The sequence below is a fragment of the Candidatus Contendobacter odensis Run_B_J11 genome (assembly GCF_000531125.1).
GTDB lineage: Bacteria > Pseudomonadota > Gammaproteobacteria > Competibacterales > Competibacteraceae > Contendibacter > Contendibacter odensensis.
Genome location: NZ_CBTK010000064.1, coordinates 1 through 42,553, shown reverse-complemented (window position 1 = coordinate 42,553; position 42,553 = coordinate 1). Strand labels below are relative to the sequence as shown.

The window sequence follows — 42,553 nt, the reverse complement described above, 5'->3', positions numbered from 1 at the left end:
AACTGAACGGCATCAATCCGTTCGATACCCTTCGGCTGGCGTTTGAGGGTAGGTAGTTACGGAAAATAAAAAATACTCATCTCCAATGTTTAAATTATACAACATCCCGGATTTTGGATCAAAAGAGAGTGAAATTCGTTCTACACTCTCTGAATAAAACACGGCTCCGTTGTAGTTCTGATTTCGCTCGTCAAACTGCAAGGCTAGATAAGCATCAGAGATAGCTGACCGGAAGATAACTGGCACTTCAGTATCTCCCGTTTGAGTTATGTAGTAGCAGGGTTCAACGTCACAGTTTTGCGTAGTTGTATTAAAAGTGGCGGCGGCGCTTTTTACGGCGCTCATCGTTAACATACAGTTTCCGGTCCCCGAACACGCCCCATTCCAGCCGGCGAAGGTGGAACCCGTATCAGCAGTGGCGGTCAAGATGACGCTGGTTCCACTGGCATAGCTCTCCGTGCAGTCGCTGCCGCAATTGATACCCGTGCCAGTAACCGTACCACTGCCCGTACCAGCCTTACTAACAGTCAGGGCATAAGTGGAGACGTTCTGGTTGAACGTCGCTATAACCGGGCAAGCAACAGTGATTGCGCCGGTGGTATAGGTCGTTCCACTCAGAGTTCCACCACAGCCGCTGACGCTGGCGGTATAGCCGCTATTGGGTGTGACCGTGAAGGTGGTGGTCGCCCCTTTGCTCACCGTCCGGGATGCCGGGGTAATGCTGCCATTGGCTCCGGCAGTGGCGGTAACGGTATAAGTAGAAACATTTTGACCAAAGCGACCCGCCACCGGCAAATCCCCTTGCTGGCCGAAACTGCCTTCGTAGCAGCGATCCACGCTGCACCCATCCCATTTCCCGTTGCCGTTGTAGTCGAGATACCAAGTGCCATTGCGGAAGACGCCGACCTTGGCCTTGCCATCGCCGTTCCAGTCGCCCGCCGCCGGGAGATCGCCCGCCTGACCAAAGCTGTTATACAGGCATTGGTCCAGTCCGCCGTCCTGCTGGCAACCATCCCATTTGCCGTTACCGTTGTAGTCGAGGTACTAGGTGCCCGCCCGGAATACCCCAACGCCTGCTTTCAATCCGCCATCCCAGTTACCCTCAACTGGCCAATCGCCAAACTGGCCGAAGTTCAGACAGAGGTCGGTGCCGCAGCCGTCCCACGCGCCGTTGCCGTTGGCATCCAAGAACCACTGGCCGTTGCGGAACACGCCAATCTTGGCAAAACCGGTGCCATTCCAGTCCCCGGTGACCGGCAAATCCCCGGCCATACCAAAGCCGACATAACAGCCGTCGACCCCGCAGCCGTCCCATTTTCCGTTGCCGTTGCGGTCAATGAACCATTGGCCGGTGCCGGAACGCAGCACCCCGACGGAGCTATTCGCGCCGCCGTCCCAGTTACCCACGGCAGGCAGATCACCGGCCTGACCAAAGCTGTTGTACAGGCATAAATCCAATCCGCCATCCTGTTGGCACTTGTCCCACGCGCCATTGCCGTTGGCATCCAGAAACCAGGTGCCATTGCGGAAGACGCCCACGGCGACCCCAGTCGCGGCTTGGGCGATGGACAGGCTTAAAAATAAGCCTAATGCTATTAGTAACTTAAATGAGACGGTTGGGGGGGGTAACTGCCGACGAAACATGGGGATTTTTCCTGCCGCAAGGGCGTGGGTGAAAGGATGTGTCAACGGGATGCAACGTAAGGATAGCTGATGTCCAGCCGGTTGTCTGTAAAGCAGGTTATCACACAAGGTTATTCTACCCATCCCGGCAATTTATTAACCATGAAAATCGAAAAATCAACTTTCTATTTTCATGGTATTATGCCCAAATGATTCAACGTCCCATCCTTCTGCAAAAAGTCCACACGGCTCTGGAACGCAATCCAGTGGTCGCCCTGATCGGTTCCCGCCAGTGCGGCAAAACCACCTTGGCGCGAGAATGGGTCAAGGTGGACTCTGCCGGTTACTTCGATCTTGAAGATCCCATCAGTCTCGCCCGGTTAAGCGAACCGATGACGGCCCTGCGCGAGTTGCGAGGGCTGGTGGTAATTGATGAGGTGCAACGTCGCCCTGAGTTGTTTCCAATCCTGCGAGTGTTGGCTGACCGTCAACCCCTAGCCGCCCGGTTTCTGGTTCTCGGCAGCGCATCGCCTGAATTATTGCGGCAATCCTCGGAGTCGCTCGCCGGGCGACTGGAAATCGTGGTCATGGCCGGATTCAGCCTGGCGGAAGTCGGCGTCAATGCACAGGCGCAACACTGGCTGCGCGGCGGTTTTCCCCGGTCGTTTCTGGCGCGGACGGAAACAGACAGTGTGGCGTGGCGGAAAAACTTCATTCAAACCGTGCTGGAGCGGGATTTGCCCCAAGCCGGGATCGCCGCGCCCCCGGTTGCTCTGCTCCGGTTTTGGACGATGCTGGCCCACTATCACGGCCAACTCTGGAATGCGGCTGAACCGGCCCGTTCGCTGGGCGTGAGTGAACCGACCGTGCGCCGCTATCTGGATGTGTTATCCGGGGTATTCATGATCCGCCAACTACGGCCTTGGCATGCCAATGTGAAGAAACGGCAGGTCAAAGCGCCGAAGGTGTATTTTAACGACGCTGGCTTACTGCATCAGTTGCTGGGCATCCGCTCCCCACATCACCTGCTGAGTCATCCCAAGTGCGGAGCATCCTGGGAAGGCTATGTGATCGAAGAGGTTTTCAAGGCGCTGGAGCCGGATGAAGCCTATTTTTGGGCGACGCATAACGGGGCCGAGATCGATTTGATAGTGCTGAAAGAAGGGCGACTGCTGGGGATCGAATGCAAGCGCATGGATGCGCCGCGCCTGACGCCTTCGATGCGAATCGCGCTGGATGATCTCAACCTGGAGCGGATCGCCGTGGTATATCCCGGAACACAGCGGTATCGACTGGCGGAGCGGGTAGAGGCGGTGCCTTTGGCGGCGTTAGTCGAGGGAATGGAAGGGGTGTTTCCCGGTCTGTCCTGAGAACCGCAGCAGGTTCGCTGTCTGTCATTCTTCTCAGCCCCGCTCCCAGGCAAACCCGACCAGATTGCGCTGCTCGCGACTGAAATCCATCCCGATCAGCGTCACCGGCTGTCCGGCATAGCGCAAGTGATAGCCCTTGGTTTTAATCTGATCCAGCGCCCGTTGCCCGCCGTCGTCCTCGGCCAGCTTGAATTCCAGTAGCCAGACGCGCCCCTGATATTCAATCACTAAATCCACCTGACCCTGATGACTGGCTTCTTCGGCACGGGTTTCCACCCCCAGCGCCGCAAACAGGCAATAGACCAGCGACGCCCAGTAGCCTTCATAACCCGCCAGGTTATTTCGGCGATACCAGTTATGTGGGATCGAGGCAAAGAAGGCGTGCAACGCGGGACGCAGGGCTGCGGGATCATCCTGCTCCAGCGCCTGAAACAACCGATCTTCGGCTCGTTGTTGCTCGCGCCGACTCGGCACATAGCGGCGCAGAACCGCCTGCGGCAAGCTGACTCGCACCTCGTGATTGGGAAAGCCCAGCCGGTAGCGAAAGCCATTGGGCCGCACCTGCCGCTCGCGCACCGTGGCGTAGCCAGTCTGAAACAGCAGCGCCTCGGGCTCAATTGCCTCCACTTCAAACGCCCCCAGCAGGTCTTCGCTGGCCCAGTAGTCGTCGGCTTCGGCGATGACAAACTGCCGCTGGCGCAATAATTCAATGAGAAAAGTCGGGGTCCCGGTCTCGAACCAGTAGGGTTTGAACTCACGGTGGCGCAAATATAAAAGGATGTCGAACGGGTTGTAGACCGGTTCGCCGAGGAAGTTGTAGCCGTTGTACCAGCGCTGCATTTCCGCCAAATCCACCCCGTCCAGATACTCGGCAAAGGCACCGACCAGTTCCGCATGGGTATAGCCGCACAGGGTCGCGGCGCGGGGATCCAGCGTGAGGTCTTCCAGATTGTTCAACCCGGAAAACAGCGAGACCTTGGAGAACTTGCTGACTCCAGTCAGCAGCACGAATTTGAGATGCGGGTCGAGGCTTTTGATCACTGAGTAAAAGTTACGCAGCCCTTCCCGCATCGCCCGCGCCCGTTCTGGCTCGCTTAAATTATCCAGAATCGGCTTGTCGTATTCGTCAATCAACAGGACGACCGGTTGACCGGCGGCCTCACTCAGGTTCCGCACCAGCCGGGCCAGCGTAATGTGAATAGGGGCCTCCTGCCACGCCAGACCGTGACGTTGGTGATTGAGGCGCATCTGGTCTTGCAGGGTGGCGTCCAGCAGGGCACGGTCGGTCAGCACGCCCTCGCCAAAGTCAAAGCGCAGCACCGGATACTTTCGGCTCCAGTCCCAGTGCGTTTCCAGATACAGCCCCTCAAACAACTCCCGGCTACCGGCGAACGCTTCGGCCAGCGTATCCACCAGCAGGCTTTTGCCAAAGCGCCGGGGCCGGGCCAAAAAGTAGTATTTGCCTTCCTCGGCCAGCCGGGCGACATGGGCGGTTTTGTCGACATAGACGTAGCCTTGGGTGCGCATCTCGCGCAGGTTTTGCAGGCCGATGGGTAATTTGAGTTTCATGCGGCGGACTCCGATGCAGCGGGGACGGGGGCAAGAAACTATAGCGCAACGCCACCACCAAAAAGCCCCGCCGGGGCGGGGCTAATGAGCGGGTGATTCATTTACCACTTGCCCGCGACCGGCAAATCCCCGGCTTGGCCGAAACTGCCGAAGTAGCAGCGATCTACGCTACAGCCATCCCAAGCGCCGTTGCCGTTGTAGTCCAGATACCAGGTCCCGTTGCGGAACACGCCGACTTTAGCTTTGCCGTCGCCGTTCCAATCGCCCGCTGCTGGCAAATCACCGGCTTGGCCAAAGCTACTGAAGTAACAGTGATCAATGCCGCAGCCATCCCACGCCCCGTTGCCGTTGTAATCCAGATACCAGGTACCCGCACGGAACACACCCACCCCGGCTTGACGACCCCCGTTCCAGTTGCCGGCCACCGGTAGATCACCGCTCTGGCCGAAGCTCAAGCAGAGTTCCGTGCCGCAACCGTCCCACGCGCCGTTACCGTTGGCATCCAAAAACCACTGGCCGTTGCGGAACACCCCGATTTTGGCGACGCCGTTACCGCTCCAGTCGCCCGCCACCGGCAGATCACCGGCTTGGCCAAAGCCGCTGTAACAGCCATCAGCGATGCAGCCGTCCCATTGCCGGTTGCCATTACGGTCTACGAACCATTGGCCGGTGCTGGAACGCAACACCCCGATGTAGCTCTTGCTACCGCCATCCCAGTTGCCGGAAGCGGGCACGTCGCCGGCTTGACCAAAGCCGCTGAAGCAGTATTCGACGCCGCAGCCCTCCCACGCGCCGTTGCCGTTGGCGTCGAGGAACCATTGGCCGTTGCGGAAGACGCCGACCTTAGCTGCCGGTTGGGACTGGATCAGCTTGAAAGTAGCGGTGACGCTCTTGGCCGTATTCATGCTGACCGTGCAACTACCGGTTCCCACGCAGGCTCCACCCCACCCGCTGAATACCGAATCGGTCACCGGCTGTGCCGTCAGGATGACCGTTGCTCCGGGTGCGAAATTTGCGCTGCAAATGGCCCCGCAATCTATCCCCGCCGGGGTGCTGCTTACCTTGCCGCTGCCAGTGCCATCCTTGGCCAGGGTGAGCGTCAACAGGGAATTGGCAATCGCCAGCGGGTTGGTCGCCGCCAAGCCATTGTTGCTTTCATTGCTTTCAGCGACTGACCCCACCGTATCGGCATAAGCGCCCAGATAGTAGGTTCCCGTCGACACGGTGGCGGGAATCACGATATCGCCACTGCATCGCACCGTAGCGCCACCCGCCATTGGATCGAGCGAACAGCCCCAACCGGTATTGAGGTCACTGGTGGTAATCGTCGAATCGCTCGACAGAAAGAAGCTGAGCCGGGAAGCGCCCGTCGCCACCGCGCTCTGATTTACCACCGTAGCGGCGACGGCGATCTTGCCGCCGGGCGTGCCATTAGCGGGACTGGTGGCTTCAACCACGGTTAGATCGGGCAAACTGGCTTGAGAGGGGGTGAAAGCGACCGCATCCACCCAGCCGGCATCGCTGCCCTCGAAGAAAGAATCGTCCTTGAAATAGAACCACTTGATTTCATGGGTGCCCGCGCCGATATTCACCGTCTGGCTTAACCAGCCGGTTTCGCCACTAAGCCAGTCCTGCAACACATCATCAATGTAGAACAGCAGATAGTCGTAATCGGCCTCGGACGATGTTCGCCACTGAAAAGTGAGGGTTCCCGGCCCGGTTAGCGCTGCGGACAATTCCGACCACTGTCCATCGTCGATCACACCGCTTTGAGCCGCGTCGCGGTCGCTGAATTGCACCCCCCGCCAGCCAACATCGCCCCCGCTACGCCAATTCAGGGCCGCATTATCCAACGCCTCGGCCAGCGAGATTTCTCCACTCGCGCCATTGAAAATCGCTGTCACGCTCTTGGCCGCGGCCATCGTCACCTGACAAGCTCCGGTCCCGGCACAGGCTCCGCCCCAGCCGCCGAAGGTTGAACCCGCTGCCGGTTGCGCCGTCAAGCTGACCGAAGTGCCATCGGCAAAATTCGCGCTACAGCTCGTACCACAGGCAATGCCGGTTGGGCTGCTGTTCACCGTGCCGCCGCCGGTACCGCTCTTGGCCACTGTCAGCAGATAGGCGGTGCGGTTGCTGCTAAAGGCGCTCAACAGATCGATACGCGGTTTAGTGATGCCATTAGTATCGGTGATCGGCTGCCCGGTGCTGGTCAGCCGCCCGATGGTCGCATCCACCGATTCACCGGGATACGCCGCCCGTAGTACCGCTATCGCGCCCGCCACATGCGGCGTGGCCTGCGAGGTGCCACTCTGGGTGATTCCGGCCGCAGTGATACTCGATCCGGGCGCCAGCAGGGTCAGGAAGCTGGCGCTGTTGGAAAAGCAGGTGATCTGGTCGGCCTGGGTCGCGGCATCGGTGCAGTTGCTCCACGCCATGCGACCCATTGCCGAGTCGTACACCGCGCCTACCGAGACTGCTGCCGGGGCGCAGGCCGGCGAGGACAGCGCGTTTTTGTAGGCTTCATTCCCCGCCGCGACCGCCGCCAGAATGCCAGCAGCTTTAGCATTGGCGAGTGGGGTCGCGAACACATCGGAGGCGCAGGGCGAGCTGAAGCGACTGCCGCCCAGACTCAGATTTAGAGCTACGATGTTATAGGCGGCCTGATTGGCAATCGCCCAGTTAATTGCCGCGATGATGTCAGTGGACGAAGCGAGGTCGTTTTCAAAGACGTCAAGCGCAGCGATCCGGGCACCGGGCGCGACGCCGAGTACGGTACCGGCAACATTGGTGCCGTGGCCGTTGTCATCCAGAGCGCCGTCGTTGGGCGCAAAATCCTGGGCGAACGCTACTTTGCACGCACCGCCGGGTGTTGCGCAGTTCCCGAAAGCAGCTCGGGCGTAATCCACCCCGGTATCGAGTACCGCGACCGTGACGCCAGTGCCGGTTCCACCTTGAGCAGCGGTTTCCGGTTGCCGAATCAGTGGCAAGCTTTCGTTGAGCATGAGTTTCAGTTGAACGTCGGAGTACACCGCCTTGACGCCCGGTTGCTGCAACAAGGCATCCAGCGCCGCCAGCGACTGCACCCGCAATACGCTCATCGGCAGGTGGCTGTAGTCGCTCACTACGGTGAACGACTCCGCCGCCAAGGTGGTCAGCGTTTGTTCTTTGCGTTGACGGTAGCGCGAGACCCGTTCGGCCAGGATGGCGGCGTCATCGTGGGGCAAGGCGGCTTGGCTGCGTCGGGTTTCGGCCATAGCCACAACTTCTGCCTGATCAAATTCCACGATGACCTGGATAGCGCGGTTTTGAGTAAGGGCGCTGCGATCTTGCAGCGAAAGCGGGTTGCGGAACGGTTTGGGGGGACGAGCGGCTGGATTAAGATCGGGTTGGACGCTGAGAGAGGGCGCGAGGGTGTCAATGGCGTAGTCTGGCGTGGCCGCCAAAGTGAGCGTCGGCAGCGATAGACCGGTCACCAGCGCAATCGCAATCCAGAGCAACCCACGGAACGCGGGCACGGAGAAGCACAAGGTTGGAAAATGGGTCATGGCCGATATCTCCCGCTGGTGAGTGCTTATGTGGAACCGTGGCCGGGGCTTCCAGCCGGTGAACAGAATACGGGCTGGAAGCCCCGGCCACGCGCTGTCCGCACAATAGAACTGGTTTGGACACCAAAGCAAAAGTCCTGTTATTCAGGAAATTGTAGTTAGAACCCGGCAGTTCCGCTCACAACAGCGGCGATAACAGCCGGGCGGTGGCTTCTGCCAACCGCTGGCCTAGCGAAGCGCGGCGACCGGGTTTGACATAGCGCTGAGCCTGTCGCAAGTCGGCGCTAAAACTGCGCGCCAGTCGTATCGCCAGTCCGGCATCGTAGAGGACGGCCACTACCTCGAAATTCAACGCCAAACTGCGGTGGTCGAAATTGGCGCTGCCGATGGCCGCGATGCGTTCGTCTATCACCAGCAGTTTGGTATGCAGCATCGGCGGGCCATATTGGTGAATCAGGACTCCAGCGCTGATCAGTTCATCGTAGTAACTGTGGGCGGCGGCTGTGACCAGCCGCGAGTCGCTGCGTTTGGGCGTCAGTAGCTTCACCTCCACCCCACGCAGAGCCGCGCTCCTCAAGGCCATGTTCAGCGCCTCGTTCGGGACGAAATAGGGCGTGGATAGCAACACCTGTCGCTGGGCACCGCTGATGGCGGCAAAGAAGCATTGGGCAATGGCATAGCGGTCGTTATCAGGACCGGATTCGACGATTTGCAGCCAAGGTCCCGCCGAATGCGGGGGGAACTGCGGGAAAAATTCCGGTTGGAAGGGCGCGTGATCGGTGGCGAAATACCAGTCTTCCAGAAAAATGAAGTGCAGCCGGTGTACCGGTTCGCCCTCAATGCGTAAATGGGTGTCGCGCCAAGCGGTTACGCCGCTGCAACGGGTGCTGTGTGCATCGCTGACGTTGATACCGCCAATGAACCCGATCCGACCATCGCAAACCACGATCTTGCGGTGAGTGCGGAAATTGACGTGATTCGGTCGCAGTCGGCGCAACCGGAGCGGATTAAACCAAGCGGTCATTCCGCCCGCATCCCGCAGCGGTTGCAGGAAACGGCGGCTAATCCGGTTCGATCCCATCGGATCGAGCAGCAGCCGTACCGCGATTCCCGCCCGGGCTTTTTCTATCAGCAGATCGCGCAATCGGGTTCCGACCCGATCCGGTTGCCACAGGTAGTATTCGAGATGGACGTGGTGCTGGGCAGCGACGATAGCGGTTTCCAGCGCCTGAAAGCAGGCGTCACCGCTTTCCAGCACCGTAACTGCGGTAGCCGGGCTGAGTGCGCCTTGGCCGAGTCGTTCCAGCAGTCGCGCCAGTTGCCGTTCCAGGCCAGCAGTCGGGAAGCCGGATGGAGTGTAGCCGGGGCGCAGGTGGTGGGTAGACTGGATTAAGCGGGCACGGGCACGGCCATAGCGCCGCCGCCGCCGATGCAGCCGGCGTGGCCCGAACAGCAGGTACACCAGAAACCCGAAGTAGGGCATGAACAGTAGCGCCAGCAGCCAGGCCAAGGTGGCGGTCGGTGAGCGCCGCTCCAGAATCAGCCCGACCGCAACCAGCGCGATCCACAGCAGCCAGGCCAGTGAGAGCAATGCGATCAGGGGTTCGGTCATGCGGGTTCAGCCGGTAGAGTTTTTTGAACCGCAGGCTCCCCCCTTTGTTAAAGGGGGCTGTTATTTTAACCGGGCGGGATTGACGAAGGGTAGGGTGGATAAGCGTAGCGCATCCACCTTAGCCGCTTGGTGGATGCGGCGCAAAGCGCCTTATCCACCCTACCCATCCCTGATTTGGTTTGAGGTCGGTTGATGCGCCAGGGGAAGGTTCTGCGCCGGTGCGATTTGCAAAGCCGTTGAATCTAATGAGAAACGGTATAACCGGGGTGGTGGCTTTGCCGCCGCATTAAAAAAGCCGGGGTGCGATCCCCGGCTTGGTTTCTAACGCTCATCGCTTCAAAGCGGCCGGCAGGAGTAAGGCTACCGGGAGTGAAACTATTGGCGAGTTTGGGAGAGTTTTACCACTTGCCGGCGACCGGCAAATCCCCTTGCTGGCCGAAGCTGCCGAAGTAGCAGCGATCCACGCTACAGCCGTCCCATGCGCCGTTGCCGTTGTAGTCGAGGAACCAGGTGCCATTGCGGAATACCCCGACCTTGGCTTTGCCGTCGCCGTTCCAGTCGCCCGCTGCGGGTAAATCGCCCGCCTGGCCGAAGCTGCCGAAGTAGCAGCGATCCACACCGCAGCCGTCCCATTGCCCGTTGCCGTTATAGTCCAGATACCAGGTCCCGGCGCGGAATACGCCGACCCCCGCCGGAACACCGCCATTCCAGTTACCTGCCACCGGCAAATCAAGAGCTTGGCCGAAGCTCAGGCAGAGATCGGTGCCGCAGCCGTCCCATTTGCCGTTGCCATTGGCATCGAGGAACCACTGCCCGTTGCGGAAGACTCCTATTTTGGCAAAGCCGGTGCCGTGCCAATCGCCCGCTACGGGTAGGTCACCGGGCGCACCAAAGCCGACATAGCAGCCGTCAGCGACGCAGCCATCCCATTGCCGGTTGCCGTTGCGGTCAATGAACCATTCGCCAGTGCCGGAACGCAGCACCCCGATGTAGCTCTTGCTGCCGCCGTCCCAGTTGCCGGAGGCGGGCATATCACCGGCCTGACCAAAGCCGGTAAAGCAGAATTCGGTGCCGCAGCCCTCCCAAGTGCCGTTGCCGTTGGCATCGAGGAACCACTGGCCGTTGCGGAACACGCCGACGGCAGCAGAAGTAGGCGGCGATTCGCCATTGACCACAAAGTCCAGCTTCACATTTTGCCCAGTGCCGGTCACCGTCCTGGTTGCAGGCGCTGGAATAGAGCCGTCGGAGAAAATCACATCCAATTGCCCGGTACCGCCGCCGCTGGTGTAGGGGAGGGCAAATCCTCCAGAAGTGGAAGTCACTGCATAGTAGGCTCCACCAGTCAGCCGAACAGTCACGTTGGCTACGCCTTCGCCCACGTCATAAAAATCGTTGCCATTCAAGTCTTCATAGACGACGCCCGTCAGCAACGGTCCAGGCGTTCCATCACTGCGGGCAAAGTCTTGGGTACCCATCAAGGCATTCCAACTCTCAAACCGTCCAGTCAACAAACCCATCCCGACCTCATCAAAACTGGCATTCATCAGATTGGCACGATGTCCCGCGCTCAAAAACCAGCCATCATGCATTGAGGCAGTGGATTCCGTGACCTGGATCGTTCCCGTTGTACCTTGCCAAGCAATGTTTTCACCCCATGTCCAGCTCCCGCTGAATGGATAACCGGCGCTTTCCATGCGATCCCCTGGGCTGCTGCCCGCTACGCCGGTATGACTGAAAGTGTCCGTATCCAGCATCCACTGGCTGTGGGCACGAGCGGTAGTGATCAGTTGCGGTTGCAAGGCCAGCGGAGGTTTGGGAGCGGTGGTAATGGTGCCCGGAGCAAGCCCTTGGTTCAGATCAATGCCCAAGCGGGCTGCTTCCGCAGCAGGGTTGGCTCGCGCCCGGTTGACCAGCTCCAATAGATACTGCTCATTGGGACTGGGGTCTCCATGCGTGAAGAGCATTGGTTGCGCGGCAGCGGGTTGAATCAGTTGCCGTGTTTGAGCAGTGATTCCCGATTCAAAAATCGGCGTACTAATGCTTCCGCTTGTTTGAGGGACAGTGATTGGCGAAGAGGTCAATGCAGGCGCTGCCTGAGTAGCGGGCAGCCAAAAAAACGCCAGTAAAGTCAACAGCATATATCGTAAACGTGGTTTCATTAGTTTAAACCCTGAGTTGAATTTAATGATGCCTATGAAAGATAATTTGTTGATTTTTAACGAAAAAAACTGTCAGAAGTATTGAATAGGGGAAGGGGACGAATACCGACAAAACATGGGAATTTCTCCTGTCAAAAGAGCAATGGTTGTTAGTGGCTCGCATAAACCCACTGATTGATATTGAAGCATAATATTTGAGGGCCCTCACCGAAATTTAGCAACCCTCACCAGCGCTTGCTTGGAGAATCACTGTCATGTTCTTCGGCCAGAAAATCCATCCGCTCAATTTTGACTATGCCGATACGCTGACCGTCGCAGGCGATACCGTTGAACTCATCGGGCGTGGTGTCCAGTTGCGGGTTCGCTGCGCCGATGTCGCCGAGGGCTGTTTGCGGCTGCGCTTCGAGAACGCTCAGGTTGATGATTCACACCAGTATTCCGATGCCGTGCTGCCGGAATGGCGCGAGGGGCGACCGGTTATAGCGCGGTTGGACACGGAAACGGCGCTTTTCGCCGCAGAAGCCGGAAGGGTCGAACTGAGTACAACGCAATTGCGGCTGGAACGGGCCGATTTCACCTTGGCAACGGTCACTGCGGGTATTGGTTGCCGCAGCGAGAATTTGTTACTCAATTTCGCTCTGAGCGACATTGACGGTTGCTACGGCTTTGGCGAGCGCACCAAACGCCTCAACAAGCTGGGCGATAGCGCTGATTGCCTGACCGTGGATGTGGTGGCGATGTTTCGGCACACCTACAGTCGTGACGACTACGATCCGACCTATGTCGCCATTCCCTTCGCCATTCTCAAAACGGGCGAGCGGTTTCTGGGGCTGTTCTTCGACAACCCAGGTCGGGCGATTCTGGACGCTGGCAAGAGTCAGTCCGGCGAATTCTGGTATCAGTCCCTCGGCGGCACGACTGACCTTTACCTTGTGGCCGGGCCGAGTTTGGCAGAGGTGACGCGGCGCTATGCGACGTTGACCGGACGGGCGCCGCTGCCGCCATTATGGGCGCTGGGCTATCACCAGTGCCGCTGGGGTTATCAGTACGAAGCAGAGTTTCGAGAACTGGCGGCGCAGTTCGCCGCCGCCGAGGTGCCGGTCAGCGCCTTGTGGTACGACATTGATTATATGGACGGCTGCCGGCTGTTCACCTGGGATCGGGTCGATTTTCCCGATCCCGCTGCGCTCAATCGTGATTTGAAAGCGGTCGGCATTCGCGCCGTGACGATTATTGATCCCGGCGTCAAGCGCGAACCTGGCTACGCGGTGTATGACAGCGGCCGGGAACAGGCGGCGTTCTGCCAGACCGCCAGCGGGCGGGAGTATGTGGGCAAGGTCTGGCCCGGCGATACCGTGTTTCCTGATTTCACGCTGGAGACGACCCGCGACTGGTGGGCGGGCCGGTTGGCGGATTTTCTGCGTGCCAGCGCGGTGGACGGGGTGTGGCTGGACATGAACGATCCCGCTACCGGCTACAGCCGCACCGAGGAGATGCGCTTCAATCACGGCGCGATCCCGCATGATCGCTATCACAACCAGTACGCTCATTTCATGGCGATGGCCAGCCGGCAAGCGTGTGATCGGCTCGATCCTGAGGGCCGCCCTTTCCTGTTGACTCGCAGCGCCTGCGCCGGCACCCAACGCTACAGTGCGGTGTGGACCGGCGATAACGCCAGCAACTGGAAGCATCTGCGGATGGCGCTGCCGTGTTCGCTGAATCTGAGCCTGTCCGGCGCAGCGTTCAATGGGCCGGATGTGGGCGGCTTCATGGACGACACCAGCGCCGAATTACTGGTGCGCTGGCATCAGGCCGGCTGTCTATTTCCATTCTTCCGCAACCATTCCATCCGCCATTCCCGCTCGCAGGAACCGTGGCAGTTCGGGCTGGAGCCGCTGGTGGCAATTCGGGGCGCGATTCGCAGCCGCTACCGCTTGCTGCCGTATTTGTATCAGTGTTTTTTCGCCCACTGGCGCAGCGGCGATCCGGTGATGCGTCCGCTGCTGTATCACTACGCCGGGCCGGAATATGTGAATCTGGACGATCAGTATCTGGTTGGCGATGCCCTGCTGGTCGCGCCGATTCTGCACGGCGAAGGGCAAGGGCCGGAAATCGTTCGCGCCGGAGTGAAGATGCAGGAACGGGCAATACGTCTGCCGCCGGGTTTCTGGTTTGATCTGAATCGGGGCGAGTGGGTTGAAGGCGGCCAGCTTGTGTCGTATGCCGCCGCCTTGGATGAGTTGCCGCTGTTCGTCCGCGATGGGGCAGTCGTGCCGTACTACGCCGGGCCGTTGCACAACAGCATCATGGATTTAAGCACGGTCGAATTGCATCTGTTCTGTCGGGAAAAACCGGCGCGGTTCGAGTATGTGCTGGATGACCAGGAAACGCGGCGTTATCAAGCTGGCGCTTACGGTATTGCCCACATCTCGGCGGATAGTGCAGGCGAGCGGTTGCAGGTGGAAATTGCCGAATCGGGCGCTTATCCACCGGATACGGTGCGCTTTATCCCAGTGGTTTATGGTCGCCCGGAACTGCGGGAACTGGAATTCACCGTCAATGGCCGCACCGTCATCCGATCACTGCAAACCGAACGGCGCGAATGGCTGTGTCGGCAATGGCCGGTACGGGCCTAAACAGCGCGTTCCCGGTTCAACGCCAGCAAGCGCCGCAAAACCTTATCATCGCTCAAATCCACCGGCCAGCCGTAAGCAGCAGCCACCGCGTGATCGAGATCGCGGTGAGCGTTCGCCAGCCACGCCGGGCGCTGATTGTACAGGTTCGTCAAGGTGCGCTTCTTTAGTTCAGCCGCATGTTCCGGTTTCGGAATGAGTCGGTCGGGATAACCGGGCACGACTTCGGGAAGGCGATCCACCCATTGCGGCGGATTCAGCCAGTTATCCCGCAGTTCGTTGAGTTTTTGAGCGGCGGCGGCAATAACTTGAGCGCGGGGATCATCGACATAGGCGCTGGCCGGAATGTTCGGCTGCAAGCCATCCGGGAACGGGAAGGTTTCAAAGCAGGTCGTGGGCGTGTAGCGGGAATCGTTGCCTTTGCCAAGCCATGTACACGTTCGCAGCGCCCACAGTTCATGGAAGCGGGAATGCAAGATGCCAAAGGTGGTGTCGTCGTCACGAGCGATGACCACGACCAGATTTTCAGGAAGCTGGATTTTGTCTAGCCAGACAAAGAAACGGTATTTTGAGACCATCGAAGTCGCAATGAATCGGCCTAAAGACTGTAAAGCAGTGCGTAGTTCAGGTCTTGACCTCTGCATTAACCACCAGCGTTGATTTGCCCGATCTTCTCGCTTACCGACCCGTAGCGGTTTGATGTATTTAGCTGAGTATTCAAACGGGGCTTCATATAAAGCTGCCTGTGCTTCCGGCATACTCACACCGAAGTCAATAATCCATGTATCTGAATATCTACGATTAATATCCATCCCGTTTGCCCATGGATGCAACACGTCGCTATTGGGTCGACCGTTAGGGTTCGGTAATTTTAGCCACTGTCGCGCCAAGTCACCGGCAATGTTGAAGGGACCGTTTTTTTGGGTGCCGATGAAAGATACACCCGCGTTTTCCAGTAGCGGCTTGGCTTGCGTTAAATCCAGGCTGCCGTCATCGCCTTCCTTTCGTCCCTTCAAATCCGCGTGAATCGCTGTCACTGACTGCCCATCCAGTATCACCGGCTGCCCGTGGCCCTGCTTGCCGAAGCACACCAGCGACACCCGCACCGCCGCGCCCTCATTGAACCATTCCTGATCAGACCAGGCATTGAAGATCGCCAGCTTTTCACCCCCATCCCCACCCTCCCCCGTCAAGGGGGAGGCAGTGTTCAGAATCCGCTCCAGCACCTTGCGATTCGCGCCGCCGCGAATGGAATTGGTCGCGACCAGTCCTGCCCGCTGGACGTGACCCGCTTCAATCAGCACCCGCGCTTTCTCAAACCAGTAGCAAACCAAATCCGCAGCGCCCGGAACCCGGCACTGATAGGTCTGGCGCAAGGTCGCTATGTACGCATCGCCCAAGGCGGCTAACTGTTTCTTGTCGCCCAGAAACGGCGGATTACCGACGATCACCGTGGTCGCCGGCCAAGTGGCTTCGATCCCATCATCGTTCAGCAGCGCATCCCGGCACAGAATCTGGTTCAGCGGCTTGAGGATCGGTTGTTCATTCAGGTTGTAGCCGTGGCCGATCATCCATTGAATTTCGCCGATCCAGACCGTCAACCGGGCCAGCTCGGCGGCATAGTCGTTGATCTCGATGCCCGCAACCGCCTCCGGGCCAACGGCGGGAAAGCCGCGTTGCAAGCCCAGCGCCTCCGCTTCCAGCATGACCTGGTGTTCAAGGTCTTTCAGCGTCCGCAAGGCGACGTACAGGAAATTGCCGGAGCCGCAGGCCGGGTCCAGGACGCGGAAGGTGCGCAACCGTTCCAGGAAGCCTTGCAGCGTCTGCTCGGCCTGAATGCGTTTCGGCTTCTTCGTGGCTAACAGAAGCGCCATGTCGGCCTTCACCGTCGCCCACTCCGCTAACAGCGGTTCGCGGATCACCGGCACAATCAGCCGTTCGATGGAACCGGCGTCGGTGTAATGCGCGCCCAACTGGCTGCGCTTGTCCGGGTCCAAGCCGCGCTCGAACAGGGTGCCGAAAATCGCCGGTTCAATCTCCGACCAGTCCAGAGCGGCGGCAGAATGCAGCGTGTCAAGGTCAGTGTGTTGCAGCGGCAGGCAGGCGGCATCATCGAACAGTCCGCCGTCGAACCAAGCGATTTTGTCCAGACCAAAGTGGCCGCCTTGGTGCATGGCGCGAAACAAATCGCCCGCCATGGAGAGAAATTCAGCGGGTGACGGGCGGGCGCGGGCCAGCAGCTCGCTGAATAGCCGATGCGGCAACAGGCCGATGTCCTCGGCGAACAAACAAAACAGCAGCCGGGTCATAAAGTGCGCTACCGCCAGCGGCGGGTGGCCACGTTGCCGCAGGCGTTGCGCCAGACCGCCCAGGATCGTAGCCGCGTCTTCGGTAACCTTCTGCCGGGTGACGGTCGGCTTTAGCCGCTCTGGCTCGGTGAACGCCCACTTCAGCAGTTGCAGCTTCGCGGGATCGGCTAAATCCTCCAGCGCCAGCCGACGCACCGTGTGAACGGTGTTGGTGAAATGGGTATGAATTTCAATCGTCGCCATGTCGGAGACGATCAGCAGCGGCGGGTTATCCAGCGCCAGCGCGTATTGCTGTAACTGGCGCAAGGCTGCGCTCAAGTCTTTGTGCTTGCCCTTGTACTCCCAGGCGAAGCAGTCTTTTTTCCACACATCGGCCCAGCCATCACCGCCGCCGGTTTTCTTCGCCCCCTTCTCGAAAGTGAACCACTCGCCATGCGGATCGGCAATCGCTGGCTGGATTACGCCCAGCAAGTCGCAGAGTTGATTGAAATGCGACTGCGAGCCGCTGCGCTCTTTCAGCGTATTCTCGCGCCAGAGATCGATGAACTTTTCGGGGGTCATGGTGATGTGGGTTACTTTTGGGCCGACAATGGGTGGCTAAAGAGAGACATTAATGAGCGACCATCTTCTTATCGTGGACGATGATCCGGATTTACGCGAGTTACTGGCCGATTATCTGGGTCGCAATGGCTTTCGGGTCAGCGGCGTGGCCGACGGTCGCGGGCTGTGGGCAGCATTGGAACAGGCGCCGGTCGATCTGGTTATCCTCGATCTGATGCTGCCCGGCGACGATGGCCTGGTGCTGTGCCGCACCCTGCGCGCCCGCTCGCCGATCCCGATTATCATGCTAACCGCCCGTGGCGACGATACCGACCGCATCGTCGGGCTGGAAATGGGCGCCGACGATTATCTGCCCAAGCCGTTTAACCCGCGTGAACTGCTGGCGCGGATCAAAAGCATCCTGCGGCGTGCCCGCAGTCTCCCCACCGAACCGGGCGAGACGCGGCGCTTCCAGTTTGCTGGCTGGACCCTGGATGTAGACGCTCGCCAACTGGTCGCCCCGGATGGGGTGCTGATGCCGCTGGGTGCGGGCGATTACCGCTTGCTGCGGGTGTTCCTGGAACATCCGCAACGGGTATTGAACCGCGATCAATTGCTGGATCTGACTCAGGGCCGCGAAGCGATGCCGTTTGATCGCAGCATTGACGTACAGGTCAGCCGGTTGCGCCGGCGCTTGCGCGACGACCCGCGTGATGCGGCGCTGATTAAGACGGTGCGCAACGAAGGCTATGTGTTAGCCGCTCAAGTCCATCGGGAATTTTGATGCCACTCTTGCCGCAATCGCTGTTTGGTCGCCTGCTGCTATTTCTGACCAGCGGTTTGGTGCTGGCTCAGTTGCTCAGCGCCGCGATCCTGCTGCAAGACCGGGATCAGGCGCTTTATCACGCGATTGGTGGGCATGTCGCCCAGCGGATCGCCGCTATCGTTAATCTGCTCGATACCCTGGACGATGCTGAACGGCGGCGGTTGGTGACTGCGCTGGATTTGCCGCCCACCCGGCTCAGCCTGGACCTGCCCTGGCAAAGCGAAACGGAACCGGATGAGCGCTATCACACCACCCTGTTCCGCGCTCTGCTCAAGCGCCAGTTGGGACCGGATCGCCCGTTCCAATTGGAAATCAACGACGACTTGCCGCCTCCACCCCCGCCGACCCATCGTCCACGCTGGAATTCATCTGAGCGACCTGACGGGGTAACCCGACCACCACCGCACGAGCGGATGCAGGCCATGATGCTGGGACTGCGTAATTTCGTGGTGCAAATCCGCTTGCGTGATGGCGCCATAGTTACGTTCCAGCAGGTATTGCCGGAGGAAGTGATCGCCTGGCCGGCGCGATTGCTGCTGATCCTGCTGGTGCTTCTGGTTTCGGTGGCGCTGCTGGTGGCCTTGGCGGTGCGCACCCTGACTCGACCGCTGAGCATTCTAGCCGATGCCGCCGCTGAATTGGGGTGCGACATCCGCCGCCCGCCGCTGAATGAAACCGGACCGCTGGAAGTCCGCCGCGCTGCCCAGGCGTTCAACACCATGCAGCAGCGATTGATCCGCTACATCGAGGATCGCGACCGCATTCTGGCCGCTGTGTCTCACGACCTCAAAACCCCGATTACCCGGCTGCGATTGCGTACTGAGTTATTGGACGATTCGCCGCTGCGCGGAAAATTTCAGGCTGATCTGGACGATATGCAGCGAATGGCGCAGGCGTCGCTGGATTTTCTGCGCGGCGGTGAGTACACCGAACCGATGGCGTCGCTGGATCTCAATGCCTTGTTGGAATGCTTGCAGGAAGACGCCGAAGATGCCGGGCAGGAGGTTCGTATCGCCAGCGTGGCGCAGCAACCGCTGCTCTGCCGACCGCTGGCGTTGAAACGCTGCCTGAGCAATCTGGTAGACAATGCGCTGAAATATGGTCACCGCGCCGAAATTACAGTGGCGGATACGTCGGAGCGGCTGGTGCTGACGATTCGGGATGACGGGCCAGGGATTGCAACGACAGCATTGCAACGAGTGTTTGAACCGTTTTATCGGCTGGAAGGCTCGCGCAGTCGCGACACCGGCGGCACCGGTTTGGGATTGAGCATCGCCCGCAATATCGCCCGCGCTCACGGTGGCGAACTGACCCTGCGCAATCATCCCCAGGGAGGGTTGGAGGCAGTGCTGGAACTGCCGCGCTGACCAGGGTGGCGGTCAGGTAGTCTTTGGACCGATGTCCCTGGGCAATGATGGTCTCGCCAAGGTTCGACAAGTTCACCACGAACGGCTTACCTGAATGGCGGTGGGGCCTCGTGAACAATCAAGCCCTAATAGTGATATTGAACTCGGCTGAATTTAAGCCCATCCAATAGGCTAACCACTGACATGCACAGGACTCGACCTTTTCAACAGAGGATTCTTCCACCGTGGTCTTGACGATGAAATGTCTATTGTTGCGACTTGTAAATTCGACTCGGTATGTGTTCATTGATGATTCTCCTGACCGATGTGCTTTGAGAACAAGTCCATGCACGTTGCAGACCATGAGCTATAGCGCTGGCTGTATATCTCAATCTATCGGCTGTTTTATATGATTTATAAGCCCGTTCCGCAGTCATTGCGCTAATTTAGTACGTTGCATTTCACAATCCGGGATTTTGTACTTTTATCCTCAGTGCCGGGTAATACGGGGATCAGGGAATCTATGTCGGAGTGGCGCTCGTTCTTGACGGGCGAATGCCACGCACTGAATCCTGGCGGATTCTTGACAGCCGATACCCGGTAAAATCTGCGTGGGTTGCGGGCATTGAATCAGGCCCGCGCTGGCGCATAGCGCCCCATTTCCGCGCACGCATTGACCAACACGCCCTATTTTGCATCGTGCTCATCGAGTTTATGCCCTATTACAGGGCATATGAGGTATAACCTACTCAGTTCATCCAACTTTACCAACGGCAACTTGTTAATAAACATCAATATTATAGCTTGGCACAGTCCTTGATAGCCACATGCCCAAGTTTGCGGATGACGCAGACGGGTTAACCACAACATTGAGGGCTGCGCATGACGAACAAATTGTCGAAAATTCCCTATTGGCTGCTGGCCGGCACGCTGACGCTCAGTGCCACGCTGGCTCACGCCGCCGACACCATCAAGGTTGGTGTCCTGCATTCCCTGTCCGGCACCATGGCGATCAGCGAAACCACGCTGAAAGACACCGTATTAATGCTGATTGACGCCCAGAACAAGAAGGGTGGCCTGCTTGGCAAGAAGCTGGAGGCGGTGGTGGTAGACCCGGCCTCGAATTGGCCGCTGTTCGCTGAAAAAGCGCGTGAACTGCTGCAAAAAGACAAGGTGGCGGTGGTCTTCGGCTGCTGGACTTCGGTCTCGCGCAAGTCGGTATTGCCGGTATTCGAGGAATTGAACGGGATCCTGTTCTATCCAGTGCAATACGAGGGCGAGGAGTCATCCAGGAATGTGTTTTACACCGGCGCGGCTCCAAATCAACAAGCGATCCCGGCAGTGGATTATCTAATGAAGGATTTGGGCGTGAAGCGCTGGGTATTGGCCGGTACCGATTACGTCTATCCCCGCACCACCAACAAGATTCTGGAAGCTTATCTCAAGGCTAAGGGGGTCAAGGAAGAGGATATTATGATCAACTACACCCCGTTTGGTCATTCGGATTGGCAGTCCATCGTCTCCGACATCAAGAAATTCGGTTCCGCTGGCAAGAAGACCGCTGTCGTTTCCACCATTAATGGTGATGCCAACGTGCCGTTCTACAAGGAGCTGGGTAATCAGGGCATTTCCGCCAAGGATATTCCAGTCGTTGCGTTCTCGGTGGGTGAAGAAGAATTGTCCGGTATTGATACCAAGCCGCTGGTGGGTCATCTCGCCGCCTGGAATTACTTCATGAGCGTCAAGGGCAAGGCTAATGATGCCTTTATCAAAGAGTGGCACGACTTCATCAAGAACCCGAAGCGGGTAACCAACGACCCGATGGAAGCCACCTATATCGGCTTCAATATGTGGGTAAAGGCGGTGGAGAAAGCCAAGACTATTGACCCGGATAAGGTGATCGGAACCATGGTCGGTATCGAAGCGCCGAACCTGACCGGCGGCACCGCCAAGATGCTGCCCAATCACCATCTGACCAAGCCGGTGCTGATCGGCGAAATTCAGGCTGACGGTCAATTTGACGTGGTGTGGAAGACCAAGGGTTTGGTGGAAGGCGACGCTTGGTCCGACTTCCTGCCAGGTAGCAAGGACATCATCGCTGACTGGACCGCACCGATTAAGTGTGGCAACTACAACACTGTCACCAAGACCTGTTCGGGTCAAAACTTCAAGTAAATTAAGCCCGCTTTTCACTCCCGCATTGATGCTCCTCCCCCTTGGGGAGGAGCGGGGGTGAGGGCGGCGCTGGAACTCCTTCCACCTCCCTGATCATGAGGATGCCCCATGCCTTCCCGCACGTTGATTCGCGCCGGGTTCCTCACCTTTGCGCTCACGCTACAGGTTCTGTTGGGTGTTGTACCCGCCCATGCCGCCGATGATGCGGCTGTGCAGGCCACGCTGGTACAGTTGCGCGATGCCGATTTCGACGGCAAAGCCGAGTTGGTCGAAACACTGGCCGCCTCGAACCATCCTCGGCTCGCCCCGATCCTGAAAGCTCTGTACGACAGTCGGTTGTACTACCAGGAAGAGAATAATCGCACCGTCATCGGCCTGAACGATGCGGCGGAAATCACCATTGAGGATGCCGTGACCGGGGCAGCCCTGGGAGCGGTGAGCAAGCGCAGTCTGGATCGGATTACCGCCAATAACCGCCTGCGAAGTCTGATTGAGAATCGATTGGCCAGTCTGGGACTCGCCAGCGCCGATTCGCAACAGCGCAAGGCGGCAGTTGAAGCCTTTATGCGCAATCCCGATCCGTCCGGCGCTGCACCCTTGCGGGAACGCTTAGCCGTAGAAACAGATGGCGGGATTAAGGAATCGCTGACGCTGGCGCTGGCATTGGCGGATTTAGCCAGTGATGACGCTACGGTTCGCGCCACCGCTGCTACTGCACTGGGCGGTCAGATGCAAACCGAGATTCGCGGCCGGTTGACCCGCGTAGCCGCCGATGATAGCGATGCCAATGTGCGCGAGGCCGCCAAGAGCGCCCTAAGTCGCACCGAGTTTCGCCTGCAGTTATTAGGTTGGGCCGAAACCCTGTTCTTCGGATTGTCGCTGGGGTCCGTGCTGATTCTGGCTGCGATTGGGCTGGCGGTGACTTTCGGGGTAATGGGGGTGATTAACATGGCGCACGGCGAATTGATGATGCTGGGCGCTTATACCACTTGGTTGACCCAGCAATGGCTGCCAGTCAACTGGTCATTGCCGGTGGCGGTGCCGCTGGCCTTCCTGGTCACTGCGCTGGTGGGTATCGCTATTGAGCGCGGCATCATCCGTTTTCTCTACGGGCGCCCGCTGGAAACCCTGCTGGCTACCTTTGGCGTCAGTCTGATTTTGCAACAGGCGGTACGCTCGATCTTTTCGCCTCTGAATCGCTCGGTGGCGGCTCCGGACTGGATGAGCGGCACCATTTTGCTCGGCCCGCTGGAAGTCACGCTGAACCGGCTGGTGATCGTCGGTTTCTGTATTGCGGTATTCGCGCTGCTGTGGCTGGCGTTGCAACGCACCCGTTTGGGCTTGGAAGTACGGGCGGTCGCGCAAAATCGGGCGATGGCGCGGGCGATGGGGGTGCGCTCGGCACGGGTGGATGCGCTGACCTTTGGTCTGGGCAGCGGCATTGCTGGCGTTGCCGGTGTTGCATTGTCGCAGTTGACCAATGTTGGTCCCAATCTCGGCCAGAGCTACATCGTGGACTCATTCATGGTGGTGGTGTTCGGCGGGGTCGGCAATTTGTGGGGCACGATGGTGGCCGGTTTGTCGCTGGGCGTCGCTAACAAGCTGCTGGAACCCTGGACGGGTGCGGTGCTGGCCAAGATTGTGGTGCTGGTATTTTTAATTCTGTTTATTCAGAAACGGCCACGCGGTTTATTCCCGCAACGGGGCCGGGCAGCGGAGGTTTAACTGATGCGCTTCCCTCGTTGGTTGCTCTCCGACCGTACCGGATTGGTATTGCTGGCCGTATTGATGATCATCGGTATTGGCGTGCCAGCACTGAATCTGCTAGTGCCGCCGGATCATCCGCTGCATCTGACGGCTTACACCGTCACATTGCTTGGAAAATATCTGTGCTATGCCCTGCTGGCGGTATCTATTGATCTGGTATGGGGCTACATGGGTATTCTCAGCCTCGGTCACGCCGCTTTTTTCACCTTGGGCGGCTACTGTTTTGGCATGTATATGATGCGCCAAATCGGTACCCGCGGGGTTTACGGCGATCCGGTGCTGCCTGATTTCATGGTGTTTTTAAATTGGAAAGACCTGCCTTGGTATTGGCACAGCTTCGATATGTTCTGGTTTGCGGCGCTGATGGTGATGGTCGTGCCGGGGCTGCTGGCTTTCATCTTTGGCTGGTTCGCCTTTCGTTCACGAGTATCGGGCGTTTATCTGTCGATTATCACTCAGGCTTTGACTTATGCGCTGATGCTGGCTTTCTTCCGCAATGAAATGGGTTTTGGCGGCAATAACGGCCTGACCGATTTCAAGGATATTCTGGGCTATTCAATCCATGCCGATGAGACTCGGATCGTGTTATTTGTCTTATCAGCGCTGGCTTTAGCGGGTGGTTATCTTGCTTGCCGTTGGCTGGTATCTACCCGAATGGGACGGGTTTTAGTCGCGATCCGCGATTCCGAAGATCGCACCCGCTTTCTCGGCTATCGGGTGGAACAGGTCAAGACACTGGTTTTCACCTTTTCAGCGATGCTGGCGGGAGTGGCCGGGGCGCTGTATGTGCCGCAAGTCGGCATTATCAATCCCGGTGAATTTGCGCCTTTGAACTCGATTGAGGCGGTGATTTGGGTGGCGGTCGGCGGGCGCGGTACCCTGGTCGGAGCGGTGGTCGGGGCAGTGCTGGTCAATTACAGTAAATCCTGGCTGACCGCCGCCTTGCCGGAGGTGTGGCTGTTCGCCCTCGGCGGGCTGTTCGTAGCCGTCACCCTCCTCCTGCCTTATGGGTTGATCGGACTGTTGCGCCGCCGTCGGGAGACCGCATCATGAGCGAGCTGATTTTTGAACCGGAGGCTGCGGGTATGCACACCCCGGTCGCGCCGGTGGATGCGACGCACGGCATTCTGTTGTATCTGGAAGGCGTCACCGTGAGCTTCGACGGGTTCAAGGCGATTGATAACCTGTCGCTGTATATCGGCGACGGCGAATTGCGCTGCATCATCGGTCCCAACGGCGCTGGCAAGACCACGATGATGGACATCATCACCGGCAAGACCAAGCCGGATGCCGGGCGAGTGTTCTTCGGCCAGACCATTGATTTGCTCAAACTCGACGAACCGGCCATTGCCCGCATTGGCATTGGCCGCAAGTTTCAGAAACCGACCGTGATCGAACCGCTGACCGTGCTGGAAAATCTGGAACTGGCGATGTCCGGCGCTAAACGGTTGCGCGGGCTGATGACCACCCGGATGAGCGGCGAAGAGCGCGACCGGATTAGCGCCGTGCTGGACCAGGTCGGCCTGAACGAGCAGGCGCAACGTCTCGCCGGGGTACTGGCGCACGGTCAGAAGCAATGGCTGGAAATCGGGATGTTGCTGATGCAGGAACCCCGATTGCTGCTGGTCGATGAGCCGGTCGCCGGGATGACGCCGGCGGAAATGGAGCGCACCGCTGAACTGCTCAAATCATTGGCCGGCAACCACTCCGTCGTCGTGGTCGAGCACGACATGGGCTTCGTCCGCTCCATCGCCGATCAAGTGACCGTACTGCATCAGGGGCGGGTGCTGGCCGAAGGGCGGCTGGATGAGTTGCAGGTCGATCCCTTGGTCATTGAGGTCTATCTGGGAGGCGAGGATGCTCACCATTGAAGCGCTGAATCAGTATTACGGCGAATCCCATACTCTGTGGGATCTTGATCTGGAGGTGCCGAGCGGCGCTGTGCTCTGTTTGATGGGCCGCAACGGCGTCGGCAAAACCACCTTGCTGAAATGCATCATGGGGTTGTTGCCGATTCGCTCTGGGCGGGTCGCCTTTCAAGGCGAAAATCTGATCGGGTCGGCGGCGGAACGGCGCGCTCCGCTCGGCATCGGCTATGTGCCGCAGGGCCGGCAGATCTTTCCGCTGCTGACGGTGGAGGAAAACCTGAAAATCGGCCTGGCGGTCAATCCGCGCCGGCCACGACAAGTGCCGGAGTTGATCTACGAAATGTTCCCGGTGCTCAAAACCATGCTCAAGCGGCGGGGCGGCGATCTCTCCGGCGGACAACAGCAGCAGTTGGCCATTGGCCGCGCCCTGGTGCTGGAGCCGAAGATGCTGATTCTCGACGAGCCGACCGAGGGCATTCAGCCCAACGTCGTGCGCGAAATTGGCCGGGTCATTCGTCGCCTGAACCAGGAGCAAACCGACCAGATTCGCGAGCAGGTCGCCATCGTCCGCGAAATCGGGACGGCCATCCGCCGGGTGAATGAGGAACAGGGCATGACCGTGTTGCTGGTCGAGCAAAAGTTGCCATTCGCCCGTTGGGTCGCGCAGCAGTTCTGTATCGTGGATAAAGGTCGTCCGGTAGCGACCGGGGCGATGGCCGATTTGGACGACGGCCTGGTGCGACAGTATTTGACGGTGTGATTACAAGCTTGCTCCTGCCGGCCCGCGCTGAAGTCGGCGTGGGCTGCTCCTGCCTCAGCAACCTCAAGCGCCTGCCGATCACGACCTGAAGTCGATGCTGGGCTTTCGCGTCAGCTTCCTAAAAAGGCTCCACGCCTTACCCGAAAGGTGATTTCCTGAGTATCATCGGAAAGTGATGTTGATCAGCCGTTGCCGGCGTTCAATCACTTTGCTCCCGCTCTCCGGGAGAAGCCGTTTCCACTGCGAACCCGACTCCGATGACCGACCACGACAATGTTTTGCCCTATCTACGCACCCTGCGCGACCTGATCCGCTGGGGCGCCAGCCAGATGAACGCAGCCGGTTTGCACTTTGGCCACGGCACCGACAACGCCATTGACGAAGCCGCCGCGCTGGTATTGCACGCGCTGCATCTGCCCCCGGATTTGCCCGCTGAATATCTGCAAGCGCAACTGACACCGCCCGAACAGCAGGCAGTGTTGCATCTGTTGCAGCGGCGTATCGCGGAACGCAAGCCCGCTGCTTATCTGACCCAACGCGCCTGGTTTATGGGCCTGCCGTTCTATGTGGACGAACGGGTGCTGATTCCGCGTTCGCCGCTGGCGGAATTGATCGAGCGGCACTTTTCCCCGTGGTTGCCAGACAGCCGGCAGGTGGGCGACATTCTGGATTTGGGAACCGGCAGCGGTTGTATCGGCATTGCCTGCGCCTATGCGTTCCCGGATGCGCGGGTAGATTTAGTGGACATTTCCACCGAGGCGCTGGAGGTGGCGCGGCGCAACGTGGCCGATCACAGTCTGGAGGATCAAATCGGGGTGATTCAATCCGATCTGTTCTCAGCTTTGAAGGGTCGCTATTACGACCTGATCATCAGCAATCCACCCTATGTTGCTCTGGCTGAACTCGACACTTTGCCGACGGAGTACCATCACGAACCCCGGTTGGGTTTGGTGGCCGGTGCGGAAGGTTTGGATATGGTGGAGCAGATTCTGCTCCAGGCCGCCGACTATCTGAAACGTGACGGACTGCTAATCGTTGAGGTCGGTAACGCCCAGTATGCCTTGTGCGAGGCGCTGCCAGAGGTGCCTTTCACCTGGCTGGAATTCGAGCGCGGTGGGCAAGGGGTGTTTCTGTTGAACGCCGCACAATTGCGCCAGTTATAAGGAGGGTCGCCCGTGGACACCGCCATCATTTTTGATTTGACCCTGATTCACAAATACGATCAGGCCGGTCCCCGCTACACCTCCTACCCGACTGCGGTGCAATTTCACGACGGCTTTGGTGCGGACGAGTATCGGGAGCAGGCTATCGCCAGCAATGCCAGTGGCAGACCGTTGTCGTTGTATTTTCATATCCCGTTCTGCGACACAGTGTGTTTCTATTGCGCCTGCAATAAAATTGTCACCAAGAATCGCCGTCATACTACGCCTTATCTCGATCATCTCTACCGGGAACTGGCATTACAGGGTGCTTTATTTAATCAAGAGCGACCTGTTACTCAATTGCATTGGGGTGGCGGTACTCCCACTTTCATTAACAGCGATGAAATGCGTGAGTTAATGCGAGTTACCGGAGAGCATTTCCATCTATTGGACAGTGATAGCGGCGAGTATTCGATTGAAGTAGATCCCCGTGAAACCGATGATCATACGGTGGCGCTGTTGCGCGAACTTGGTTTCAATCGGCTGAGTTTGGGAGTGCAGGATTTCGATCCACAAGTGCAGAAAGCGGTCAACCGCCTTCAATCTAAAGAGATCACGCTGAAGGTAATGGAGGCGGCCCGCCACGAAGGGTTTAAGTCGATTAGTGTGGATTTGATCTACGGACTTCCACATCAAAGCGTCGCTGGCTTTAGCCGTACCGTAGCCGAGATTATTGCCCAGAATCCCGACCGAATTTCAGTGTTCAACTACGCCCATCTGCCGGAGTTATTCAAGACCCAGCGCCAGATTGATGCCAGTGCCCTGCCGCCACCCGCAGTGAAGCTGGAGATTCTAAAAGCGGTGATTGAGCAATTGACCGCAGCGAGCTATGTCTACATCGGGATGGATCACTTCGCCAAGCCGGATGATGAACTGGCATTAGCGCAGCAAGCCGGAACGCTCTATCGCAATTTTCAGGGTTATAGCACTCATGCGGATTGCGATCTAATCGGTTTCGGCGCGACTTCTATCGGCATGGTCGGCGATAGTTACAGCCAGAATCTGAAGGGTTTGGAAGAGTATTACGCCCAGATTGATGATAATCGGTTGGCCGTGTTTAGAGGAGTACGGTTGAATGCCGATGACCGCTTGCGGCGGGCTGTGATCACGGCGCTGATCTGCAACTTTACTCTCGAGTTCGCTGCAATTGAGCGCCAGTATGCCATGGTGTTCGGCGACTACTTTGCGATGGAATTGGCGGAACTGACAGATATGCAGGCTGATGGCTTGCTGAAACTGGATACTGCCGGAATTCGGGTATTGCCGCCTGGTCGGCTGCTGATCCGCAATATCTGCATGGTGTTCGACCGCTATCTGCGTGCGCAGAAGCAGCAGCGGTTTTCACGGGTGATCTAGGGTCGTTCGCCAACCCCGTCGTTCGCTGTCTTCGTGTTGTTTCCTCGGTAAATGTTTCTGTGATGGCGATGGATTGCGGCGTGGGCTAGAGCATCAGCTTCATCCAGCCTGTTGATCCTGGTGAGTAGCGTGCGCTGTGTTCGCCCAACCTGTCATTCGGATCACACGAAAATTTACAGGATGGAACTTATTCCACAACCTGTAAGTGAGCGCTATACTAATGTGGGCTAATGGGCAGAATTCCCCTGCTGCTAATGTGCCTCCCGCCTTTGAAAAAGGGGAAATTGAGAGGACTTTGTGGCTGGATGCGATTACAGCTCATCGAGAAGCGCTATATCAAGTGATAGTCATTCTTCTCGTCAATTTTATAACCCAGCTAACTGGTACGATAAAAAAACTGTTTAACAATTTAGGGAGATGCATCCATGCTGTATTGTAATATTGTCCCCCGGCACATCAATCTTAAGACAATCGCCTTGGTAGCGAGTACTCTGATGCTCACCAGTTGTGCTACGCCCTTAACTCGCGAGGAACGCATTGGCCCTGATGATGGTTCAGATCTTTGTCGCTCCAATGTGGTAGCGCTCGATTCTACCGGCAATTTCTTCGCCGAGGATATGATCAAGGGGGCGGCGACCGGGGCGGCGACCGGGGCACTGACCGGTGGGCTTATCGCTGCCCTATCAGGGCGGTCTGGTCACGATATCGCCAAAAGCGCCCTGATTGGCGCTGCCGTAGGCGGAGTGGCTGGGGCTATTGGCGGTTACTACAAGAGCCGTATGGAACAAGGTCGTGATCAGGCCGTTTTAGTAATTAGAAACGACCTGACCCGAGAAGCCAACGAGCTGGATAAAGCAGATATAGCGGTCAGAGCACTGATTGCTTGTCGCGTGGGAGAGCGTGACCGGATTCGCGCCGCTTACGCCGCTAAACGGATATCCAGAGGCGAAGCGCAACGCCGCTGGAGCCAACTCCAAGAACAAGTCCGCCGCGATAACAATCTGATGCAGATGGTGGCCGAGAATATCGGCAAGCGCCAGGAAGAATACCAGTACGCCAATGATCAGATGGTGGCCGAATTTGACATCTCCAGGTTAACGCCGGCAGAACAGCGGGAAGCGAAAAAACGCATCGATGTCAATAACAAACAAATTGATAGAGAATACATGCAGGAGGTGGCAAAAATCGATAGAGATATCGCTAAAAATCGGAAAGGATCCGCCAACAAAAAGCCGACGGCGGAGCTTGAAAATCGCAAAATTGCGGCTAAAAAGGCAGCCGATACAAAGAAAGAGGTTAATAGGAAAACGGGTGGCAAGCCCGAGGCTGTGCAACTCGCTTCCAAGTTTTCCTCTACTCAGAACAAGGCGGAAACTACTGTTAGGACGGCTAAGAATTATCAAAATGAAGTGGCCGTGGCGGACGACGGTTATGAAAAAACCAGTCTGCTGGAACATCGCCCCAGCCTTGCCTATATAATCAAGGCGCGAGGAGAAAAAGCGGCTTCGTGATAATAAGTGGTAAACGGGTTTGAGGGGGATAAACGGAGGGATGCGCTGCTTCCTTCCTCCTCCCTCCATCCGCTTCCTACCTAGATAATCGGTATTTTTCCAAATTCAATGCGAACTTTATCTCATTTGGCATTTTCGAGAATCCATCCCGAACCTAATCAGGATTACATCATGGACTCCTGTAATACTAAAAAGATTTTTTCTTGTCCGCAATCTTCCATTGTTTCTCACAAACACTGGTTAATTACTCTGCTTCTCACTGTACTGACAACATCTTTCCAAGTTTTAGCCGATCCGGCTCCAGCAGCAGCGGAGTCGCCCTATTTGCGCATTGAAGCGGGCGAGCATACGGCTATTATTAACCGCATTTCGTTGAACCAGGATAGAACGTTACTTCTCACCGTCTCGGACGACAAAACTGCTCGCCTGTGGAATCTACCCGGAGGCGATCTTCGGGGTGTGCTGCGCGTCCCTATTGGCGAGGGTCTCGACGGTTCCATTTATGCGGGCGCGCTCTCTCCTGATGGCAAAACCGCGATTCTTGCCGGCGCTATTACTAATAATGAAAACACCTTCGCTCTTTATCTGTACGATACCTCAAGCCTGCGGATGAAGAACCGTCTTTCCAAGTTGCCCTCGGAAATCCTCCACCTTGCCTATTCCCCGGATGGAATCCGTTTCGCTGCAGCCTTTGGCAGCGCCAAGGGCATCATGGTTTGGGATAGCGCCACCGGCAAAAAAGTGGCAGAAGATTTAACATATGGTTTTTCCTGTAACTGGATCGCCTTTGCCAATGATGGACGTATGGCCACCAGTAGTGATGACGGTTTTATTCGTATTTACGACGCTCAAATCCAGCTCCTCCATCAGGTAAAAGGTAGCGGTGGAAGACAACCCTATGGCCTTGCCTTTTCCGAAGATGGCCGCATTCTCGCAGTGGGCTACAAGGATAAAGTTAAAGTAGACCTCATTGATGCCACTCATGGCAAGGTCGTGCAAAGTCCGAGCGTCGAGGGATTGGCTGGAGAAAATCTTTCCTCGGTCGCTTGGTCAAATGGAGACTTATTGGCTGCGGGTGGCGCTGGCAAGGGCGATCAACGAATGATTCGACGCTGGCCGCAAAGCGGCGGCAACCCGGTGGATATGCCGGTAGCAGAAAATACGATCACCAGTCTGGCTACCCTGCCGTATGGGGCATGGCTTTATGCCACGGCGGAACCCTCTTGGGGAATCATCACTCCAGAGGGTCGTTCCCTCGCCCGTCATGATTCACCCATTACCGATTTTCGCGGCATCTTTCGCCATCATTTCGCCCTTTCCGCCGACGGCTTGGTAGTGGAGTGGCGGCTTACCTCTCAGCAGGTGGCTCGCTTCGACTTGTCTCGGCAGGAACTAACGATTAATCCCCCTCGAGACTCGGGATTGACCCCACCGATCACTCATGATGTCCTCTTGCCGGTTGATCAATGGGAAGGCGCCACAACGCCGATTTTTATGAAAAAACACTCTATTGCGCTGGCCCGTAACGAGACATCCCGCAGCCTGGCTATTGCCCCGGATCATAGTGGGTTTGTCTTGGGGACGGACTTTTATATGCGTTGGTTTAACGCTCAAGGCGCAGAACTGGTTAAAGTGGATGTGCCTGCGGCGGCTTATGGGGTCAATCTCTCCCGGGATGGCCGCTATTTGGTGGCCGCCCTGGCCGATGGCGCTCTACATTGGTATCGGTTGCAACCAAGCCAGCCTGGTCGTCAAGCCAGCATTGAGAAATTTGCCGTCCTTTTTCTCAGCGTGGACGGCGCACGCTGGATTGCATGGACGAAAGAGGGTTTCTTTGCCCACTCCATGGACGGCGGTAAAAATCTGGCGGGCTATCACCTGAATCGCGGCGCTAATAAAACCCCCGAATGGATCACATTCGGCCAGCTTTATCAGAGTTTCTACTCGCCATCGCTGTTGAGCCGAAAGATGATGGGCGGACATGAAGCCGCTCTGCAAACCCAATTCGCCCAGGCGCAAGAGGTCATTAACGGGCTTTTTGTTGCGCCAGTCCCAGAGGTGGAATTGATTGAGTATTGTCTGCTGGAGAAAACCGACTCTCTCACCCGCGCCTTTCGGCGGGTGGCCCCTGCCTCAACGCCGGTTGCGACCTCGGCGACGCCGGTTGCCACGCCCCCTGTTGCTGCTACAACCCCAGTAACGGGCACAGGTTCCTGTTTTCCTATTGGAAAAGGGGCCACACGCGCCTTTTCCCGGACCCAGCAACTCATGGCTACCCCGGCTACCCCAATGACAACCGCGTCGGTTGCGCCCGAAATCAAGCAAGAGGAACCGGTATTGCAACGGGATGAACTTCCCATGGGTAAAAATCGGGTGCGATTGCGCTTTAAACTCAAGGAACGAAATGGCGGCGTGGGTGAGATTCACCTGTTGCGCAATGGCGTTGTCGTAGAAAACGCCGACGCTAAAACACGTGGCTTTTCACGGGCGGTCGCCGCGTCAGTCGCAAATGCTTCATCAACTCCCGTCACGGAGAGTACGGTGAAGGACGGCGAAGTCATTCTGGAACGGGATCTGGAACTGGACCCAGGAGTGAACCGACTCCAAGTGCGGGCCTCCGATGGTCGCAACAGGGCCAATGGTAAAAGCAGCCTTGTGGAACTGGTGGTCCCGGCAGTGGCCGCTCCCGCTGAAATAGCGACGCGAGGCCAAAAACCCACACTTCACATCCTATCGATAGGAATAAATCAGTACCGTGAAGCCGGAGTCACCTTGCGTTTCGCGGTTAAGGACGCCCAGGATGTCGCAGCGTTGCTGGAAAAGAATGCAAGCTCAGATTTCGGCAAAGCTTCCGTTTTGCGCCTGTATGATCAGCAAGCCACACGTGCGGAAATCGAAAAGGCGTTAGATCAGATTGCCAATCAAATTACCTCTCGGGAGGACACCGTAGTAGTTTATTTGGCTGGGCACGGAATGAATAATAATAATATCTACTATTTTATCCCCCAGAATTCACTCGTTAATGATTATGTGCAGACGGCCATTTCCCAGAAAGTGCTTGGAGAAAAATTGGCAAAAATTTCCGATAAAGCGAACCATGTTCTTATTTTTCTCGATTCTTGTCATTCGGGAGCTTATGACGTGAAAAGCAGCGATTTGGATCAGCAGTCTGAGGCGCTCTCCAAAGCACGCGAGAGTTTTGGAGAGTTACTCATGATCGCCGCTGCCGGCGCTGGGGAGGAGGCTGCTGACGAGTACATCACAGTGGATAACAAACGCTCGGGTAACGGCCTTTTTGGTTATGCCGTGCTTATGGGACTCAATGGAGATGCGGCGGGCCGGCGCGACACAAAGGTAACCGCGCTTCAAATCGCCAGCTTCGTTTACAATGAAATCATGGAGATTCGTAAACGGCAGCCCAAATACACCCAACGCCCGGCGGCAATTCCTCGTGGCAATGATTTAACCCGGTTAGCGTTCCCTTTGACCGCCATTAAGAATTGAACCGCGTGAAGCCGACGCTATAGCGTGAAACACAACGTTGCATGCTTGAAGGCAGGAGACCTCGATGAAAAAACACGGTTCCTTTCTATCAATCACCCATCATCTCGTTGGGACAGGTTGGTTGTTTTGGCTGTCTATCCTGTTCGCGGCGACCCCGGTTAGTGCGGCTGATCTCTATGGTTTAATCATTGGCGTTAACGACTATCAAAGCTTCCCAACACTGGATGGAGCGGTTAACGATTCCAACGACATCGCTGACGCGCTCAGGCAAGCTGGAGCCAAGCAAGTCATTTTGCTTCAGGACAAGGAAGCAGATCGGGATAGCATTTTTAGCAAATGGAAATCTCTCACCAGCCAAGCTAAAAAAGACGATGTTCTTGTCTTTGCTTATGCAGGTCACGGTTCTCAGGAGAAGGAGCATGTAGCCAATTCGGAACAGTCCGGCCTGGATGAAAATTTTATTCTGGCAAATTTCGCTGATCGCGGTCAAACGAGCTATCAGCGCATCGTTGATGATGAGATAGATGCCTTATTTCGGGAAACGCCTGATCTGAAAATCCTGTTCATCGCGGATTCCTGCCATTCCGGAACCATGACCCGCGCCTTTTCTGCGCCAAAAAAATTTAAAACACGTTCTATTCCCGCTCTCAATATCGAAAACGATGCGCTTACTGCACTCTACGGTTCTAAAGGCCGGGGAGGAGAAAACGTTATTGCCAGCGCTAAGAAGGGGGAAATCGTTAATGATCGCGGGGTTGCCAGTAATGTTCTCGGTATCGGCGCTGTTGCTGATGATCAGGAAGTAGTCGAAATCACCGACCCCGATTCCAAACAACCCCGAGCTGCTTTGAGCATGGCCTTCGCCAAGGTCTTGCGTTTTGATGTTGCCAACAAGGCGCGAGGGATTTCCAGCGAAAGGCTTCAGCACCTCGTCACCGAAAACGTTCGCATGCTCACTGACGGGCAACAGACGCCGCAGTTCTCCGGCGGTGGCGTCGATTTTTCCATCCCGATCAATGCCAGGCCGCCGTCTGCTCATGAAGGAGATGGGAAACCATCTGCCAATGCAGAAGTAGCGACCACCACCGCCGCGAAACAGCCAACGGAATTCACGGTATTTGTCACCAATGTGCCTCATGCTCTCGCTGAAAATCAATGGCGACCGATCCTCGGTCAGGCGAAAACCACTAATAATAATCAAACTGCTAACGCTATTTGGGATATTGGTAAAGAGAAGGTATTTTCTCAACTTGGCGATGTGATCTATGATGGTCGTCAACAGAAGATCCAGGAAACCAGAGCGTTTTCACGGGCAAAGACGCAAGCCGCTGCCCCTGTTGGTGGCGTTGAAATCGCTTATGCAACCAAGGTATTCGACAAACTGATCGCTGTTGAGCGCGTTAAGAAACGTAGCGAGGTAGTGAGTCCGACTATCGTATTAAAGCCAAATGATCGCCTCCATCGCGCTGGCGAACAAGTGACCTTGGAAACCAGTAACCAGAAATATCCTTGTCTAACTTTATTCAATATTGCATCCGATGGCACTATTAATTATCTCTATCCTATCCAGGATGGAACAATTAAAGACCCCTTGGAGGTTCCGATGAATCAACCCTACCTCTTGAATCTTAACGTGGACCCTCCGTATGGTGGCGATCATTTCGTAGTCATTTTCAGCGAAAAGCCGCTAACAGGGTTGCATAAGGAACTTCAGGACATGAATGGCGGCCAAAAGGCTAATCAGATTGAAGCCGTTCTGGATCGTCATCTACAAGCAATCAAACACCAAATAGGCATCCATAGCGTTTTTACTGGGCCATGATGCTACCTGTCTTGCGACGAGTTCGATAGCGTGATCACGGTGTGATCGGAAAGGTTGCACATCCGTATGGTTGTAAAACCTAATTTTGTAGTCTAAGATGGTTTTGGTACTGATGTGCTATATAGATTCTATCTATTACCATATCAGCCTATTCTGTCTATTGCACTGTTGGCCTCGAAGTGATCCAAACAGGTAACCTATCTTTACCCAGCCCTAGACCGAGAGGAGTAGATTATGAAAGCTGCACTCAGACAATTTTTTGTGTTTATCGCCGCCATCCTTGTTCTGCCGGCTACCGTTGGTTTGGCTGTCGCTGAAGACAATAGCTCCGACGATAAAGCGAAAACTGAAATCGCCGCTGCTCAGGCAGCAGGGTGGGCAAAATTTGCGAGCGAAATCGCACAATACGGCAAAGCCCAGCAGGATCCCATCGCTTTGATCTCTGCGGCCCGCATGCTGAAGGAAAGCCGCGTTAAGGAAATCATTCCTGACAAGGCAGCAGCATCTGCTGCGGCTCAGCCAGCCGCTGACGTTATAAAAGAATGGTTGGACGAAGCCCGAAAAATTGCCCGGGAATCGGATAAAAATAAAGCCGAGATATTGGCTCTTGCCGATGAAGCAGGCAAGAAGACCAGAGGCTATTATGTCCGGTACTATCACTACTATTACCAACCAACTTGTTACTAGCAGCTTCTATAGTGTTAGTGACACCTCCGCCCAACCAGTCACTCAAGCTGACCGCGCCGAATGGCGCGGTGGCTGAGACTGATGTTAGGCAAATGGAATCAAACAGATGGAGTGTTTTTCCCACCATCACCATTTGTTATCCGGTGTAGCTCTACGGAAAATTAGGGACCTCTATCCATTTGCTGTCCCTACTTTTCCTGCAATCGTTTTTCGTAGCGGGCCTTAAAATGGTTCTGGTGATTAAAAACCGGGAGGTCTCGAATACGGCGCAACCTGCCGTCGATAAATCTCCCGACCCAAGGTTCTCAGAGCAATGCCTGCCACTTATTGTCCATAAGTTCCTCATTGGCAGCACCATAGCCAAAGTTGGCCAACTCCTTACCTTGCGCCCGATAATCGTGCCCGAGAAAATGTCTCAGCCCATTTTCCACCAGCGGTGGCCAACGCCTTCAGTTCCCGGTTATCCAGCAGTCGCTGACTCGGAGCGTCCCGCTTTTCCATCCAGGCGGCAATCCGACTTCGTTCGATACTTAAAGGTGTTGTTCTTACAGCGTCTCAGTTGCGGCAGGAATTGGCTCGGCTGCAAGCAGAATTACTGGGGAAGCGTCGAGCCTGCGCGGGGCGTTAGATTGCTGTTCTCCCCTGATTCATGGAGTCGGTGCGCTGCGATTCGTTTGGAAGGGGCGGCATCTTGAAAGCTCATCCGCCGTACCCTTGAAATTCCACCGTTGACCCCCACCTCCGCCGTAATGAAAGGCGACAGCGCCACCCGACTGATTTCATTAGTGACGGAGAATGTATTCAATGACCCCTATCAATCCCCCCTTGGATCCTTACGCCGGGGCGACTCCATCCTTTGCGGAGGCGGTGTCGGCAGCGGATGCGCCCCCGGTCAGCCACGAGGAGTTCGAGGCAGTGCAACGCGAACTGGATCAGGCGCTGGCCAAGGCTGACGACCACTGGAAGCTGTATCTGGGCGCTCACGCCGAGATGGAAAACCTGCGCAAGCGCGCTGAGCGCGACGTGCAGAACGCCCATAAATTTGCCCTGGAGCGGTTTTTTAGCGAATTGCTGCCGGCGCGTGACAGCCTGGAACTGGGGCTGGCAGCGACTCACGATGCGGTAGAGGTCGCCAAGCTGCGCGAAGGGGTTGAACTGACGCTCAAGCAACTGGCAGCGGCGATGGAAAAGTTCGGCGCTCGTGAGCTGAATCCGCTCGGGGCCAAATTCAATCCGAACGAGCATGAAGCCATGGCGATGTTGCCGACCGACCAGGCCGAGCCGAATACCGTGGTGCAAGTGCTGCAAAAGGGCTATTTGCTCAACGAGCGCCTGCTCCGCCCAGCCAAGGTACTCGTTGCTCAAGCCCTGCCCAAACCGGCGAGTTGAATCCGGCTCCGGCTATTGAAAACAGCCCATCCGCCCCCATATCTGGCGGTAAGTAAAGACTACAGGACTTTCGCATTCCGTCATTTCCGCGTCAGCGGGAATCCGGTCACCTGCTGAAAAGACGGGATACCCGTTTTCACCGGTAGGGCGACACCCGGTTTATTAGCGAAAGTCCCGGACTAAAAACCGAATCTTCCAAATTCAGAGAGTATGTCCAATGAGCAGCAGCAAAATTATCGGCATTGACCTGGGCACCACCAATTCCTGTGTAGCGGTGATGGAAGGGGGCAAGCCCCGGGTGATTGAGAACAGTGAAGGTGACCGGACCACGCCTTCGGTCGTCGCCTTCCTGGAAGACGGCGAAATCACCGTCGGCCAGCCGGCCAAGCGTCAGGCGGTGACTAATCCGCACAACACCCTGTTCGCGGTCAAGCGGCTGATCGGCCGTCGCTTTGGCGAACCGGAGGTGCAGAAAGACATCGACCTTGTACCCTACAAGATCGTCAAGAACGACAATGGCGATGCCTGGGTTGAGGCGCGTGGCAAGAAAATGGCTCCGCCGGAAATTTCGGCGCGGGTGTTGATGAAGATGAAGAAGACCGCCGAGGACTATCTCGGTCATCCAGTCACCGAAGCGGTGATCACGGTGCCGGCCTATTTCAACGATAGCCAGCGCCAAGCCACCAAGGATGCCGGGCGCATCGCCGGGCTGGAGGTCAAGCGCATCATCAACGAGCCGACGGCGGCGGCGCTGGCCTTTGGCATGGACAAGTCCAGCACCAAGGATCGCAAGATCGCGGTCTACGATCTGGGCGGCGGCACTTTTGATGTCTCGATCATTGAAATCTCCGAAGTGGACGGTGAAAAGCAGTTCGAGGTACTTTCAACCAACGGCGACACCTTCCTGGGCGGCGAGGACTTCGACAAGCGGATCATCGATCACCTGATCGAGCAGTTTCAGCGCGAGTCCGGTATCAATCTGGCCAACGATCCGCTGGCGCTGCAACGGCTCAAGGAAGCGGCTGAGAAAGCCAAGATCGAGTTGTCCTCCAGCCAGCAGAGTGATATCAACCTGCCCTACATTACCGCCGACGCCAGCGGGCCAAAACATCTGAATCTCAAGCTGACCCGCGCCAAGCTGGAATCGCTGGTCGAGGATTTGGTGGATAAAACCATCGGCCCCTGCCGCACCGCGCTGAAAGATGCCGGCTTGGGCATCGCTCAGATTGATGATGTGCTGCTGGTTGGTGGTCAGAGCCGGATGCCCAAGGTGCAGGACAAGGTGCGCGAGTTCTTCGGCAAGGATCCGCGCAAGGATGTGAATCCCGATGAGGCGGTCGCAGTCGGTGCCGCGATTCAGGGCGGGGTGCTGGGCGGGCAGGTTAAAGACGTGCTGCTGCTCGACGTAACCCCGCTGTCGCTGGGCATCGAAACCCTGGGTGGGGTGATGACCAAGCTGATCGAGAAGAACACCACCATCCCGACCAAGGCGCAGCAGACCTTCTCGACCGCCGATGACAGCCAGACGGCGGTGACAGTGCATGTGTTGCAGGGCGAGCGCGAGATGGCCTCGGCCAACAAGTCGCTGGGCAAATTTGACTTGCAGGATATTCCGCCCGCACCGCGAGGGGTGCCGCAGATCGAAGTGACCTTCGACATTGACGCCAATGGCATTCTGCATGTGTCGGCCAAGGACAAGGCGACCGGCAAGGAGAACCGCATCGTCATCAAGGCGAGTTCCGGCCTGTCCGAGGATGAGATCAAGCGGATGGTCGGCGATGCCGAGGCCCATGCCGAGGAAGATAAGAAGTTCCACGAGTTGGTCAACGCCCGCAACCAGGCCGAAAACCTGATTCACGCCACCGAGAAGACGCTGCGCGATTTGGGCGACAAAGTGGAAGGCGGCGAACGCTCGGCCATCGAAGCGGCGATCAGCGATCTGCGCACCACGATCAAGACCGACAACAAGAGCGCTATCGAGGCCAAGACCCGGACCTTGGGCGAAGTATCCGGCAAGCTGGCCGAACGGCTGTACAGTCAGTCCGGCGCTGGTCCGGAGGATGGACCTGGCGGTCCGCACGGCCCTGGCGGCGGCGCTCACAAGCCAGCCGATGACGGGGTGGTGGATGCCGAGTTTGAGGAAGTGAAGAAGTAGACGCTACGGCTGCGGTAAACTAGCAATCCGGGAGTGCTTCGCGCACTCTCGGATTTTTGGTTTTAGCCCTTTTACACTCTGACCGCCCTCCGCAACGCAAGACGAATCATGGCCAAACGCGACTATTACGAAATTCTCAATGTGGCCCGCAACGCCAGCGAGGCTGAAATCAAGCAGTCTTACCGGCGGCTGGCGATGAAACATCATCCCGACCGCAATCCTGGCGACCATGTAGCCGAGGAACAGTTCAAGGAGGCTAAGGAAGCCTACGAGGTGCTGAGCGATGCGCGCAAGCGAGCCGCTTACGACCAGTTCGGTCACGCCGGGGTGGAGGGTCCAGCCGGTGGCGGAGGGGGCGGTCCGGCGGATTTGAATGACATCTTCGGCGGGGTGTTTCGCGACATCTTCGGCGGTGCCCGCAGCGGTGGTAATCAGAACTACCGGGGCGCTGATCTGCGCTACAACCTGGATTTAACTTTGGAAGAGGCCGTATTCGGCACTACCGCCAAGATCCGGGTGCCGACTTTGGTGAGCTGTGCCGCCTGTGCCGGCAGCGGCGCCAAGCCCGGCACTAAAGCCATTGCTTGTCCAACCTGTCGCGGCGTCGGTCAAGTACGGATGCAACAGGGCTTTTTCTCGATTCAGCAAACCTGCCCACGCTGCCAGGGACGGGGCACGATCATTCCCGAACCCTGCGAGACCTGCCGGGGCGCCGGTCGGGTCGAGGAACAGAAGACGATATCGGTCAAGGTTCCGGCGGGGGTAGACAACGGCGACCGAATCCGCTTGGCGGGCGAAGGCGAGGCCGGGGAATACAGCGGGCCGCCCGGCGATTTGTATGTGCAGATTCGGGTCAAGCCGCACCCGATTTTTACTCGCGAGGACAATGATTTGTACTGCGAAGTGCCGATCAGTTTTACCGCTGCGGCGCTGGGCGGCGACCGGGAAGTGCCGACTCTGGATGGGCGGGTGAGTCTGAAGATTCCGCCCGAAACTCAGACCGGCAAGGTGTTCCGGGTTCGCGGTAAGGGGGTTAAACCGGTGCGAGGTGGTCCAACGGGTGATTTGCTGTGCCGGGTGGGGGTTGAAACCCCGGTTAATCTGACCAAGGAGCAGAAGGAGTTATTGCAGAAATTCGCCAACACCATGGAAAAGGGTGGTAAGCACCACACCCCGCAAGAAGAGGGCTGGCTGGATAAGGCGAAGAAGTTCTTCGAGGAGATGAAGTTCTAAAAAGCCGATTTGCGCGGGTTTGCACTGCCTTGAGAGGAGTTGTTTAATCAAACAGTTATACTAAAATGGCCTTGTGTGGCGTTGCTATGAATTGCGGAAAATTGCGGAAAAACATAGCACTGGCATAGCACATACCACCTCCCGTGCTATGCGGGAACTTGGAGGCAAGGCCATGAAGCGTAGCGAACACCGGATCAGCTTTACCAAGACCGCCTTGGACACCCTCGAAGCTAAACCGGCGCGGTATTTCGTTTATGACGCCAAAGTTCCGGGTCTGGCGGTGCAAATTACCCCAGCGGGAACCAAGACCTTCTATCTCTACCGCTGGCTGGATGGCAAACCGGAACGTATCCGGTTAGGGCGCTATCCCGAAATCTCCCCCGAACTGGCTCGCAAACAAGTCAGTTCACTCAATGGCGACATTGCCCAAGGCATCAACCCGGTTGCCGCTAAACAAGTCCGGGTACAGCAACGGGCCGAACGACAGCGTTTGGCATTAAGCACAGTGCTGGAGGCGTATCTAACCGCCAAGCGCAACCTCAAACCCTCTACCCGCCAAAACTACCGCGACGCGATCCGCCTTTATCTGCTGGACTGGCAAGATTTGCCACTGGTAGACATCACTCAAGCCCAAGTCGTAGAACGCCATGCTGCCTTGATTGATGGGCACGGCGGAGCCAGAGCCAATTTAGCGATGCGCGTTCTGTCAGCGCTGTTCAACTTCGCCGCCGGGGAATATCTGAACCCGGACGGCACATCTCAAATTATCCTTAATCCAGTCAAACGATTGGGGCAACTCGGCTCATGGGTGCGGGTAGAACGTCGGCAAACTTTAGTTAAGGTTGCACAGATGCCTGCTTGGTGGTCAGGGGTGCAAACCCTGGAACCGACCGGACGCGATTATCTAATGCTGCTGGTGTTGACTGGACTGCGCCGCGAGGAAGCCGCCGGACTGCGTTGGGAACATATTAATCTGAATGAGCGCACGCTCACCGTTAAAGCGACCAAGAACCACGCGATGTTCGACTTTTCAGGCGATCAGTCCCTCGAACTGGAGGTCTGAGCAGCCGAGGAGCCGGTTCACAAAAATACCCAGGGTGTGAGCCAACACCTTCCGTGCGATCCGACTCGTCAAGTGCCACCGATCCCGTGCCCGGATTTTTTCAAAATGAAACCTCCTGTAAATTTTCCTGTGATCGGAATTGTGGGGCAGGCAGGTAAAATGAATATCACTTGGTTGGATCAATAGGTTAGATGCAGTCAACGCCTTAGCCTGACGCTGCTAACCCTCGCCATCACAGGAAAATTTACAGGACCCCAAAAACCGCCAACCCTGACATTAGAACATCCGACAACGAGAATTGTTGACCATAACGACGGGGATCGGAAATCCGTTCAAACGCTTGGCGCACTTGACTCAATAGGGCCGGTGCTGACAGATATTTATTTAAAGACGGTAATGAACCTTGAGACAGTGCTTTCTTCATAGTAGACACAACCTGATGAATGCGGTTTCAAAAACGCAAAATTAAGCCTCCTGTAAATTTTCCTGTGATGGCGATGATTTGCGGCCTGGGCTAGAACATCGGCTT

26 protein-coding genes and 1 pseudogene are annotated in these 42,553 nt (G+C 57.0%); 19 read left to right on the top strand and 8 right to left on the bottom strand.

Annotated elements, in window-relative coordinates; translation table 11 throughout:
- Nucleotides 1–12: 12 nt before the first annotated feature.
- Both BN874_RS05415 and BN874_RS05410 read right to left on the bottom strand, forming a co-directional pair.
- Nucleotides 13–837 (bottom strand): InlB B-repeat-containing protein, encoded by an 825-nt coding sequence (locus tag BN874_RS05415; protein ID WP_034431389.1) that lies wholly within the window; start codon nt 835–837, stop codon nt 13–15.
- 207 nt (nt 838–1,044) lie between these two features.
- Complete coding sequence (locus BN874_RS05410; protein WP_034431388.1) at nt 1,045–1,644, bottom strand: hypothetical protein; 600 nt, start codon at nt 1,642–1,644, stop codon at nt 1,045–1,047.
- Between the two features lie 188 nt (nt 1,645–1,832).
- On the opposite strand from BN874_RS05410, the gene BN874_RS05405 reads away from it, so the two are divergent.
- Nucleotides 1,833–2,993: an ATP-binding protein gene (locus tag BN874_RS05405; RefSeq protein ID WP_034431387.1), complete on the top strand. Its 1,161-nt coding sequence runs from the start codon at nt 1,833–1,835 to the stop codon at nt 2,991–2,993.
- Between the two features lie 33 nt (nt 2,994–3,026).
- Here the strand turns inward: BN874_RS05405 and BN874_RS05400 are convergent, their stop codons facing one another.
- The 4 genes from BN874_RS05400 to BN874_RS22215 form a co-directional block, all read right to left on the bottom strand.
- On the bottom strand, nt 3,027–4,562 hold the full coding sequence (locus BN874_RS05400) for an ATP-binding protein (RefSeq protein ID WP_034431386.1): 1,536 nt from the start codon (nt 4,560–4,562) through the stop codon (nt 3,027–3,029).
- 101 nt (nt 4,563–4,663) lie between these two features.
- A complete protein-coding gene (locus tag BN874_RS24240; RefSeq protein ID WP_051497463.1) occupies nt 4,664–8,107 on the bottom strand; it encodes a S8 family serine peptidase in 3,444 nt (1,147 codons plus the stop codon).
- A 178-nt stretch (nt 8,108–8,285) separates the two neighbouring features.
- Nucleotides 8,286–9,719: a cardiolipin synthase gene (gene cls, locus BN874_RS05390; RefSeq protein ID WP_034431385.1), complete on the bottom strand. Its 1,434-nt coding sequence runs from the start codon at nt 9,717–9,719 to the stop codon at nt 8,286–8,288.
- A gap of 398 nt (nt 9,720–10,117) precedes the next feature.
- On the bottom strand, nt 10,118–11,683 hold the full coding sequence (locus BN874_RS22215) for a CAP domain-containing protein (RefSeq protein ID WP_195912112.1): 1,566 nt from the start codon (nt 11,681–11,683) through the stop codon (nt 10,118–10,120).
- A gap of 449 nt (nt 11,684–12,132) precedes the next feature.
- Between BN874_RS22215 and BN874_RS05380 the strand changes: the two genes are divergently transcribed.
- Nucleotides 12,133–14,514, top strand: coding sequence for a glycoside hydrolase family 31 protein (locus BN874_RS05380; protein ID WP_051497461.1), 2,382 nt, complete (start codon nt 12,133–12,135; stop codon nt 14,512–14,514).
- Here BN874_RS05380 and BN874_RS05375 read toward each other — a convergent pair.
- Nucleotides 14,511–17,381: a class I SAM-dependent DNA methyltransferase gene (locus tag BN874_RS05375; RefSeq protein ID WP_034431384.1), complete on the bottom strand. Its 2,871-nt coding sequence runs from the start codon at nt 17,379–17,381 to the stop codon at nt 14,511–14,513. The two genes, BN874_RS05380 and BN874_RS05375, sit on opposite strands and share 4 nt — an antisense overlap.
- 52 nt (nt 17,382–17,433) lie before the next feature.
- On the opposite strand from BN874_RS05375, the gene BN874_RS05370 reads away from it, so the two are divergent.
- The 17 genes from BN874_RS05370 (at nt 17,434) to BN874_RS05285 (ending at nt 42,024) form a co-directional block, all read left to right on the top strand.
- Nucleotides 17,434–18,144 (top strand): response regulator, encoded by a 711-nt coding sequence (locus BN874_RS05370; protein WP_034431383.1) that lies wholly within the window; start codon nt 17,434–17,436, stop codon nt 18,142–18,144.
- Nucleotides 18,144–19,553, top strand: a complete 1,410-nt coding sequence (locus tag BN874_RS05365) for an ATP-binding protein (protein WP_034431382.1) — start codon at nt 18,144–18,146, stop codon at nt 19,551–19,553. The genes BN874_RS05370 and BN874_RS05365 overlap by 1 nt, the downstream gene beginning before the upstream one ends.
- Nucleotides 19,554–20,414: 861 nt before the next feature.
- Complete coding sequence (urtA, locus tag BN874_RS05360; protein ID WP_034431381.1) at nt 20,415–21,707, top strand: urea ABC transporter substrate-binding protein; 1,293 nt, start codon at nt 20,415–20,417, stop codon at nt 21,705–21,707.
- A gap of 108 nt (nt 21,708–21,815) precedes the next feature.
- Nucleotides 21,816–23,432 carry an urea ABC transporter permease subunit UrtB gene (urtB, locus tag BN874_RS05355; protein ID WP_034431380.1) on the top strand — a complete coding sequence of 539 codons (1,617 nt, stop codon included), beginning with the start codon at nt 21,816–21,818 and terminating at the stop codon, nt 23,430–23,432.
- A gap of 3 nt (nt 23,433–23,435) precedes the next feature.
- Nucleotides 23,436–24,527 (top strand): urea ABC transporter permease subunit UrtC, encoded by a 1,092-nt coding sequence (gene urtC / locus BN874_RS05350; RefSeq protein WP_034431379.1) that lies wholly within the window; start codon nt 23,436–23,438, stop codon nt 24,525–24,527.
- Nucleotides 24,524–25,345 (top strand): urea ABC transporter ATP-binding protein UrtD, encoded by an 822-nt coding sequence (gene urtD, locus BN874_RS05345; RefSeq protein WP_051497460.1) that lies wholly within the window; start codon nt 24,524–24,526, stop codon nt 25,343–25,345. The genes urtC and urtD overlap by 4 nt, the downstream gene beginning before the upstream one ends.
- On the top strand, nt 25,332–26,102 hold the full coding sequence (locus BN874_RS05340) for an ABC transporter ATP-binding protein (RefSeq protein ID WP_034431378.1): 771 nt from the start codon (nt 25,332–25,334) through the stop codon (nt 26,100–26,102). Before urtD ends, BN874_RS05340 begins: the two co-directional genes overlap by 14 nt.
- Before the next feature lie 257 nt (nt 26,103–26,359).
- Nucleotides 26,360–27,265 (top strand): 50S ribosomal protein L3 N(5)-glutamine methyltransferase, encoded by a 906-nt coding sequence (gene prmB / locus BN874_RS05335; RefSeq protein WP_034431377.1) that lies wholly within the window; start codon nt 26,360–26,362, stop codon nt 27,263–27,265.
- Nucleotides 27,266–27,277: 12 nt separating this feature from the next.
- Nucleotides 27,278–28,660 (top strand): oxygen-independent coproporphyrinogen III oxidase, encoded by a 1,383-nt coding sequence (gene hemN, locus BN874_RS05330; protein WP_034431376.1) that lies wholly within the window; start codon nt 27,278–27,280, stop codon nt 28,658–28,660.
- Between the two features lie 425 nt (nt 28,661–29,085).
- Entirely contained in the window at nt 29,086–30,171 is a 1,086-nt protein-coding gene (locus BN874_RS05325) for a YMGG-like glycine zipper-containing protein (RefSeq protein WP_034431375.1), read from the top strand.
- Between the two features lie 171 nt (nt 30,172–30,342).
- A complete protein-coding gene (locus tag BN874_RS05320; protein ID WP_195912110.1) occupies nt 30,343–33,675 on the top strand; it encodes a caspase family protein in 3,333 nt (1,110 codons plus the stop codon).
- Nucleotides 33,676–33,739: 64 nt separating this feature from the next.
- A complete protein-coding gene (locus BN874_RS05315; RefSeq protein WP_034431373.1) occupies nt 33,740–35,497 on the top strand; it encodes a caspase family protein in 1,758 nt (585 codons plus the stop codon).
- Between the two features lie 234 nt (nt 35,498–35,731).
- Nucleotides 35,732–36,184, top strand: a complete 453-nt coding sequence (locus tag BN874_RS05310) for a hypothetical protein (protein WP_034431372.1) — start codon at nt 35,732–35,734, stop codon at nt 36,182–36,184.
- A 795-nt stretch (nt 36,185–36,979) separates the two neighbouring features.
- Nucleotides 36,980–37,573, top strand: a complete 594-nt coding sequence (gene grpE / locus BN874_RS05300; RefSeq protein ID WP_420886109.1) for a nucleotide exchange factor GrpE — start codon at nt 36,980–36,982, stop codon at nt 37,571–37,573.
- A 217-nt stretch (nt 37,574–37,790) separates the two neighbouring features.
- Nucleotides 37,791–39,728, top strand: coding sequence for a molecular chaperone DnaK (dnaK, locus tag BN874_RS05295; protein WP_034431370.1), 1,938 nt, complete (start codon nt 37,791–37,793; stop codon nt 39,726–39,728).
- Between the two features lie 108 nt (nt 39,729–39,836).
- Entirely contained in the window at nt 39,837–40,961 is a 1,125-nt protein-coding gene (gene dnaJ / locus BN874_RS05290; RefSeq protein ID WP_034431369.1) for a molecular chaperone DnaJ, read from the top strand.
- Between the two features lie 172 nt (nt 40,962–41,133).
- On the top strand, nt 41,134–42,024 hold the full coding sequence (locus tag BN874_RS05285) for a tyrosine-type recombinase/integrase (RefSeq protein WP_051497458.1): 891 nt from the start codon (nt 41,134–41,136) through the stop codon (nt 42,022–42,024).
- On the opposite strand, the pseudogene BN874_RS26355 reads toward BN874_RS05285, so the two are convergent.
- A pseudogene (locus BN874_RS26355) lies at nt 41,992–42,138 on the bottom strand (IS982 family transposase); the annotation flags it as partial. The gene BN874_RS05285 and the pseudogene BN874_RS26355 overlap by 33 nt on opposite strands.
- Between the last annotated feature and the right edge of the window lie 415 nt (nt 42,139–42,553).

Bases quoted from the DNA above. Each gene is read 5' to 3' on its own strand.
- BN874_RS05410 (WP_034431388.1), bottom strand. From the start codon at position 1,644: ATGTTTCGTCGGCAGTTACCCCCCCCAACCGTCTCATTTAAGTTACTA.
- BN874_RS05405 (WP_034431387.1), top strand. From the start codon at position 1,833: ATGATTCAACGTCCCATCCTTCTGCAAAAAGTCCACACGGCTCTGGAA.
- BN874_RS05400 (WP_034431386.1), bottom strand. From the start codon at position 4,562: ATGAAACTCAAATTACCCATCGGCCTGCAAAACCTGCGCGAGATGCGC.
- BN874_RS24240 (WP_051497463.1), bottom strand. From the start codon at position 8,107: ATGACCCATTTTCCAACCTTGTGCTTCTCCGTGCCCGCGTTCCGTGGG.
- cls (WP_034431385.1), bottom strand. From the start codon at position 9,719: ATGACCGAACCCCTGATCGCATTGCTCTCACTGGCCTGGCTGCTGTGG.
- BN874_RS22215 (WP_195912112.1), bottom strand. From the start codon at position 11,683: ATGCTCTTCACGCATGGAGACCCCAGTCCCAATGAGCAGTATCTATTG.
- BN874_RS05380 (WP_051497461.1), top strand. From the start codon at position 12,133: ATGTTCTTCGGCCAGAAAATCCATCCGCTCAATTTTGACTATGCCGAT.
- BN874_RS05375 (WP_034431384.1), bottom strand. From the start codon at position 17,381: ATGACCCCCGAAAAGTTCATCGATCTCTGGCGCGAGAATACGCTGAAA.
- BN874_RS05370 (WP_034431383.1), top strand. From the start codon at position 17,434: ATGAGCGACCATCTTCTTATCGTGGACGATGATCCGGATTTACGCGAG.
- BN874_RS05365 (WP_034431382.1), top strand. From the start codon at position 18,144: ATGCCACTCTTGCCGCAATCGCTGTTTGGTCGCCTGCTGCTATTTCTG.
- urtA (WP_034431381.1), top strand. From the start codon at position 20,415: ATGACGAACAAATTGTCGAAAATTCCCTATTGGCTGCTGGCCGGCACG.
- urtB (WP_034431380.1), top strand. From the start codon at position 21,816: ATGCCTTCCCGCACGTTGATTCGCGCCGGGTTCCTCACCTTTGCGCTC.
- urtC (WP_034431379.1), top strand. From the start codon at position 23,436: ATGCGCTTCCCTCGTTGGTTGCTCTCCGACCGTACCGGATTGGTATTG.
- urtD (WP_051497460.1), top strand. From the start codon at position 24,524: ATGAGCGAGCTGATTTTTGAACCGGAGGCTGCGGGTATGCACACCCCG.
- BN874_RS05340 (WP_034431378.1), top strand. From the start codon at position 25,332: ATGCTCACCATTGAAGCGCTGAATCAGTATTACGGCGAATCCCATACT.
- prmB (WP_034431377.1), top strand. From the start codon at position 26,360: ATGACCGACCACGACAATGTTTTGCCCTATCTACGCACCCTGCGCGAC.
- BN874_RS05325 (WP_034431375.1), top strand. From the start codon at position 29,086: ATGCTGTATTGTAATATTGTCCCCCGGCACATCAATCTTAAGACAATC.
- BN874_RS05320 (WP_195912110.1), top strand. From the start codon at position 30,343: ATGGACTCCTGTAATACTAAAAAGATTTTTTCTTGTCCGCAATCTTCC.
- BN874_RS05315 (WP_034431373.1), top strand. From the start codon at position 33,740: ATGAAAAAACACGGTTCCTTTCTATCAATCACCCATCATCTCGTTGGG.
- BN874_RS05310 (WP_034431372.1), top strand. From the start codon at position 35,732: ATGAAAGCTGCACTCAGACAATTTTTTGTGTTTATCGCCGCCATCCTT.
- grpE (WP_420886109.1), top strand. From the start codon at position 36,980: ATGTATTCAATGACCCCTATCAATCCCCCCTTGGATCCTTACGCCGGG.
- dnaK (WP_034431370.1), top strand. From the start codon at position 37,791: ATGAGCAGCAGCAAAATTATCGGCATTGACCTGGGCACCACCAATTCC.
- dnaJ (WP_034431369.1), top strand. From the start codon at position 39,837: ATGGCCAAACGCGACTATTACGAAATTCTCAATGTGGCCCGCAACGCC.
- BN874_RS05285 (WP_051497458.1), top strand. From the start codon at position 41,134: ATGAAGCGTAGCGAACACCGGATCAGCTTTACCAAGACCGCCTTGGAC.